Source organism: Mycobacterium sp. UM_WGJ (assembly GCF_000455125.1).
Taxonomy (GTDB): Bacteria; Actinomycetota; Actinomycetes; order Mycobacteriales; family Mycobacteriaceae; genus Mycobacterium.
In genome coordinates this window covers 1-44353 of the sequence record NZ_AUWR01000038.1, presented here as the reverse complement: position 1 = coordinate 44353, position 44353 = coordinate 1, and the positions used below count along the sequence as shown (strand labels likewise).

The window sequence follows — 44353 nt, the reverse complement described above, 5'->3', positions numbered from 1 at the left end:
TGACTCAGGACACTAGAGGCCCGCGCGTTCAGATTGCGCGCAGGGCTGTGGATAAGTTCCGCCCGCAGCCCTGCGCGCAATCTCACGCGACGAAGGACGCGACGACGCACGCGGCGACGCTGCTACGACCAGCTGGGCAGCCAGATCTCCATGTTCCAGGTCGCCGGGGAGATCGGCACCCCGGTCAGAATCGGATACAGCCAGGCGAAGTTGGTCAGCACCAGGGCCACGTAGCACGACACCGCAAGCAGACCGAGCGCCCACCGCTCCTCGGTACGGGTTCTGCCGTTGTTGATGATGTCGACGCAGATCAGGGCCAGCAGCATCGCCAGAAACGGCGCCATCGGCACCGCGTAGAAGAAATACATCTGCCGGCCGATGCCGGCGAACCAAGGCAGCCAACCAGCGCAGTAGCCCGTCAGCGCCGCGGCGTAGCGCCAGTCGTGGCGCACCAGGCTGCGCCACAATGCGTAGCCCAGCACCGGCACGGCCAGCCACCACATCGCCGGCGTGCCCACCAGCATCACCGCCTTGACGCAGGACTGCGCGCCGCAGCCGGGCACGTCGTGCTGGTCGATCGCATAGAGCACCGGGCGCAGCGACATCGGCCACGTCCACGGCTTGGACTCCCACGGGTGGTGGTTGCCGGCGGCGTTCGTCAGCCCGGCATGGAAGTGATACGCCTGGTAGGTGTAGTGCCACAGCGAGCGCAGCGCGTCGGGAATCGGGAACCGACTCTCGAAGCCGATCGACTGGCCGACTTCATGGCGGTCCACGCCGGTCTCGGAGGCGAACCATGGCGCGTACGACGCCAGATACACCCCGAACGGGATGAGCGCGAACACATACGCCGTGGGACCGACGTCGCGGCGCAGCGTCCCCAGCCAAGGCCGCCGCACCCGGTACTGCCGGCGGGCGGCCACGTCGAACGCCAGCGACATCGCCGCGAAGAACACCACAAAGTACAGGCCGGACCACTTGGTGGCGCAGGCCAAGCCGAGCAGCACCCCGGCGCCGAAGCGCCACCAGCGCACCCCGAGTCGAGGGCCCCACGGGGTTGCGCCGCAGCGGCCTTCGGTCAGCACGGTATGCATCCGCATCCGCACCTGGTCGCGGTCGACGATCAGTGCCCCGAACGCGGCCACCACGAAAAACGTCAGGAAGCCGTCCAGCAGCGCCGTGCGCGCGGCGACGAAGCTGACCCCGTCGCCCACCAGCAGCAGCCCGGCGATCCCGCCGGCCAGCGTCGAGCGGGTCATGCGCCGCACGATCCGCACCAGCAGCGCTATTGCCAGCACGCCGAGCAGTGCGCTGGTGAACCGCCAGCCCAGCCCGTTGTAGCCGAACAGCGCCTCACCGATCGCGATCAGCTGCTTGCCCACCGGCGGGTGCACCACCAGGCCGTAGCCGGGATTGTCCTCGACCCCGTGGTTGTGCAGCATCTGCCAGGCCTGCGGCGCGTAGTGCTTCTCGTCGAAGATCGGGGTGCCGGCGTCGGTCGGCGTGTAGAGGTTGGAAAACCGGGTCACCGCGGCCAACAGCGTGACTGCCGCGGTGACGGCCCAGCCCCGGACCCGGTCGGTCGGGCCGAAATCGGCGACCGGCACCAGCAGCCCCGGGCTGATCACCGGAGCAGAGCGCTCCGGCACGGCCGCGGGCCTGGTAGCGGTCGGAGCGCTCATTCCGACGATCGTAGGCTGTGCGCCATGCCCGATGGTCGATTGCTGCTGGGTGCCACCCCGTTGGGCCAGCCCGGTGACGCGTCGTCGCGGCTGGTCGAAGCGCTGCGTACCGCTGATGTCGTGGCCGCCGAGGACACCCGCCGGGTGCGGACGCTGGCCAAATCTCTCGATGTGCAGATTGCCGGCCGGGTGGTCAGCCTGTTCGACGCCAACGAGGCGACGCGGGTCCCGACCCTGCTTGCCGAGATCGAGGCCGGCGCCACCGTGCTGGTGGTCAGCGACGCCGGGATGCCGCTGATCAGCGACCCGGGCTACCGCCTGGTGTCCGCGTGCGCCGAGGCCGGGCTGGCCGTGACCTGCCTGCCCGGGCCATCGGCGGTGACGACCGCCCTGGCGCTGTCCGGGCTGGCCTCGGAGCGGTTCTGCTTCGAGGGCTTCGCGCCCCGCAAGCAGGCGGCGCGCCGGGCGTGGCTGGCTTCGTTGGCCGACGAGCGGCGCACCTGCGTGTTCTTCGAGTCGCCGCGGCGGCTGGCCGACTGCCTGCGTGACGCGGTCGCCGAACTCGGCGGGGACCGTCGCGCAGTGGTCTGCCGGGAGCTGACCAAGACCCACGAAGAGGTGCGGCGCGGGACGCTGACCGAGCTGGCCGGCTGGGCCGTCGACGGCGTGCTGGGGGAGATCACCGTGGTGTTGGCGGGCGCGACCCCGCGCGCTGACCTGGCGACGCTGGTGGACGAGGTGAACCGGCTGGCGGGCGAAGGCATGCGGGTCAAGGATGCCTGCGCGCAGGTGATCGCCGACGTGCCCGCCGCGGTGTCGCGACGCGAGCTGTACGACGCGGTGCTGCGATCCCGCCAGTAGGGGATATCGGATTCTCCTGTGCGCCGTTAGGCTTTGCTGATGTAGCTGCTCGGGCTCGAAGAGGACGCGGATGACGTCGAACGACAGGACTGAAACGACACCGCTGAAGGTTGCGCTGACCGTCGTCGGGCTGATCTTCGTCGTCGGGATCTATCCGCTGACCGTGCTCTGGCCGGCGGGCTGGGCCTGGGGCCATGCCGGCGCGGATTCGTCGCACTATCTGGTGATGATCCTGGGCATGTACGCCACGCTCGGGGTGTTCCTGCTGTTCGCCGCACGTGATCCGCTGGCTCATCGCAGCCTGATCTGGTTCACGGTGGCCTCCAGTGTGGTGCACGCCGCGATCATGACGGCGCAGGCGATCGGCGACCCGGCCGAACGTGGTCATCTGGCCGGTGACGTGCCCGCGTTGGTGATCGTGGCGCTGGTGCTGGCGCTGCTGATGCCGCGCCGCGGCGCAACCGTGTAGTGCGTCTACGACGCGGTGCTGCGTTCCTGGGACTGGCCGTCGGCGACGATCGGGGCGGCCTTGTGCAGGCACTCCTGCCACTCGGCGTCGACGTCGGAGTCCGCGGTGATACCGCCGCCGACCCCCAGCACCGCGCCACCGGCGGCGTCGAACTCCACGGTGCGGATCGCGACGTTGAGTTCGCAGCCGGCCACCGGCGACGCCAACCCCACCGTGCCGCAGTACGCCCCGCGACGCGCGGGCTCCCACTCCGAAAGTAGCTGGCGGGCACGGTGTTTGGGGGTCCCGGTCACCGACGCGGGCGGGAACGTCGCATCCAGCAACTCCGCCATGGCCAGCTGCTCGGGCAACCGGGCCGAGACCGTCGACACCAGATGCCACACCCCGGGGGCCGGCCGCACCGCCAACAGCTCGGGCACGGTGACCGTGCCGGTGATCGCCACCCGGCCCAGGTCATTGCGGACCAGGTCCACGATCATGATGTTCTCCGCGACGTCCTTGGTCGAAGCGCGCAGCGCCGACGGGCGGGCGTACAGCGGCAGGGTGCCTTTGATCGGGCTGGAGTCCACGACCTGACCGCGGCGGCGCAGGAACAGCTCCGGTGACAGCGAGGCCACCGCGCCCCAGTCGCCGGCGACGTAGGCGGCACGCGCGGGGCCGGTGCGCGCCACCGCGTCGGCGAAGAAATCCAGTGGGGCGCCGCTGACGGCTCCGGTGAAGCGGGTGCACACGCAGGCCTGATACACCTCACCGGACCGGATAGCCTCCAGGCAGGCCAGCACTCCGGCGCGGTGCGCTTGGCGGTCCGGAGTCTCCCAATAGATGCGGTATCCCCGCGCCGGGGCGGGCGTCGTCAGCGCCTCGGCCAGCCAACCCGGCATGGCCGCTCCGGACAGGCTTTCGAACCACCACTGCCCGTCGGTGTTGTCCTGACGCAGCACGCAGTCAGTCCAGCCGCCGGCGGCTTCGGGGATGCGAGGCCCCAGGCCGTCGGCGCCGGCATCGGGGTAGGACAGATAGCCGATCCAGCCGCCGCCCACCACACCGGGTCCATGCGGGGCATTCGGGGCATTCGGGGCACAAAACACCTGGTCGGGGCCCACCGGCTTCACGGCCACGCTGGGGGCGATCACCGCCTGGGACCCGAACCACTCGCCGGTCAGAGCGGCCGGCGGCGGCAGCCCGCGTCGGTCGGTCGCATCGCCGACTGCGCGCAGCACCGCCGGGGCTGCCCCCAAGTCGCCGAGCCGCTCGATTCGCACGGCACTAGCTTGTCAGACGTCGGCGCCTCGGGTGATCTCACGGGCGGCCGCCACCGCCGCCAGCTTGTCCGGGTTGCGCATGGCGTAGAAGTTGGTGATCAGCCCGTCGACGATCTCGAAGGTGAATACACCCTCCAGACGGTCGGCGCGGTAGAACAGCACCGCGGGTGCGGAGTTGCAGACGCCCATGTCCACCCGGACGTCGGGCATCTGCGTCCCCTGCCGCAGCAGCCCGATAACCGTGCGGGCCACCTTGTCGGCACCCACGACCGGCCGGCGGGCCGCGCTGGCTTTGCCGCCGCTATCGGCAGTCCACACCACATCCGGCGCCAGCATCGACAGCACGGTGGTGATGTCGCCGCCCGCCGCCGCGGCCATGAACTCCGCGGTGACCCGCGCGCTCTCCTCCGGGTCGACCGGAGCGTAGCGCGGCCGCCGCGCCTGAACGTGGTTGCGCGCCCGGTGCGCGACCTGGCGGGCCGCGGCCGCGGATTTGCCGACCGCGGCCGCGATCTCGTCATAGTCGAAACCGAACACTTCGCGCAGCACGAACACCGCGCGCTCCTCGGGGCGCAGCGTCTCCAACACCACCAGCATCGCCATCGACACCGATTCGGCCAGCACGACATCGGCCGAGGGATCGTGCTCGGTCAGCAGCAGCGGCTCAGGCAGCCACGGCCCGACGTACTCCTCGCGGCGCCGAGCGCCGGCCCGCAGCGCGTTGAGCGCCTGACGGGTGACCAGGCTGGCCAGGTACGCCTTGACATCGCGGACTTCGGCCAGGTCCACCTCAGCCCAGCGCAGGTAGCTGTCCTGCAAGACGTCGTCGGATTCGGTTGCCGAGCCAAGGATCTCGTAGGCGATGGTGAACAGTAGCGGCCGGAGCTCGGTGAACCGCTGGGCTTGAGCAGCGGTTCCAGCTTCGCCTCTCCTTCGTCGAGGCTCGCTGAACCGCTGGGTTTGACCGTTTGTCACACCGCGGCCCCCCGTTCCGCCTGGCCCTGTGCGATGCGGCCCGCACGGGCGCCGGCCTTCATCCAACGGTACGAGCCCGGCTTGGCGGCCTCGCCCCGAATCCACGTGACCGTGTATTTGCAGATCGCCTCCTTGACCACGGCGCCAAGCCGGCCGCCGACGAACGCCTTGATCGGGGTGTCATCGCGGCGGGACAACTGCACCGTGGCCGCGTCGCGTCCCACGCTGATGCACTGGGCGGCGAACGCCTGGTCCAGCGCGACCGGCGAGGTCCCGGCGATGCGGGCCAGCACGGTGTCGGCGGCCTGAGCGCCCAGTGGCAGGGCGGCCTGGCAGCTCATCCGCAATGGCTGGCCCGAGGGGGCGACGGCATCTCCGGCCGCCATGATCCACGGGTTGTCGATACTGGTCAGAGTTTCATCGGTGAGCAGCCGACCCAACGCGTCGGTGGCCAGTCCACTGGCGGTGGCCAGGTCCGGCACGCCGAACCCTGCCGTCCAGACCGTCACCGCGCTGGGCAGCACGGTGCCATCACGCAGCACCAGAGCGTCGGCGCGCACTTCGGCGACGACCGCCTCGCGCACATCGACACCCAGCTTGCGCAGCGCCTTGACCACCGAGCGTCGGCCCGCCGCGTGCAGTGACGGTCCGAGCATTTCGCCGCAGACCAGGGTCACCGGCCGGCCCTGTCCGGCCAGTTCGGAGGCAGCCTCGATTCCGGTCAGTCCACCGCCCACCACCGTCACCGGGGCCTGCGGGGCGAGCTCGCCCAGCCGGGCCAGCAGCCGGGCCGCGGACTCGAATTCACTGAGGGAATAAGCGTATTCGGCGGCGCCGGGAACCGCCGGAGTGATCGCACCGGTGCTGCCTACCGTGTAGATGAGGAAGTCGTAGCGCAGCACGGTGCCCGACGCCAGCTCGACGCGCCGGTCCGCGGCGTCGATCCGGGTGGCGGAGTCGACCAGCAGCTGGACTCCGTCACCGAGCAGTTCGGGGTAGTCGATGGTGGCCGTGCCGGTGCCGGCCACGTACTGGTGCAGCCGGATCCGCTCGACGAACTCCGGGCGCGGATTGACCAGGGTGATGTCGACGTCCGGGTGCTGGCGCAGCCGGTTGGCGGCCAGGGTGCCGGCGTAGCCGCCGCCGATGATGACGACCTGGATGCGGGTCATGAGGTGCTCCTGTCCTTGAAGTGGTGATGCCCTCTAGACACCGCGGAGCGGGCGAGCGTGACACGGTGTGACCTGATTCACTGCGTGCGTAGGCTGGGTCCATGGCGTTCGGTGGCCGGGGACGGAGATTCATTCAGGTGTTCAACGCCGTGGCGACGTCGCTGATCGCAGCGCCGATGCTCGGTTCGCTGTTCGGCCGGCGGTTGACCACGATCAGCTATGTGGGGCGACGGTCCGGGCAGACCTTCACTCTTCCGGTGGGCTACTGGCGCAGCGGTGACGAGGTGCGAATCGGAGTCGCCATGCCGGATGCGAAGGCCTGGTGGCGCAATTTCTCAGGCGAGGGCGGGCCGTTGACGATCCGGCTCGACGGAGTCAACCGGACCGGGCAGGCCGTCGCGCACCGCGACGAGCATGGCGCAGTGACCGTGGCCGTACGGTTAGATCCGCTCTAGCCCGGGCGTTCCCATCGTCAGGGCTGATACCGCGGAAAAACCCCGGAGGGTGCCGGCAGCGTCAGGCCCGGCGCCAGCCGCTGGGGTACGGCGGTGAACATCCGCTGTTCGCTGGTCTGGCCCAGAAGGTCCAGCAGCTTGGCCGCCGAGTCCGGCATCACCGGCTGCACCAGCAGCGCGGCGATCCGCACCGCCTCCAGCGTGGTGTAGAGGACGGTGCCGAAGCGGGCCTGATCGGCCGCGGACTCGCTCTTGGCCAGCTTCCACGGCTCGTTGGCCGAGAAGTACCGGTTGGCCGCGCCCAGCATCTGCCAGATCGCCTCCAGGCCCAGGTGCATGGACTGCGTGCCGAAGGCCGCCCGCATCTTCTCCAGCAGCGCGTCGGCCAGGGCCAGCAGTTCCTCGCCGTCGGCGGCCTGGGCGGTCGGCTCGGGCACCACCCCGCCCAGATTCTTGGCCACCATCGACAGCGAGCGCTGCGCCAGGTTGCCCAGCTCGTTGGCCAGGTCGGCGTTGATGCGGCCGATCATCGCCTCGTCGGAGATGCTGCCGTCCTGGCCGAACGGGATCTCGCGCAGCAGGAAAAAGCGCACCTGGTCGACGCCGTACTTGTCGACGAACTCGACTGGGTCGATCACGTTGCCCACCGACTTGCTCATCTTCTCGCCGCTGTTGAGCAGGAAGCCGTGTGCGAAAACCCTGCGCGGCAAATCGATTCCGGCCGACATCAGAAAGGCGGGCCAGTACACGGTGTGGAACCGGATGATGTCCTTGCCGATCATGTGCAGATCGGCGGGCCAATACCGGCGGAAGGTTGGCGAGTCGGTGTCGGGATAGCCGACGCCGGTCAGGTAGTTGGTCAGCGCGTCCACCCAGACGTACATGACATGGTCGGGGTGTCCGGGCACCGGCACCCCCCAGTCGAACGAGGTGCGCGAGATCGACAGATCCCGCAGGCCGCCGGAGACGAAGCTGACCACCTCGTTGCGACGCACCTCGGGGGCGATGAAGTCCGGGTTCGCCTCGTAGTGCGCCAGCAGCCGGTCGGCGTAGGCCGAGAGCCGGAAGAAGAAGGTCTGTTCCTCGGTCCAGGTGACCGGCGCCCCCGTCTCGGCGGCGACCCGCGAACCGTCCTCGTTGAGCCGGGTCTCACCCTCGGTGAAGAACCGCTCGTCGCGCACCGAATACCAGCCGGAGTAGGCGTCTAGGTAGATGTCACCGGCGTCGACCATGCGCTGCCAGATCGCCTTGGAGGCCTCCAGGTGATCGGCGTCGGTGGTGCGGATGAACCGGTCGAAGGAGATGTTGAGCTTCTCCTGCAGTCGCTGGAACACATCGGAGTTGCGCCGGGCCAGATCCGCGGTGGCGATGCCCTCGGCGGCGGCGGTCTCGGCCATCTTCAGCCCGTGCTCATCGGTGCCGGTCAGGTACCGCACGTCGAACCCGTCGAGCCGGTGGAACCGGGCGATCGCGTCGGTGGCGATGTACTCGTAGGCGTGGCCGATGTGCGGGTCACCGTTGGGGTAGGTGATAGCGGTGGTGACATAGAAAGGCTGCGTTCTTCTCATCACTCGCCACCTTATTGTGTGCGGGTGAGCTCGAAACGATCAGCCAAAACTCCGCCGCCGGCACCGCAGGAGCTGAGTCCACTGGTCGACGCCCACACCCACCTCGACGCCTGTGGGGGTGCCGACGCCTCGTCGGTGCGCGCCATCATGGACCGCGCCGCCGCCGTCGGGGTGCAGGCGGCGGTGACCGTCGCCGACGACTTGGCGTCGGCTCGCTGGGTGACCCAGGCCGCCGACGCCGACGAGCGGGTCTACGCGGCGGTCGCCCTGCATCCCACTCGCGCCGATTCGCTCACCGATGCGGCCCGCGCCGAGATCGAGGCGCTGGTCGCCCATCCTCGAGTGGTGGCGGTCGGCGAGACCGGCATGGACCTGTATTGGCCCGGGCGTCTGGAGGGCTGCGCGACCCCCCAGACCCAGCGCGAGGCGTTCGCCTGGCATATCGACCTGGCCAAACGGGCTGGCAAACCGCTGATGATCCACAACCGTGACGCCGACGCCGCCGTGCTCGACGTGCTGCGCGCCGAAGGCGCCCCGGAGACGGTGATCTTCCACTGTTTCTCGTCCGGCCCGGAGATGGCTCACACCTGCATCGACGCCGGCTGGATTCTGAGTCTGTCCGGCACGGTCAGCTTCAAAAACGCCCGTGACCTGCGGGAAGCGGCAGCATTGATTCCGGACGCGCAGCTTCTGGTGGAGACCGATGCGCCGTTTTTGACTCCGCATCCGTACCGCGGTGCACCGAACGAGCCCTACTGTCTGCCATACACTGTGAGAGCGCTGGCCGAGCTGTTGGGAAGATCGGCAGCCGAACTGGCGCAGGCCACGAACCGCAACGCCCGGCGGGTGTATGGGCTGGGGTGAAGGTCGAGCAGGTCACATTCGGTTGCCGACGCCAGTGGAGTTCGTTACCGTTCCGTTATCGAAGCTGGGGCACCGTAAGGGCCCCTTTCCCGTGTCGTGAGGTTTTTGTCTTGAATCTTTTGACCAGGCTGCATCAGGCTCCCTCGCCGATGCTGCGGCTTCTGGTCGGCGCTTTACTGCTGGTGCTGACCTTTGCGGGCGGCTTCGCGGTCGCCAGCGCCAAGACCGTGACGCTGGACGTCGATGGAACCCCGATCACCGTCACCACCATGCGGTCGCGGGTCATCGACGTCGTCTCCGAGAACGGCTTCGACCTCGGCGAGCGCGACGATGTGAGCCCCGCCCGCACCGCGCAGGTGCACGACTCGGACACGATCATGGTCCGCCGCGGGCGGCCCCTGCAGGTCTCGCTGGACGGGCGTGAGCCTCAGCAGGTGTGGACGACGGCGCTCTCGGTGGACGAGGCGCTGGCCCAGCTCTCGATGACCGACACCGCCCCCGCTGCGGCGTCGCGCGGCAGCCGCGTCCCGCTGGCCGGTATGGCACTGCCGGTCGTCAGCGCCAAGACGGTCACGATCGACGACGGTGGCGTGGTGCGCACCGTGCACCTGGCCGCGCCCAATGTCGCCGAACTGCTGGCTGCCGACGGCGCCCCGCTGGAGCAGGCCGACAAGGTCATCCCGGCGGCCTCGACCCCGGTCACCGAGGGCATGGCGATCCAGGTGACGCGGATCCGGGTCAAGCAGGTCACCGAGCGGGTGCCGCTGCCCCCGTCGGCCCGTCGCATCGAAGACCCGACCATGAACATCAGCCGGCAGGTCGTTGACGACCCGGGCACGCCTGGCACCCAGGACGTGACGTACTCGGTGGCCACCGTCAACGGCGCCGAGACCGGCCGCCTGCCGGTCGCCAACGCGGTGGTGGACCCGGCCCGCGATTCGGTACTGCGGGTCGGCGCCAAGCCGGGCACCGAGGTGCCGCCGTCGGTGTACGGGGCCGCCTGGGACCGCATCGCCAACTGTGAGTCGCACGGAAACTGGGCGATCAACACCGGCAACGGCTTCTACGGTGGCGTGCAGTTCGATTACGGCACGTGGGTGGCCAACGGCGGTCTGAAGTACGCGCCGCGCGCGGATATGGCTACTCGCGAAGAGCAGATCGCGATCGCGGAGGTCACCCAGGCCCGCCAAGGCTGGGGAGCCTGGCCGGTGTGCAGCGGGAGGCGCTGACCATCGGGCTACTCGGGGCCGGTGACATCAGGGCCCTGGCAAACGAACTCGACCTGCGGCCCCGAAAATCTCTGGGGCAGAACTTCGTTCATGACGCAAACACCGTGCGCCGGATTGTGGACGGCGCCGGTATCACCGCCGACGACCACGTCCTCGAGGTCGGGCCCGGGCTGGGCTCGTTGACCCTGGCGTTGCTCGAGTACGGCCCGACGGTGATCGCCGTCGAGAAGGATCCGGTGCTGGCCGCCCGGTTGCCGCAGACCATCGCCGAACACGCTCCCGCTGACGCCACCCGGCTCGAGGTGCTCGGGCGGGACGTTTTGACCCTGCGCCGTGACGAGGTGGCGACCGCGCCGACGGCGGTGGTGGCCAATCTGCCCTACAACGTTGCGGTTCCGGCGTTGTTGCACCTGCTGTCGGAGTTCGGCTCCATCCGCACCGTGACGGTCATGGTGCAGTTGGAGGTAGCCGAGCGTTTGGCCGCTGAGCCTGGTGGCAAGGACTACGGGGTGCCCAGCGCCAAGGCACGATTCTTCGGCGCGGTGCGCCGCTGCGGCACGGTCCCGCCCAGCGTGTTCTGGCCGGTGCCGCGGGTGAATTCCGGGCTGGTGCGTATCGACCGGTACGACACCGCTGAATGGCCGGTCGATGATGCCTTCCGTCGCCAGGTCTTTGCCCTGATCGATGTCGCTTTCGCCCAGCGCCGCAAGACTATTCGCAATGCGTTCACGGACTGGGCGGGAACGGGGGCGCGCTCTGCGGAGTTGTTGGAGGCCGCTGGCATCGATCCGATGAGTCGCGGCGAGACGTTGGCGATCGACGATTTCGTGCGCCTGCTTCAGGTCTCGACCGGCTTGGGTGGCCCGGCGTGCGGCAGCAGCGCGCGGGACAACTCCTCGACGAAGTCTGCGCAGGACCCGTAGCGGCGTGCCGGAAACTTCGTCAGCGCACGTTGCACCACCACATCGGCTGCTCGCGCCGCCGGACCGAGCGTGTCGGACAGTGGTGGCGGTAGCAGCCGCAGGTGCGCTTCGGCCAGATCGGCTGCGCTCTGCGTGGGGAAGGGCGGCGCTCCGGTGAGCAGTTCTACCGCCGTACAGGCCAAGGCGTATTCGTCGGTGGCCGCCGACGGGGCCTTGCCCTGCAGGATCTCCGGCGCGGTGTAGGGCAACGAGACTTCGGGGTGCCCGAAATGTCCGGGCCGGTGCCACACGTCTTCGACGACGGCGTGGGCCGCTCCGAAGTCGGTCAGCACCGCACCGGCCCGGCCGAAGTCGGCATGGATCAGGATGTTGGCCGGCTTGACGTCACTGTGCACGATGCCGCGACGATGCGCGTAGTCGAGCGCGGTCGCGATCTGGGTCAGCGCGGCCAGGCGGTCCTGCAGCGCGCGCAGGCCGGTCGCCTTGCCCCCGTCGACGTACTGCATCGCCAGCCAGAACGGCCCGTGCCGGTACACCGCGACGATGTGGGGGTGCTTGAGGGCGCTGGCGAACCCGAACTCCCGCTCCAACCGGCGCTGCTCGGCGGGGGAGCGGTGCGACTCATCGAGGACCTTCAGCGCCACGGGCACGTCGCGGCTGCTGGGGTGGTGGGCCAAATACACCCCGGCGTGCCCGCCACGCCCGATCTCGCGCTCGATCAGGTAGCCGCCGTAATCGCCGGCTGCGTTCATGACCTCAGATTAGGGCGCGCACAGCTACCTCGCAGAAAACTAAGAAAAACATGATCGAGTGCGTATAAATCAATGACATTTCGCTGGTGCGAGGTGATAATCGTCCCCATAACGTCACCCGGGGAGGCCACCATGACAACTCTGTCCCGTCGCAACCTGAGCTCCATCGGTGCCGTGCCGCTGACCCTGGCCGCCATCACCGCCCTCGGAGTCGCCCCGGTTGTGGTGCCGGACCTGACCGCCTCCGTCAAGACCGTGATTGCTCAGACAACTCTGCTCGACACCGAATCGTGGATCATGGGCGGCAGCGGCCTGCCGATCCCGTCGCCGCAGTACCTGGCCGCACTGACCGATCGGTTTCTTGACCCGTCGACGCCGAAATTCGCGGGTCAGCCGACCTTCCCGGTGGACGCCACCAACCCGTTGTTCACCCCGGAGGGTCTCTACCCGCTCACCGGCGTGAAGACGCTACCGCTGGACACCTCGCTGCAGCAGGGCTCCACCATCTTGTATCAGACGATCATGAGCGAGATCGGCAAAGGCAATGACCTTGTCGTACTGGGCTATTCGCAAAGCGGCGTCATCAACGGTCTGGTGATGGACCAGCTGCTGGCCCTGCCCGAGGAAGAGCGTCCGACCTCCGACCAGCTGTCCTTCGTGACGCTGGGCAGCCCGGCCAACCCCAACGGCGGCCTGCTGGCCCGCTTCGACGTGCCCGGGGTTCCGCTGAGCCTGGCCAGCCTCGGCGTCACCTTCAGCGGGGGGGGCTCCATCTGAGACACCTTGGGAGACCGCCAATTACATCCAGGAATACGACGGCTTCGCCGACTTCCCGAAGTACCCGCTGAACTTCCTGGCCGACCTCAACGCCTTCATGGGCATCATGTTCATCCACGGCACCTACCCGAGGCTCACCGATGAACAGCTGGCCAGTGCCATCGAGCTCAATGTCTCCGACGGCTATACCGGCAACAACCAGTACTTCATGATCCCCACTGAAGACCTGCCGCTGTTGCAGCTGTTGCGCGGCAACGCATTCGGCAACGCGTTCGCCGACCTGTTGCAGCCGGCCTTGCGGGTGCTGATCAACCTCGGCTACGGCAACATCGAGCACGGTTGGGACCAGGGACCGGCGGACATCTCCACGCCGTTCGGGCTGTTCCCCGACGTGAACCCGATGGACGTGCTCACCGCCCTGGCGAACGGCGCCGAGCAGGGTTGGAACGACTTCGTTGCCGCCTTGCAGGACATGGCATCCGGCAGTGCTGCTGGCCTCTTCGGCTGGGACACCGGAGGCCCGGCGGACTTCAGCATGCCGAGCCTGTTGGACGTCGCGAATACCATCAGCGCCGCCGCCTCGACCCTGTACGCGACACTGCTGCCGACCGCCGACATCATCAACTCGCTGATCACCACGCTGCCGGCCTACAGCGCGAGCCTGTTCTTCAACGAGCTGATGTCCGGTGATCTGGTGGGCGCGATCGGGATGCCGCTGGCGGCCACCACCGGGTTGGTCACCATGGCCGCCGGGTTCGAGGTGGAGGTTCTGATGAATGCCTTCAGCTCGATCAGCGCCGACTTCGCCGACCTGTTCTCCTGATCGGTAGGGATTCGCGGCCCGGAGCCCGGGTGCAGGGTTGCCGTGGACCGATAGTCTCATCCACGTGACCGCATCCGACGGCAATACCGCCACCGAGTGGTCCCCGACCGGTTCGGTCACCGTGCGGGCACCGGGCAAGCTCAACCTCTACCTGGCCGTCGGTGACCGTCGCGATGACGGCTACCACGAGCTGACCACCGTCTTCCACGCGGTTTCGCTGGTCGACGAGGTGACCGTCCGCGACGCCGACGTGCTGTCGTTGCGACTCAGCGGCGAGGGCGCCGATGTGCTGCCCACCGATGAGCGCAACCTGGCGTGGCAGGCTGCCGAGCTGATGGCCGAGCACGTGGGCCGGGCTCCGGACGTGGCGATCAGCATCGACAAGTCCATCCCGGTGGCCGGCGGCATGGCCGGCGGCAGCGCCGACGCCGCTGCGGTGCTGGTCGGCATGAACGTGCTGTGGGAACTGGGCGTGCCGCGTCGCGACCTGCACTCACTGGCCGCCAAGCTGGGCAGCGATGTGCCGTTCGCGCTGCACGGCGGGACGGCGCTGGGCACCGGTCGCGGCGAAGAACTGGCCACGGTGCTGACCCGTGAGACCTTCCACTGGGTGCTGGCGTTCGCCGACCGCGGGCTGTCGACGCCGACGGTCTTCAAAGAACTGGACCGGCTGCGCGACACCGGGCGCAAACTGCCGGAACCGGGCGACCCAGAGCCGGTGCTGGCCGCGTTGGCCGCGGGGGACCCGCAGCGGCTGGCCGGCTTGCTCGGCAATGACCTGCAGGCGGCGGCGGTCAGCCTCAATCCGGGCCTGCGCCGCACCTTGCGCGCCGGCGTGGAGGCAGGTGCCCTGGCCGGCGTGGTGTCCGGATCCGGTCCGACGTGTGCGTTCCTGTGCAGCTCAGCGCAGTCGGCGACCGACGTCGCCGTCGAGCTGTCGGCGCTCGGCGCGGGACGGGCGGTGCGGGTGGCCAGCGGTCCGGTCTACGGCGCCCGGGTGGTGCCGTCATCGGTGAGTGGCGCATAACACCGTCACCGATCCGCTAGCAGATTTGCCCGCGGATTAAGAGGAGTTTAAGATGGCCCGCGGTGACAATTTGCGGCCAGGACAACCCTGCCATCCAGACGCTCGCCGCTCTGGTGGGCCGCGCATTACGGTATCGAGATCTAACCGCCACCGAATTGTGCGCGTGTGCCTCTCGCGATGTGGTCAACGGCAGGTGGAACATGAAATCTGAGCCCGTATGGAAAGTACTGGTGCCGGCTAGGAGGCCGTCGTGAGCAGGTTTACCGACAACATGTTCCGTAGTGCCCGGGAGTCGTCCAAGGGCATGGTCACCGGTGAGCCGCACACACCCGTCCGGCACACCTGGGGCGAGGTCCATGAACGCGCCCGGCGCATCGCCGGTGGGCTGGCGGCTGCCGGCGTCGGCCCGGGTGACGCCGTCGGCGTGCTCGCCGGCGCCCCCGTCGAAATCGCTCCCACCGCCCAGGGCGTGTGGATGCGCGCGGCGAGCCTGACCATGCTGCACCAGCCCACCCCGCGCACCGACCTGGCGGTGTGGGCCGAGGACACCATGACCGTCGTCGACATGATCGACGCCAAGGCCGTCATCATCTCCGACCCCTTCATGGCGGCGGCCCCGGTGCTGACCGAGAAGGGCCTGAAGGTCGTCACCGTTGCTGACCTGCTGGCCGCCGAACCGATCGATCCGGAAGAAGCCGGTGAAGACGATCTGGCGCTGATGCAGCTGACCTCCGGCTCGACCGGGTCGCCCAAGGCCGTGCAGATCACCCACCGCAACATCTACTCCAACGCCGAGGCGATGTTCATCAGCGCTGAGTACGACGTCGAGAAGGACGTCATGGTCAGCTGGCTGCCGTGCTTCCACGACATGGGCATGATCGGCTTCCTGACCGTGCCGATGTACTTCGGCGCCGAGCTGGTCAAGATCACCCCGATGGACTTCCTGCGGGACACCCTGCTGTGGGCCAAGCTGATCGACAAGTACAAGGGCACCATGACCGCGGCCCCGAACTTCGCCTACGCGCTGTTCGCCAAGCGGCTGCGCAAGCAAGCCACGCCGGGCCAGTTCGACCTGTCCACGCTGCGGTTCGCGCTCTCGGGTGCCGAGCCGGTGGAGCCGGCCGACGTCGAGGACCTGATCGACGCCGGTAAACCGTTCGGGCTGAACCCGGCCGCCATCCTGCCGGCCTACGGCATGGCCGAAACGGTTCTGGCGGTGTCGTTCTCCAAGTGCGGTGCGGGTCTGGTGGTCGACGAGGTCGACGCCGACCTGCTGGCCGCGCTGCGCCAGGCGGTGCCCGCCACCAAGGGCAACACCCGGCGACTGGCCTCGCTGGGGCCGCTGCTGGAGGGCATCGAGATCCGGATCGTCGACGAGCACGGCAATTCGCTGCCGGCGCGCGGGGTCGGCGTGATCCAGCTGCGCGGCGAGCCGGTGACCCCGGGTTACTTGACCATGGCGGGCTTCCTGCCGGCGCAGGACGAGCACGGCTGGTATGACACCGGCGACCTGGGCTACCAGATGGAGGACGGCCACGTCGTGGTGTGTGGCCGCGTCAAGGACGTCATCATCATGGCGGGCCGCAACATCTATCCGACCGACATTGAGCGGGCCGCGGGCCGCGTCGAGGGCGTGCGCCCGGGCTGTGCGGTCGCAGTGCGCCTGGACGCCGGGCACTCGCGGGAGACGTTCGCGGTCGCGGTGGAATCCAACGCCTGGCAGGACCCGGTCGAGGTACGCCGTATCGAGCACCAGGTCGCCCATGAGGTGGTCACCGAGGTCGATATGCGGCCGCGCAACGTGGTGGTGCTCGGACCGGGCAGCATCCCCAAGACGCCGTCGGGCAAGCTGCGCCGGGCCAACTCCGTCGCCCTGGTCACCTAGGGCGCGGCAGCATCCACCGCGAGTGGGAATCTGGCACTCGGCGCGCTAGGACCAGGCGTGCACCACGTTCTGGGCCGGTTCCAGACCCAGCTCGATCAGCAGCTCGGTGGCGTCGGCGGACTGCTCGCAGATCGTCGGCAGCTCGTCGCGCTCCCGGGCAGTGAATGCCTGCAGTACGAACGCCGCCGGATCTTGGCGGCCGGGCGGCCGGCCGATCCCGAGACGGACCCGCTGAAAGTCCTTGCTGCCCAGCACCGTCGCGATCGAGCGCAGGCCGTTGTGACCGCCCTCGCCGCCGCCCTGCTTGAGCCGGATCCGGCCGAAGTCCAAGTCGAGATCGTCGTGGATCACCACGACGTCGCCGGTAGGCACTGAATAGAACTTGGCCAGTGGCCCCACCTGGCGGCCCGACTCATTCATGTAGCAGCGTGGCCGGGCCAGCACCACCGAGCGCCCACTCAGGCGCCCGGTGGCCACATCGGCACCCGACTTCTTGTGCAGCTTGAACGACGACCCGATCCGCTCGGCGAGCAGGTCGATGACCATGAAGCCGACATTGTGGCGGGTGCGGGCGTAGGTCGGGCCCGGGTTGCCCAGGCCGACCACCAATATCGGTGGTGACTCGGCCACGCGGTGCTCGGCCTACTCGGACTCGTCGGCCGCGCCCTCGGCGGCCTCCGCGCCCGCTTCCGCGCCGGCGGACTCGGCCTCGGCCGGCTCCTCGGCGCTGGGGGCCTCGATCACGTTGACCAGCAGCAGTTCGGGGTCGGAGATCAGGCTCACGCCCTTGGGCAGCTCCAGCGCCCCGGCGGTGACCTGGGTGCCGGCCTCGGCGCCCTCGATGGAGACGGTCAGCTGCTCCGGAATCGACAGCGCCTCGGCCTCGATCTCGACGGCGGTCGCGTCCTGGGTGACCAGGGTGCCGGGAACGGCGTCGCCCTCGAGGACGACGTTGACCTCGACGATGACCTTCTCGCCGCGGCGCACGACCAGCAAGTCGGCGTGCTGGATGGTGCGACGGATCGGGTGGATCTCGAGAGCCTTGGTCAGCGCCAGCTGCTCCTTGCCCTCGATGTCGAGGGTGAGCACGGCGTTGGTGCCGGAGTGGCGCAGCACGGCCGCGAAGTCGTGGGCCGGCAGTTCGAGGTGCTGGGGGTCGCTGCCGTGGCCGTAGAGGACCGCGGGGACGCGGCCGGCCCGACGGGCCCTGCGCGAGGCGCCCTTGCCGGTCTCGGTGCGCACCGAAACGGTCAGCTGGTTGGTGGTCGGGCTCTTGGCCATCTGGACTCCTTGGTTGCTACGGGGTGCATGAGGCACGGCCAGATCGCGACAACCATCTAAGGAGGTCCTCGTCGATAACGGCGGCCCAATGGTGGCCGCCCTCGCCGTGACGCCTGGTCAGGCTAGCGCATCGGCGGCTCAGAGTGGAAATTGAACGCCGGTGAGCTGCGCGGACAGCTCCCACAGCCCGGCGGCCGTGGATCCGCGCTTGGCCAGCAGACTGCGGCCCACCGAACCGCTGCGGCCGACGATGCCGAAGCGCGGACCGATGAAGGTATTGCCGGACAGATCCTGCGACGTGGCGTAGAGCGTTTGGCGCGCCCCGAAGTCGGGGCTGGTGGCCAGCAGACCGTTGCCGAAGGTGCGCATCACCAGGTCACTGATCCGATTTCCGGTCTGGCCCTGCAGGTTGGTGCTCGAATAGCCGGGGTGGGCGGCCAGCGCGCGCACCGGTGAGCCCGCGGCCACGAGCCGGCGTTGCAGTTCGCTGGTGAACAGCAGATTGGCCAGCTTGGCCTGGCCGTAGGCCAGCCACGCCGAATACCGCCGCGACTCCCAGTTCAGGTCCGTGAGGCTGATGTAGCCCATCCGGTGCAGGGCCGAGGACACCGTCACCACCCGGTCGGTGAGCTTGGGCAACAGCAGATTGGTCAGCGCGAAATGCCCCAGATGGTTGGTGCCGATCTGGCTTTCGAAACCGTCGACGGTCTTGGCGTAGGGCACCGCCATGATGCCCGCGTTGTTGATCAGCACATCGACTGACTCGGTCTCCGCGGCGAACCGCCGCACCGAGGACAGGTCCGCCAGATCCAAGGCGCGCACCGTCACCCCACCGGTACGGCCGGACATCCCTGCCGCGGCGGCCTCGCCTTTGGCGGTGTCGCGGACGGCCAGGGTGACGTCGGCGCCGACACGGGCCAATTCGCGTGCGGTCACCGCACCCAAACCGCTGTTGGCTCCGGTGACGATGACGGATCGCCCGGCGAACGACGGCAGATCGGAGGCGGACCAAGAGCTCATGGCTGTCACCCTAGAACGCTAGGGCGCCTAGTTGCAGTTGTTGGCGTGCACCCAGCGGCCGTTGTAGCCCACGCAGGTGTTGACCGGCGGTGGAGGCGGTGGCGGCGGCACGTCTTCGGGCAGCGGTGCGTAGTAGGCCGGGGGTGGAACCGGGTCGGCGCAGCCGCTGACATACACCCGGCGGCCCACACCCACACACCCCGCGGTGGCGGTGCCGGCCGGGGTGAACACCACGACGACCCCCGGCAGGCTGGTCAGGGCCAGCGCCGCGACGACCCAGATCCGGCGGGCCATCACTGGTCCAGCAGCGGGTGCTCGGGCTGGGGCAATCCGCACCGGGCCCGGAAATCGGTCAGGGGCTGGCGCAGCCCGAGTAGGTCGGCGTGGGCTTGCGGGTTGTCGGCGAAGAAGCTGCGGATCGCTTCGGGCACCTCGTCGTCGGGCCGGTCGCGCAGCTCGGTGTAGAACGCGTTGACGTCCGGATGCGCGTAGAGGTAGCCCGACGTCGAGGCGGTGACGCCGGTGACGGCGTTGGCCATGTCGGCGGCGGTGCAGCCGGGTGGGGCGTCAGCCGACGCCATGGGCGCCAGCAGGCCGGTGGCGACCGCGGCCACGCCGAGGCCGGCGAGGTTCAGCGATGACGGGCGAATAAGGGACATGGCGGGACTCCCTTCGACGGGTGCGTCACTTTAACAAGATCCGACGCAGCTAGGGGCTCACTTGGCGGCGACGGTGAAGCCCTTCATGATCGCCTCGACGTCGGTGGCGTTCTTGGCCGCCTCGTCGGCGGGGGCGGTGACCGCCAGCTGTACCAGGTAACGCTGTTCGGTCGGCGCCGAGCCGGTGGCGATCACCATCCGGAACCAGCTGTGCAGACGTTGGCCATCCATGTCGTAGGTGCCCTGCACCATCGATGACGGGAAGCCCTGGTAGTCCTCGTTCGAGGCGTCCAGCAGCCGGAAGTTCGGCGAGAGCTGGGCGTCGACCACACCGTGCCGGATGGCCTCTTTCGAGTCGAAGTTCCCGTTGAGCTTGACCACACTCAAAATCGCCCGGGGGTACTTCTCGCCCTTGCCGAGCGCCAGAGTGGTGGGCGGCAGCAACGAGCTTTCCTTCTTCGTCCAGCCCGGCGGCGTGGGGATCGACACCGTCAGGTCGGTCGGTGCGTTGGGGGCCACCGCCTCCGCGACCACGCCCTGGTCCTCCAGGTAGCGCCCCACGGTGACCGGAGCCTCCGGTTCCGAAGAGGTGGTGGTTGTGGTGCCGTTACCCCAGATCGACTGGTAGTCAGGGCTTTTAGCGCCGCACCCGGATGTGATGCCGGCCAGGGCCGCGCACGCCAGTGCGGCGACCGTCAAGCGCAGCGTGGTCACAGGATCTCGCGGACCGTGTCAATCGGACGAGCCAGCCGGGTGCCGTTACCGGTGACGACGAACGGCCGCTGGATCAGGATCGGGTTGGCGGCCATCGCGTCGAGCAGTTCGTCATCGGTCGCATCGGCCAGGTTCAGCTCGGCATACGCCGCCTCGCCGGTACGCACCGCGTCGCGCACACCGATTCCGGCGGCACGGATCATCTCGGCCAGTTCCGCTCGTGACGGCGGGGTCTTCAGGTACTCCACGACCGTCGGTTCGATACCGTTCTCGCGCAGCAGGTCCAGCGTCTTGCGCGAGGTCGAGCAGCGCGGGTTGTGATAGACCACTGCATCCGTCATATCAGGCGTCCCCATCGAAAAGCCCGGTGACTGAGCCGTTTTCGAACACGGCCCGGATGGTGCTGGCCAGCAGCGGAGCGATCGACAGCACGGTCAACTGCGGGAAGCGCTTGTCCTCGGGGATCGGCAAGGTGTTGGTGACGATCACCTCGCTGGCTCCGCAGGCCGCCAGCCGCTCGGCGGCCGGGTCCGAGAGCACCCCGTGGGTGGCGGCGATGATCACGTTGCTGGCGCCGTCTTCGCGCAGCAGATTGACCGCCCCGGCGATGGTGCCGCCGGTGTCGATCATGTCGTCGGTGATCACACAGGTCTTGCCGGTGACCTCGCCGACCACCCGGTTGGCTTTGACCTGGTTGGGCACCCGCGGATCACGGGTCTTGTGGATGAAGGCCAGCGGCACGCCGCCCAGCGAGTCGGCCCACTTCTCGGCGACCCGCACCCGGCCGGAGTCGGGGGAGACCACCACGACGTCGGAGTTGCCGTAGTTCTCCTTGATGTAGCCGATCAGCAGCGGCTGGGCTCGCATGTGGTCCACCGGGCCGTCGAAGAAGCCCTGGATCTGGTCGGTGTGTAGGTCCACCGTGACGATCCGGTCGGCACCGGCGGTCTTGAGCAGGTCGGCCACCAGGCGAGCCGAGATCGGCTCGCGGCCGCGGTGCTTCTTGTCCTGGCGCGCGTACGGGTAGAACGGCAGGATCGCGGTGATCCGCTTGGCGCTGCCGCGCTTGAGCGCATCGATCATGATCAGTTGTTCCATCAGGTGCTGATTCAGCGGCGCCGGGTGCGACTGCAGCACGAAGGCGTCGCAGCCGCGCACCGATTCGTCGAAGCGCACGAAGATCTCGCCGTTGGCAAAGTCGCGAGCGGTCTGCGCGGTAACCGGTACGTCCAGTTCCTTGGCGACCTGATCAGCCAGCTCCGGGTGCGCACGGCCGGCGAAAAGCATCAGGTTTTTGCGATTGTCTGTCCAGTCGTGGCTCACGCGCTGCCCCCGCCGTAGGAGATTGTGGATTTCGGTCGAGCTAATTCGGGCCTTATGGTACGTAGCCCGGCGTGCGATTTCGCCTCGGGCTGCCTCAACGCGATCAAGCTCACGATGACAGATCGGGTGGAGTCTGGCCGGCTTCTTCGGCGTCAGCCGCCGACGCGGCGGCCGCGGCGGCCTGGCTGCCGGGCCGCTTGCGCTGCACCCAGTTCTCGATGTTGCGTTGCGGGCCGGCCGACACTGCCAGTGCGCCCGGCGGCACATCGTGGCGCACCACGGTCCCGGCGCCGGTGTAGGCGCCGTCGCCGATGGTGACCGGCGCGACGAACATGGTGTCCGAGCCGGTGCGCACGTGCGAGCCGACCTTGGTCCGTCGTTTGGTCTGGCCGTCGTAGTTGACGAACACGCTGGACGCGCCGATGTTGCTGTGGTCGCCGATGTCGGCGTCGCCGACGTAGGTCAGGTGCGGAACCTTCGTCCCGGTGCCGATGGTGGAGTTCTTGGTCTCGACGAACGCGCCTAGCTTGCCGTCGGAACCCAGCACGGTGCCGGGACGCAGGTAGGTGAACGGTCCGACCGCTGCACCGGCGCCGATCGCCGACGAGGTGGCGTGGCTGCGGATCACCGACGCACCGTCGCCCACCGTCACGTCGGTCAAGGTGGTGTCGGGGCCGATAGTGCAGTGCGCTCCGACGGCGGTCCGGCCGAGTAGCTGGGTTCCGGGCGCGACCGTGGTGTCGCGCCCGATGGTCACGTCCACGTCGATCCAGGTGGTGGTGGGATCGATGATGGTGACACCGGCCCGCTGATGGGCGGCCACCAGGCGTCGGTTGAGTTCGCTGGCCAGCGCGGACAGCTGCACCCGGTCGTTGACGCCGGCCACCAGCGCCGCGTCGTCGACGTGACGGGCGTGCACCACCTGGCCGTCGCCGCGGACGATACCGATCACGTCGGTCAGGTACAGCTCGTGCTGGGCATTGTCGGAGCCCAGCCGGCCCAGCGCGGAACGCAACGCGGCGATGTCGAAGGCGTACACCCCGGCATTGACCTCGCGGATCTCCCGTTGTGATTCGGTGGCGTCGGCCTGCTCGACGATCGCGGTCACCTCGCCGTCCTGGGTGTGCAGGATGCGGCCGTAGCCGGTGGGGTCGGCCAGCGTGGTGGTCAACACCGTGACCGCGGCCGGGGCGGTGCGGTGCGTGTCGATCAGCGCCTGCAGGGTGGCGGTGTCCAGCAGCGGGATGTCGCCGGAGGTGACGACGACGGTGCCGGTGAAGTCGTCCGGCAGGGCCGCCAAGCCGCACAGCACCGCGTGCCCGGTGCCCAACTGCTGGTCCTGCAGGGCGATGTCGATGGGAAAGTCCAGGGCCTGCGCCAGTTCGGCGACCGACCCGGTGATGCGCTCGTGCTCGTGGCCCAACACCACCACCAAGTGGCGGGGATCGACGCCGGCGGCGGCCTGCAGGCAGTGCGCCAGCATGCTGCGCCCGCCCAGCTCATGCAGCACTTTGGGGGTGTCGGAGACCATCCGGGTGCCGGCTCCGGCCGCCAAGACGATGACGGCGTCCTGGCTGGCATCCGGGCTCGAGAGTGCGTGATTGTCCATCGACACGCCGCCTAGCCTGTCATTCTGGGCACGCTCGCGGCAAAGGGTGGGACAAATCTGAGCTCCGTCGCCAGGACTCGAACCTGAACTATCTGAACCAAAATCAGAGGTGCTGCCGATTACACCACGACGGATCGGTGCTTCGCAGTGACTTTAGTCCGCCGACGGCGAGGGCCGCCCGCCGCCCGAGTAAGAAGTCGGACAATCCGGTCTGGTCCCACGGACTACCCTGGTCGCGTGGCTGGTCTGGACAAGGACGGCCGGGCGCCTCGAGCCCGGATGACAGGTAGCGAGCGTCGTCACCAACTCATCGACGTCGCCCGCTCGCTGTTCGCCGAACGCGGGTATGAGGGCACCTCCATCGAGGAGATCGCGCAGCGCGCCAACGTGTCCAAGCCCGTGGTCTACGAGCACTTCGGCGGCAAAGAAGGCCTCTACGCGGTGGTGGTGGACCGCGAGATGTCGGCATTGCTGGACGGCATCACCACGTCCTTGACCAAAGCCACCAACAACCAGTCCCGGCTGCGGGTGGAGCGCGTCGCGCTGGCATTGCTGACCTATGTCGACGAGCACACCGACGGATTCCGCATCCTGATCCGGGACTCGCCGGCGTCGATCAGTTCCGGCACCTACTCGACCCTGCTCAACGACGCTATCGGCCAGGTGTCGTCGATTCTGGCCGGCGACTTCGCCAAACGCGGCCTGGACCCCGAGACCGCGCCGCTGTACGCCCAGGCGTTGGTCGGTTCGGTGTCGATGACGGCCCAGTGGTGGCTCGACGTACGCGAACCCAAGAAGGAAGTGGTGGCCGCGCACCTGGTCAACCTGTGTTGGAACGGATTGACTCACCTGGAGTCCGATCCGACCCTGCACGACGAATAAGGCATGTACCGCAACGCAAATCGTCGGCATCCGCCACACCGCCTAGAATTGCCCACATCATGACCGCACCGGGGTACCCGACTGTCCAAAACCCGATTGCGGGGCTCGTAGACCTGGCGTTGACCGCGCCCGCTTTCGCCGAACTCATCGAGCGCGCGGGCGACCCGCCCACCGAACTCGCGCTGGTCGGCCCGGTCGGCGCGCGGCCCTTCACCGCCGCCGCGCTGGCCCGCACCGGCCCGCTGCTGGTGGTCACCGCCACCGGCCACGAGGCCGACGACCTGACCGCGGAGCTGCGCGGGGTGTACGGCGATACGGTGGCGCTGTTCCCGTCCTGGGAGACGCTGCCGCACGAGCGGCTCTCGCCCGGGGTGGATACCGTCGGCGCCCGTCTGCTGCTGCTGCGCCGGCTGGCCCGACCCGACGACGCCCGGCTGGGACCTCCGCTGCGCGTGGTGGTGACCGCGGCCCGGTCCCTGCTGCAGCCGATGACCGGTCAACTGGACGCGATCGAGCCGGTCATGCTGGCCGTCGGTGACGAGATCCCGTTCGAGGCGGTGATCGCCCGGCTGGTCGAGCTGGCCTACACCCGGGTGGACCTGGTCGGCAAGCGCGGTGAGTTCGCGGTCCGCGGCGGCATCCTCGACCTGTTCCCGCCGACCGCCGAACATCCGGTGCGCATCGAGTTCTGGGGTGACGAGGTCACCGAGATCCGGCCGTTCTCGGTGGCCGATCAGCGCTCCATCCCCGAGATCGAGGTCGGCACCGTGGTCGCGGTGGCCTGTCGGGAGCTGCTGCTCACCGACGATGTGCGGGCGCGTGCGGCCGAGCTGGCCCGCGATCAGCCGCACACCGAGAACGCCGTGTTGGGCACCGTCGGCGAGATGCTGTCCAAACTGGCCGAGGGCATCCCGGTCGACGGCATGGAGGCGCTGGGACCGGTGCTGCGGCCCGGCCCGCAGGTGCTGCTGACCGATCAGCTGCGTCCGGGCACCCCGGTGCTGGTCTGCGATCCGGAGAAGATCCGGGCCCGCGCGGCCGACCTGATCAAGACCGGACGGGAATTCCTGGAGGCGTCCTGGTCTGTGGCGGCGATCGGCGGTGAGGCACCGATCGACATCGAACAGCTGGGCGGCTCGGGATTCCGTGAGTTCGCGCAGGTGCGCCAGGTGGCGCTGGACACCGGGCACCCGTGGTGGACGCTGAGCCAGCTGCCCGACCCGGACGCGACCGAACTCGATGTGCGTCCGTCCCCGTCGGCGCGGGGCCGCCAGCGTGACATCGACGAGATCTTCGTCATGTTGCGGGCGCACATCGCGACCGGGGGACGGGCCGCGGTAGTCGCCCCCGGCGTCGGCACCGCCCGGCGGATCGTCGAGCAGCTGGCCGAATCCGAGACCGCGGCAACGCTGTTGGACGCGGGCGCGACGCCGCAGCCCGGAGTGGTCGGGGTTCTGCAGGGTCCGCTGCACGAAGGCCTGGTCATCCCCGGCGCCAACCTGGTGGTGGTGACCGAAGCCGACCTGACCGGCAACCGGGTGAGCGGTCCGGAAGGCAAACGGCTGGCGGCCAAGCGCCGCAACGCCGTGGACCCGCTGGCGCTGACCGCCGGCGACCTGGTGGTGCACGACCAGCACGGCATCGGCAAGTTCGTGGAGATGACCGAGCGCACCGTCGGCGGCGCGCGCCGCGAATACCTGGTGCTGGAATACGCCTCGGGAAAACGCGGCGCCAACGGTACCGACAAGCTCTACGTGCCGATGGACTCCCTCGATCAGCTGTCCCGCTACGTCGGTGGCCAAGCCCCGGCACTGAGCCGCCTGGGCGGCAGCGACTGGAGCCAGACCAAGACCAAGGCCCGCAAGGCCGTCCGAGAGATCGCCGACGAACTCGTCGCGCTCTACGCCAAACGCCAGGCCGCGCCCGGCCACGCGTTCGCCCCGGACACCCCGTGGCAGGCCGAGATGGAAGACGCGTTCGGGTTCACCGAGACCATGGACCAGCTCACCGCCATCAGCGAGGTCAAGGCCGACATGGAAAAGCCGGTGCCGATGGACCGGGTGATCTGCGGCGACGTCGGCTACGGCAAGACCGAGATCGCGGTGCGTGCGGCGTTCAAAGCCGTCCAGGACGGCAAGCAGGTCGCGGTGCTGGTGCCCACCACGCTGCTGGCCGATCAGCACCTGCAGACCTTCAGCACCCGGATGGCCGGATTCCCGGTCACCGTAAAGGGGCTGTCACGGTTCACCGACACCCAAGAGTCCAAGGCGACCATCAACGGCCTGGCCGACGGCTCCGTCGATGTGGTGATCGGCACCCACCGGCTGCTGCAGACCGGGGTGCGCTGGAAAGACCTCGGCCTGGTGATCGTCGACGAGGAACAGCGGTTCGGCGTCGAGCACAAAGAGCACATCAAGGCGCTGCGCACCCACGTCGACGTGCTCACCATGAGCGCCACCCCGATCCCGCGCACCCTGGAGATGAGCCTGGCCGGCATCCGGGAGATGTCGACGATCCTCACCCCGCCCGAAGACCGCTATCCCGTGCTGACCTACGTCGGCGGCCACGACGACAAACAGGTCGCGGCCGCGTTGCGCCGGGAGCTGCTGCGTGACGGCCAGGTGTTCTACGTGCACAACCGGGTCAGCTCGATCGATGCGGCGGCCGCCCGGGTGCGCGGCCTGGTGCCCGAGGCCCGGGTGGTGGTCGCGCACGGCCAGATGCCCGAAGAACTGCTGGAAACCACGGTGCAGGGCTTCTGGAATCGGGAATACGACATCCTTGTGTGCACCACCATCATCGAGACCGGCCTGGACATCTCCAACGCCAACACCCTGATCGTCGAACGTGCCGACACCTTCGGGCTCTCGCAGCTGCACCAGCTGCGCGGCCGGGTGGGACGCAGCCGGGAACGCGGCTACGCCTACTTCCTGTACCCGAAGGAGAGCCCGCTGACCGAGACCGCCCATGACCGGCTGGCCACTATCGCCCAGAACAACGAACTGGGCGCCGGCATGGCGGTGGCGATGAAGGACCTGGAGATCCGCGGCGCCGGCAACGTGCTGGGGGTGGAGCAGTCCGGGCACGTCGCCGGGGTGGGTTTCGACCTGTATGTGCGGCTGGTCGGCGAGGCCGTCGAGGCCTACCGGGCGGCCTTCAACGGCGAGACGATCACCACCGAAGAGGTCAAGGATGTCCGGATCGACCTGCCGGTCGATGCGCATCTGCCGCCGGAGTACATCAACTCCGACCGGTTGCGGCTGGAGGCCTACCGGCGGTTGGCGGCCGCCCCCGGCGACGACGAGATCACCGCGGTGATAGAGGAACTCACCGACCGCTACGGACCGCTGCCCGAGCCGGCCGGCCGGCTGGTGGCGGTGGCCCGGCTGCGGCTGCTGTGCCGCGCCGCCGGGATCACCGAGGTGTCCGCGGCGTCGGCGACCACGCTGCGGCTGGCTCCGATGACGCTGCCGGACTCCGCCCAGTTGCGGCTCAAGCGGATGCATCCGTCGGCGAGTTACCGGGCCACCACCGCAACCGTGCAGGTGCCGATCCCGCGTGCCGGTGGTGCCGGCGCACCCGTCGGTGCGCCCCGTATCCGCGACGTCGAACTCGTCCAGATGGTGGCCGATCTGATCTCGGCCCTGGATGGCAAGCCGCAGGGCCTTATCGACGTCACCGGCGCGGTGCCCGCAGTACGGTAACCACGATGACCGTCGTCCTGGTCGACCCCCGCCGGCCCTCGCTTGTCCCGGTCGAAGCCCTCGCGTTGCTGGCCGGTGAGGTCGTCTACACCGAGGAACTGCCGATCGTGGTGCCGTGGTCGTTGCCGGCCGCCCGATCGGTGCTCACCGGCGGCGCCTCTGACGTGCCGGCCCCGGTACTGCTGTCCTCGGACCGCAACCATCCCGACGTGGTCGCTCGACTGGAGGCCGGGGAGACGCTGATCGCGGCGCCGGACGCGCCGCCGGGGGAGCGGCTGATCGACGCCGTCGCGATCATGGACCGGTTGCGCACCACCGGCCCGTGGGAGAGCGAGCAGACCCACGACTCGCTGCGCCGGTTTCTCCTTGAGGAGACCTATGAACTGTTCGACGCCGTCCGCAGCGGGGATGCCGACGAGCTGTGTGCGGAACTGGGCGACGTGCTCTTGCAGGTGCTGTTCCACGCCCGCATCGCCGAGGACGCGCTGGAGAACCCGTTCGGTATCGACGACGTCGCGGATTCGCTGCTGCGCAAGCTGAGCAACCGCGCGCCCGCGGTGCTCGCCGGCGAGGAGATCTCGCTGGCCGAGCAGGTGGCGCAGTGGGAAGAGCGGAAAACGCTGGAGAAGAGTTCCAGGAACTCGATCATGGACGACCTGTCGACCGCGCAGCCGGCCTTGGCGTTGGCCCAGAAAGTGCTGCAACGGCTGGTCCGCGCCGGCGTGCCCGCCGACCTGATCCCCGAGACGGTCACCACCGTGACCGTCGCGGCCGGCGTCGACGCCGAAAACAATTTGCGGACAGCGGTTTTGGAACTCATGGACACCGTCCGTGCCGTCGAGAAGACGATCATCGGCGAGCCCACCGAAGAGCTGTGGCGAGCCCACTGGCCGCAGCCCTAGCCTCCCGCTCGGGTCGGCCGGGTCTCCTCATCCGTCACTTTGGTCGCGACTCCCGAGGGTATGGAGATGTGCCCGCCTGTGAGCGACAACCCGGTATTTCCGCAGGTGGCTGTGCGTTCCGGTACTCACGCAGGTCACTTTCATCTCAAAATCCCCCAATGTCACGCTTTTGCCGCGGGCTGAGGGGTGCCCGCGTCGTAGCGACAATGGCGATGACGGTGTGCGTGGGAGCCCTGATTGTCGCTGTTAGGTGGGCGCCCCGCCCCTCAGCGACAATCCGCGGCGGATGAGATACGCGGGGAACCTGGTGCAGATGGGGCGTGAGCCTAGGCGTCTTTCCGGCGCCCACCTGGGCCTTTGTCTGACCTGTCGCTCACAGGCGGGCACATCTCCATACCCTCGGGAGCCGAGACAGGTGAGGCGGATGGGGCTCCAACCGTCAAGGCTCGACCGACTGGGTTAGCGCTGCGAGTCAGAGACCTCGCCCCAACTGCCGGGCAGCATCGGGATCCGCGGCTCGGTGTCGAGCCCCGCACCGGTGAGCACGGCGATCCCGGAAGCCTGACGGCTGGTGCCGGTAGCGGTGCCGGCGAAGCCCAGCGGTCCGGCACCGGAATCCGAGGCGCTTGCCGTGCCGGCGGGTCCCTCCCACTCCGGCGTCACGCCGATGTTCATATCCATGTATTCGTCGCCGAACCCGCGCTGCTTGGCGCGCTGCCGCTGCCGGCGCTTGGCGGCCAGGGCCTGCGCGGTGGCTTCACCGGGGGCGCCCTGGCTCTCGGACGCCTCTTCGTCGGCACTGCGGGAACGTCGCGCACCGCTGGAGCTCCGCGCCGACGAGGAGACGCTGCTCACCAGGTACAGGCAGGAGGTGGGCCCGAATCCGACGCCCGGTCCGCCGCCCGCCGCGCCGCCGGCCGGCATGCCGGCACTCGCGGTGGCAGGAGCGGTCGGGCCGGCTGAGGAGATCGGGTCCGCGCAGGCGCACGCCTCGGCTCCCGCGGGCACCGGGGCACCCGCGGCGACCGGGGCGCCGACGCTGCCTCCCACCGGCATCGGCGGGGTCGGCTCGACGGTCTGGTCGAGCCCGACCGCACCGAGCGCACCCAGCGCACCGAGCCCGGCGGCCGCGGCGAGGGCGGGCGCTGCGGCCATCACGATCGGGATCGCCATCTGGACGGCGATCTGGCCCATCGGCCACAACAGCGTCAGGGTGTGGAAGGTGGTCCAGCCCAGCGCCCCGGCCAGGATCGGGGTCATGCCCGGGATCTGTAGCAGCATCTGGGTGACCGAGCTGGCAAACGGAAACGCCTCGATCGGATATCCGTCCACGCCCAGCAGCGACCACAGCCACCTGGCGATCGGGTCGGCGAAGCCCATGTTGTACTGCCTGAGCAGGTCGGCGATCTGTTGTTCCCAGCTGGGGGCGGCAGCGGCCTCGGCGGCCCCCGGGGCCACGATCGGCGGCGCCGGCGTCGCTACCGGAACCGAGGCCAGCGCCGCTCCCGCGACGCCCTGGTAGACGGTCATCATCTCCGCGGCCTGCACCCACATCCGGGCGTAGTCGGCTTCGTTCAGTGCGATCGGGACGGTGTTGATGCCGAAGAAGTTCGTCGCCACCAGCGTGGCGTGCACCGCGTGGTTGGTGGCCAGCTCTGCCAGGGTGGGCATGCCGGCCAGCGCCGCGGTGTAGGCCGCGGCCGCGGTTTGGTGCAGACCGGCGGCAGCGGTGCTCTTGGCGGCGCTCTCGGCCAGCCAGCTCAGATACGGGGCGTGCGCGGCCGCGTACTGCTGGGCGCTGGGGCCCTGCCAGGCGCCCTGCACTCCGGCCAGTACCGCGTCGAGTTCGGCGGCCACCTCGGCGTACTCCGCGCTCATCGCCGAGTACGCTGACGCGGATTCCAGTAGCGGACCAGGTCCGGGCCCGGCGCTCAGGAGCGCCGAGTGCACCTCCGGCGGCGAAGCCAGCCAGACCGGTGCGGTCATCGAACACCTCTTCCCCACGCTTGGTGATCTTCACATCGTCAATCAGTAGTCGCGTTGTGGGTCGATTTGGTTCCCTGGGGATGCCCCTTTGTTTCCACGCGCCGGATGAGCGACTATGGCGGCATGCGGTGCGAGGTGGTGCGGGAGACCCTGTCGTCGCTGCTCGACGGCGAGCAGCAGGAGCTGCCGGCGCAGCAGGTTGATGCGCACTTGGCATCATGCCGCGGCTGCCGGCGCTGGCTGGTCGGCGCGGCTGCCCAGGCCCGCCGGCTCACTGACATCAACAGCGAGGGTGGCGCCGGGCACGGCCCTGACCTGGCCGCCCAGATCCTGGCGGCGGCCGGGGTGACATCGATCACCACCGAGAACTCCGGCGACAGCGTCTGGTCGCGGTGGGGTTTCCGGCGTCCGGCGCTGATCGCCGTCGGGGTGCTCCAGGTGGCGCTGGCGGGTATCCAGATCGCCGGTGTGGACTTCGGCATGGTTTCGGCGCACGGCCACGGGCACGGCGCGGCCACCGGGGCGCATTTGCTGCACGAGTCCACCGCCTGGTTGTTGGCGCTGGGCGGGGCGATGATCGCCGCCGGTATCTGGCCGTCCGTGGCGGCCGGGGTCGCCGCGATCGCGGGAGTTTATGCCCTGGCATTGGGCGGTTATGTGGCGGTCGACGCCTACCACGGTCAGGTGACGGCAGCTCGGATCGCCAGCCACCTGCCGGTGCTGATCGGCTTGGTGTTCGCTTTGCTGGTGGCGCGTCAGCGGATGGGCGGGGCAGGCCCGCGCCCGGCCCGATGGGGCGCGGACGGCGCGGCTGACGGGGCAGTCCCGGCGGCGGGCGCCGGTCGCGGCCGGCGGCGCCATCTGCGGTCGGTCAACCACTCGGACAGCTCTACGACCATGCGTCGTAATGGCTCTGCGAACCCGGGTCTAAGGTGGGTGTTCATGGCGGGAGCTGAGCGGGTCCAAGGCGATCCTGACGATGCTGTCACCGCCCTCGCCGTTGCCGCCGCCGCCGGCGATGCCCGTGCGCTGGAGGCCTTCATCAAGGCCACTCAGCACGATGTCTGGCGCTTCGTGGCCTACCTGTTCGACGGTGTCAGTGCGGACGACCTGACTCAGGAGACGTTCCTGCGGGCGATCGGCGCTATCCAGCGGTTCGCCGGCCGTTCCAGTGCGCGGACCTGGCTGCTGGCTATCGCTCGGCGGGTGGTGGCCGACCACATTCGCTACCTCAAGGCGCGTCCGCGCACCGCACCGGGCGTCGACCCCGCACTGCTGCTGGACCGCGACCGGCCGACCCGCGGTTTCGAGGATGTCGTCGAGGTGACCGAGTTGATCGCCGGCCTGTCGACCGATCAGCGCGAGGCGCTGCTGCTGACCCAACTGTTCGGGCTGTCCTATTCCGATGCCGCGGCGGTCTGCGACTGCCCGGTCGGCACCATCCGATCTCGAGTCGCGCGCGCACGTGACGCGCTGCTGGCCGATCCTGACCGCAGTGAGCTGACCGGTTAGCAGACGGTTCAGCGACGCGGGAACCGCCGCATAGACCGGCCGGGTTCGCGCTGGCAGAGCCGTTTTTGCGGCTAGCGCGGCCGAAGCGGCCGGTTGGCATGCCTCGCTGATGGCCCAGTCATGGAACGATGTACGCGAAACCATAGCTTCGAGGTTGGGGAGAGCGGTGTCGGCGCTACGTTGGCTGCGGACGGCCGCCGTCGTCGGCGCGACGGCTGTGCTGCTGGCATCCAGTTGCAGCTGGCAGCTCGGTAATCCCATCCCGCAGGGCGTGCCGCCGCCGCCGGGCGACCCGGTCCCGCCGGTCAGTACTGACGTCGCAGCGGGCCGACCTGCCGACCAGCTCTATCAATGGGCCGCTGAGCGAGCCCCGATGCTCGGCATTCCCATCACCGCACTGGAGGCCTACGCCTACGCCGCGCGGGTGGCGGAGGTGGAGAACCCCAACTGTCATCTGGGCTGGACCACGCTGGCTGGCATCGGCCAGATCGAGAGTCATCACGGCCACTACAACAACGCCACGGTTGCGCGGAACGGAGACGTGCGGCCCAAGATCCGCGGGGTCCGGCTCGACGGCTCCGGAGGCAATCTCCACATCGTCGAAGAAGTCCAACCGGACCTGGCCGACGACGACGGGGTGGTCCGTGCGATGGGCCCGATGCAGTTCATTCCGGAGACCTGGCGGCTCTACGGCGTTGATGCCAACAATGACGGCATCGTCAGCCCCGACAACATCGACGACGCCGCCCTGTCAGCGGCCGGCTATCTGTGCTGGCGCGGTAAGGATCTGGCCACCCCCAAGGGCTGGATGACGGCGTTGATGGCCTACAACGAGTCGGAGATCTACGCCCGCGCTGTCCGGGATTGGGCCGCCGCGTACGCGGCCGGTCGCCCGCTGTAGTGGTGTCCGGTACGGAGTAAGGCGACGTACAGCTAGGCTCCCAACAGGCCTCCGATAGAACACGACGGCCAGCCCCACCCACGCTCAAGGAGAAGTCAGTGCCCATCATCCAGCAGGTCGGCGCCCGCGAGATTCTCGATTCCCGCGGCAACCCCACGGTCGAGGTCGAGGTCGCGCTGGAAGATGGCACGTTCGCCCGGGCCGCGGTGCCCTCGGGTGCATCCACCGGCGAGCACGAGGCCGTGGAACTCCGCGACGGGGGCGCCCGCTACGGCGGCAAGGGCGTGCAGAAGGCGGTCGCCGCGGTACTGGACCAGATCGCGCCGGCGGTCATCGGAATCAGCGCCGACGACCAGCGGCTGGTGGACCAGGCGCTGGTGGATCTCGACGGCACCCCGGACAAGTCCCGGCTGGGCGCCAACGCCATGCTCGGCGTCTCGCTGGCGGTGGCCAAGGCGGCCGCCGACTCCGCGGCGCTCCCGCTGTACCGCTACCTGGGTGGCCCCAACGCCCACATCCTGCCGGTGCCGATGATGAACATCCTCAACGGCGGCGCCCACGCCGACACCGGCGTCGACGTCCAGGAATTCATGGTCGCCCCGATCGGCGCCCCCAACTTCGCCGAGGCGCTGCGCTGGGGCACCGAGGTCTACCACTCGCTCAAGGCGGTGCTGAAGAAGCAGGGTCTGTCCACCGGGCTCGGTGACGAGGGTGGTTTTGCCCCCGACGTCGCCGGCACCACCGCCGCGCTCGACCTGATCAGCACCGCGATCGAGGCCACCGGCCTGAAGCTGGGCACCGACGTCGCGCTGGCGCTGGACGTCGCGGCCACCGAGTTCTACACCGAGGGCAGCGGCTACGCCTTCGAGAAGCAGAACCGCACCGCGGCCCAGCTGGCCGAGTTCTACGCCAAGCTGCTCGACAGCTACCCGCTGGTGTCCATCGAAGACCCGCTGTCCGAGGACGACTGGGACGGCTGGGTGTCGTTGACCTCGGCTATCGGGGACCGGGTGCAGCTCGTCGGCGACGACCTGTTCGTCACCAACCCCGAACGGCTCGAGGAGGGCATCGAGCGGGGCGCGGCGAACGCACTGCTGGTCAAGGTCAACCAGATCGGCACGCTGACCGAGACCCTGGATGCGGTCACCCTGGCCCACCACAGCGGTTACCGCACCATGATGAGTCACCGCAGCGGCGAGACCGAGGACACCACCATCGCCGACTTGGCGGTGGCCGTCAGCAGCGGTCAGATCAAGACCGGTGCCCCGGCCCGCAGCGAGCGGGTGGCCAAGTACAACCAGCTGCTGCGGATCGAGGAGGAACTCGGCGACGCCGCGCGTTACGCCGGCGAGCTGGCCTTCCCCCGCTACGCGCCGGAGAGCAAGTAGCCGCCAGGGGCCGCTGCCATGTCCGATCCGAAACGTCCTGACGCCAAGCGGCGTGCCGCGACGTCGCGGCCGGGACGCGGCGGGGAGAACGGACGGGCGCACCCGCGCCGGACGCCGCCGGTGCGCCGGGGACCTGGCGCCCCGCGGACCCCACCGCCGTCACCGGCCGGTGCGGTCAAACGAGCCATCGCGGCGGCGGCCGAGCAGAGTTCGGAGCTGCGGGTCGGCTTCACCGCCCGGCGGGCGGTGATCCTGGCCGCCGTGATGTGTGTGCTCACCCTGACCGTCGCCGGGCCGGTCCGTACGTTCTTCGCCCAGCACGCGGAGATGAAACAGCAGTCCCAGTTGGAGAACACCCTGCACCGCCAGATCACCGACCTGCAGCAACAGAAGGCCAACTTGGACGACCCCGCGCACATCCGCGCGCAGGCCCGCCAGCGGCTCGGCTTTGTCATGCCAGGCGAGATCCCGTACCAGGTCCAGCTGCCCGCGCCGGCCGAGGTGCCGGGCGAGCCGGGGGCCGAGCCCCTGGACGCGCCCACCGGCGATCCCTGGTACACCTCACTGTGGCACACCATCGCCGACGCGCCGCACCCTCCGCCGGCTGCGCCTGCTGCGCCCCCGGGCGCTCCCGGGCTTCCGGTTCCGCCCGCACCGGTGGTGCCCGTTGGTTGATCCCGCCGACCTGGATGCGGTGGGCCGGCAGCTGGGCCGTGAGCCGCGCGGCGTCCTGGAGATCTCCTATCGGTGCCCCAACGGTGAACCTGCCGTGGTCAAGACGGCCCCGAAACTGCCGGACGGTACACCGTTTCCCACGCTGTACTACCTGACGCATCCGGCGCTGACCGCCGCGGCCAGCCGGCTGGAATCGTCGGGTCTGATGGCCGACATGACCGAGCGGCTGCAGCACGATCCCGAGCTCGCGGCCGGCTATCGGGCCGCTCACGAGGCCTATCTCGCTGAGCGTGATGCGATCGAAACGTTGGGAACCACCTTCACCGGCGGGGGCATGCCCGAGCGGGTGAAATGCCTGCACGTGCTGATGGCCCATTCCCTGGCCAAGGGCCGCGGCGTCAACCCTTTCGGTGACGAGGCGCTCGCCATCCTGGCCGCCGAGCCGGCGATGGCCGGGATTCTGGCACCGGGGGACTGGCTGTGACGCGCCTGGCGGGAATCGACTGCGGCACCAACTCGATTCGGCTGTTGATCGCGGAGCCAGTTGACGGCCGGCTGCGCGATGTTCATCGAGAGATGCGCATCGTCCGGTTGGGCGAGGGCGTCGACGCGACCGGACGGTTCGCCCCCGAGGCGCTGGAACGCACCCGTGCGGCGTTGGAGGACTACGCCGAGTTGTTGGCGGCACACGGTGTTTCACGGGTGCGGATGGTCGCGACCTCAGCCACCCGGGACGCGGCCAACCGCGACGTTTTCTTCGACATGACGGCGCAGGTGCTGGGACGCGCCGTTCCGGGGGCGGTCGCCGAGGTCATCACCGGCCAGGAGGAAGCCGAGCTGTCCTTCCGCGGCGCGGTGGGTGAATTGGACAGTGCCGACGGGCCATTCGTGGTCGTCGACCTCGGCGGTGGTTCCACCGAGGTGGTGCTGGGCGATCCGGACAACGGGGTGACGGCGAGCTTTTCGGCCAACGTCGGCTGCGTCCGGCTGACGGAGCGTTGCCTGCACTCCGACCCGCCTACCGCCGAAGAAGTCGCCGCCGCTGCCGCGGTGGCCCGGGAGCTACTCGGGGAGGCGGTGCGGGCGGTGCCGGTGCAGCAGGCCCGAACCTGGGTGGGGGTGGCGGGCACCATGACCACGCTGTCGGCTCTTGCGCACGGAATGGGCGAATACGACTCGGCCGCAATCCATCTGTCCCGAGTCGGCTTCGAGGATCTGACGGCGGTCTGCGATCAGCTGATCGGCATGAGCCGCGCCGAGCGGGCCGCCCTGGGCCCGATGCACCCCGGCCGCGTCGATGTTATCGGCGGTGGCGCGATCGTGGTCCAGGAACTGGCCCGCATCTTGGCGCAGCGCGCCGGAATCACGGAGTTGGTAGTCAGCGAGCACGACATCCTGGATGGCATTGTGCTGTCGATCACCGTCTCCGATTAGCCGGTCACTGCTTCCAGACAACCTTGTCGACGCCGGCGGCGTCGCGGTAGACGACACTGTCCGGCGCGGTGCCGTTCTTGACATCGAAGTAGATGCGTCCGCTGGTCTGGCTGCCGGCTGCGATCGGCCCGTTAGGAAGGCCGTCGACTTCGTTGCCCTTCATCACCGCAAACGTCGAACTGTTGACGGCGCGGGCGTTGAAGTCGGCGATGTTCGGGGTGGGAGAACCGCTGACCGCCTTGGCCGTCACATCGGAATACCAAATGCCGTCGTTGTGCCCGCTGGGTTGCAGGTTCTTGACGGTGTAGTCGATGGCTCCGCCAGGGCTTTGGATCTCTTCGCTCTGACCGAATCCGACTACTTGTGGGTCCGCAGAAGCCGGCGCCACCGCGAGCATTCCGACCGTCGCGAGGCCAGCTGCTGTTATTGCCGTCTTCTTGGCGATCTGGGAGAACACGGTAAAACTCCTTCCGTTAGGTTCTCCCAGGCATATCCGCGGCGCCGGATTTCAAAACCTCAAAAATTCACACTTCGAAGCGATAACCCATCCCGGCCTCGGTGAGCAGGTGTTTGGGGTTTGAGGGATCGTCTTCGAGTTTGCGCCGCAACTGCGCCAGATAGACCCGGAGGTACTGGGTTTCCTTTGCGTACGCGGGACCCCACACCTGGGTGAGCAACTCGTCGCGGCCGACCAGCTTGCCCCGGTTGCGCACCAGCATCTCCAACATTCCCCACTCGGTGGGGGTCAGGTGCACTTCGCCACCGTTTTTGGTGACTTTCTTGGCCGCCAGATCCACGGTGAACGAGGCAGTGTCGACTATCGGCTGATCAATTTCGGCGGTCGCGGCATTACGCCGCGCAGCCGCTCGCAGCCGAGCCAGAAACTCGTCCATCCCGAATGGTTTGGTCACGTAGTCATCGGCACCGGCGTCCAGCGCCTCCACCTTGTCGGCAGAGTCGGTACGGGCGGACAGCACGATCACCGGCGCCGTCAGCCAGCCGCGCAGCCCGGCCAGCACCTCGATGCCGGAGATGTCGGGCAGTCCCAGGTCCAAGATCACCACGTCCGGGCGCTGTTCGGCCGCGGCGCGCAGTGCGCCGCCGCCCGTCGCCGCGGTGACGACCTCATAGCCGCGCACCGACAGGTTGATCTTCAGGGCGCGCAGAATCTGCGGCTCGTCATCGACGACCAGAACCCGTGTGCTCATCAGCTCTCTCCCGCCGGGGCGGCCAGGTCCACCACCATGGTCAACCCGCCGCCCGGTGTCTCCGTCGCCGAGATGGTGCCGCCCATTGCCTCGGTGAAACCCCGGGCGACCGACAGTCCCAGGCCCACACCGCTGGTGTTGTCGCGGTCGCCGAGGCGCTGGAACGGGTCGAATACGTGCGCTTCGCCGCCCCGGGGCAGCCCGCGGCCCTCGTCGGCGACGTTGATCAGCACCCGCTCGCCCACGTGGCCCGCGGTCACCCGTACCACGCTGTCGGAGGCGTAGCGCAACGCGTTGTCGATCACGTTGGCCAGTACCCGTTCCAACAGTCCGGCGTCGGCCATCGCGACAGTCGGGCCGACCTCGACCTTGATCTGGTCCAGGCCGCCGCCGCGGAAGGTGTTGCTGCGCTTGCCGATCCCGATCAGAGCGCGCTGCACCACCTCTTCGAGATACACCTTGGTCAGCTCGGGCCGGATCACCCCGGCGGCCAACCGCGACGAGTCCAGCAGATTGCCCACCAGGTCGGTGAGCTGGTCGACCGATTCCTCCACGGTGGCCAGCAGCTCGGCGGTGTCGTCGGGGGAGAAGTCGACGTCGTCGGCACGCAGGCTCGACACCGCCGCTTTGGCGGCGGCGAGCGGGGTCCGCAGATCGTGGCTGACCGCCGACAGCAGGGAGCGGCGCAGTTCGTCGGTCCGCATCACCGCATCGGCCCGGCCGGCTTCGGCTGCCAGCTCCTCCTGGCGGACCAGCCCGGCCGCCTGCCGTGCCACCACCGACAGCACCCTGCGGTCCCGGGAGGCCAACTGCCGGCCGACCATCAGCATCGAGAACTCGTCGTCGCTCACATCGATCGAGGTGTCCGCGAGATCCACCGAGGTGCAGGGCATCTCGCCGACGGAGGCCACCACTTCGGGGACGCCGGTGCCGCCCGGAACACGGACCAGGCTCACCGCCCGCTGAGCGTAGGTCTCGCGAATCCGCTCCAGCAGGGTGCCCAGGTCGGCGCCGCGCAGCACGGATCCGGCGAACAGCGTCATCAGCTCGGCTTCGCGGGAGGCGAGGCCGGCCTCCCTGGCTCGTTTGGCTGCGCCGTCGACCAAGACCGCGACCGCGACCGCGACCAGCAGCAGCACGACCTCGGTCACCGCGGCGTCGGTTTCGGCGATGGTGAAGTCGCGGCGCGGCGCGAGCAGGAAGTAGTTCAGCAACATCCCGGACAGCAACGCCGATAGCACCGCCGGCGCGATACCGCCCAACAGGGCCACCAGCAGCACCCCGACGACGAACAGCGCGCTCTGCCCGGTGTCGAGGTAGTGGTCGAGCCAGCCCGCCACCACCAGGCACACCAGGCACGGGACGATGATCGCGGCCAGCCACGAGACCGCCCGGCGCTCCCGCGGGGAGATCGACAGCGCCCGGAAGTTCGGTTTGGTGTCGTCGTCGGTGACGATGTGCACGTCGATGTCGCCGGACTGCTGCACTACGGCCGCGCCGACACCCTCGTCGAGGATGCGTGCCCAGCGGGAACGCCGCGAGCTGCCGATCACCAGTTGGGTGGCGTTGACGTCGCGGGCGAAATCGAGCAGCGCTGCCGGCACGTCATCGCCGATCACCGTGTGCAGCGAGGCGCCCAGACTGGTCGCCAGTTGGCGTAGCTTGCCCACCCAGGGAGCCGGGGCCCCGGAGTGGCCGTCGTTACTCAGAACGTGCAGCACCAGCAGCTCACCACCGGCCTTGGACGCGATCCGGGAGGCCCGGCGGACCAGCGGCTCGGACTCCGGCCCGCCGGTGACCGCGGCGACGATGCGTTCGCGCGCTTCCCAGGTCTCGGTGATCTTCTTGTCGGCACGGTAGCGGGTCAGTGCGGCGTCGACTTGTCCGGCCAGCCACAGCAGCGCCAATTCCCGCAGCGCGGTGAGGGTCTCGCCGCGGAAGTAGTTGGCCAGCGCCGCGTCGACCTTCTCCGGTGGGTAGACGTTGCCGTGGGAAAGCCGGCGCCGCAACGCCTCCGGCGCGACATCGATGAGTTCGATCTGGGCCGCCTGCCGCACCACCGCGTCCGGGACGGTGTCGTGCTGGGTGGTTCCGGTGATCTTGGCGACGACGTCGCTGAGGCTCTCCAGCTGCTGGACGTTGACCGTGGAGATCACGGTGATGCCCGCGGCGAGCAGTTCCTCGATGTCCTGCCAGCGCTTGGGATTGCGGCTGCCCGCGGCATTGGTGTGCGCGAGATCGTCGACCAGCAGCACCTCCGGCCGGCGTCGCAGCACCGCGGCGACATCGAGTTCGCCCTCGGGCTCGCCGATGATCTCGATGCCTTGCAACAGTTCCGCGGTCTTGCTGCGGCCGTGGGTCTCGACCGCGGCGGCGACGACGTCGGTGCCGCGCTCGGCTCGGCGATGGGCTTCGCCGAGCATCGCGTAGGTTTTGCCGACCCCGGGCGAGGCTCCGAGGTAGATGCGGAGTTCTCCCCGTGGTTCTCCGCGCCGGCCGCGCTGACTCACGACACTCACCCGTCCATCATCGCGGCAACCGAGGACATCAGCCAGCGACGACAGGCCGCACCATCACGGTGGGTTTGAACCCGTACCTCGGGTTGCTGAGACCGGCACCGCTGCGGCCGGCCGATGCCATGCCCGGCACGCCGGCCCCCACGGTGTTGACCGCGGCGCCCTCCTCGGCCTCGGTCCAGCCGTGGCTGACCAAGGTGGCGCTGCCTTCCGGGATCGACGTGGCCGTTGTCGGGACGGCGGCCGGCCAACTCGACGGCACCGACAGCCCGCCCACCGGGACGCCGTTCCCGACACCGGCCAGCACGGGGGCGCCGCCCGATGCGGCTCCAGCCGGTGTAGTAACCGCGTCCGCCAGCACCATCTCCGGCCAGACCGGTGCCTGCGCCGGCCCGGTCGCGATGGCGTACGCGCTGGCGATGCCGGCGAACAGGTGCCAGGCACCGGCGTTGCTCAACGCCGAACTGTAGGTCTGCAGTCCGTTCCAGATACCGATGTTCTGGGTGGAGCCGATGAAGTTGGACAGGAAGTCGGTGATGCCGCTCTGCGCCGGCTGGGTCGCCATGGCCGGCGCCGCCAGGGTTTGCATGGCCGACGGTAGACCGGAGACCAACTGCGACAGCCCGTTCTGCGCGCTGCCGGCCGAGGCCTGGGCAACCGCGGCGCCCTGACCGGCGATCCCGGCCGGGTTGGTGCTGGGCGCGGGCGAGCTCAGCGGTTGCAGCGTTCCCGCGAGCGCTGACGAGGCGGCGTAGCCGTACATGGCCATCGCGTCCTGTGCCCACATCTCGGCGTATTGGGCCTCCACCGCCGCGATGGCCGCGGTGTTGAACCCCAAAAAGTTCGTTGCCACCAGCGCCGCGAACTGGGCCCGGTTGGCGGCGACCACCGCGGGGGGCACCGTCATCGCGAACGCCGCCTCGTAGGCGGCGGCGGAGGCCGATGCCTGGGCGGCGGCGTGCTCGGCGGCCGCGGCGGTGGTGTTGAGCCACGCCACGTAGGGCCGGGCGGCGGCGGCCATCGCCGCCGCGGCCGGTCCGCGCCATTCTTCGCCAGTCAACGTCGAGATCACCGATTCGTAGGAGGCCGCCGTCGTGGCCAATTCGGCGCCGAGTGCGTTCCAGGCCGTCGCGGCGGCGGTCATCGGAGTGGCCCCAGCGCCCGCGTACATCCGTGTGGAGTTGATCTCGGGGGGCAGAGCTGCGTAGTCCATGGTGGGGAAGTCCGTTTCCTCTAGTCGATTTCGGCCGCGGCGCTGCTGGTGCTAGACGATCGGCTTGCGCGGCATCACGACCGGCTTGACGCCGTAGCGAGGCCGGCCGAATCCGGGTCCGCCACGATTCGCGGCGGCGACCGCCGGTGCTCCGGCTGGCACCGTGGCGGCGCCGCGCGGCTCGACCTCGGCTGATCCTGCGGCGACGAGCGGGCGCGGCTCGGCGGCCGGTGCGGCCTCAGCGGCCCAGCTCGGTGGTGCTGACATCTTGTTGACGGGTGCTCCCTGGCCGGCGGCGGCCGCGGCCGGGACACCGGCCTCTGGCGCGGCCCGCGAGATCAGGTTGGCGTGCTCGCCGACACCCTCGATGTGGTGAATGACGCCCGGAGGGTTGGTGATGTAGCCCTTGCCCAGGCCGGTGAACTCCGAGGCAGCCGACCCGAGGTTGGTGGCCTGCATGGCGGCCAGGATGGCGGAGTTGCTGGCGATTCCGCCAAGCCCGTACGTCGGGTCGGCGGCCCCCACGCCGGTGCTCCCCAACGCGGAGGTGGCGGTGCCCAGTCCGGCCGCTGCCGAGTTGGCGGTCTCGGTCTCCCCGTAGGAGTCGGCGCTGGCACGCAGGGTGTGAATGAACATCTCCTGCATCGCTGCGGCCTGCGCGCTGATCTGCTGATACAGGGTGCCGTAGGCGGAGAACTGGGCGGCCTGCAACGCTGAGACCTCGTCGGCGGCGGCCGGGGCCAGCCCGGTGATCGGGCTGGTCGCGGCTGCGTTCTGGGCGTTGAGCGCCCCGGCGATCGTCTGCAGTTCACCGGCCGCGGCGGACAGCGCCTCGGGTTGGGTGGTCAGGAACGACATGACAGCTCCTTGTGAGATTCGAGCCGGCCCCCGGCTGGGCTCGGTCCCGCTCCACTTTTTCCCTAGACCTGGGGAAGACCAGCGGCGTTAACGAGTTCTTTACGGTCTGACCCGGATTATTGACGGTTTGCTTTCAGGTCCGGCTGGGTCCGTCGGGCCGCGTCCTCCAGTGGTGATTTGTCTTCCCTGCTCAGCCCGCTGCCACCGGGTGCATCGTGACGGTGGGCCGAAATCCGTAGCTGGGGGCGGGGGCCGCCGAGGTGGCACGCGCGCCGAGTGTCCCGATCGGCATGCCGGTGGGCATGGCGCCCACAGCGCGTTCGGCGGCGGCCAAGGTCCCTCCCGGCAAGGCTGTGGTGGCGGCCCCGGCAGCCGTGCTGCCGGTGGCCCACGTCGGTGGCACCGACAACAGGCCGACCGACCCGGCCCGCCCCAGACCGGCCACCACGGTGGCGCCGTGGGCGCTCGTGCCGGCCGCGCCGGCCAGTCCCACCGCGCCGGTCGACACCGGCGCCGCGGCGAGCGCGGGCACCGGTGTCGGGGCGGCGCCGCCGACGCTGCTGAAGATGCCCAGCATGTTCGAGAGCACCCCGACCAGATTGGAGCCACCAGAGCTCGCCAGTGAACCCAGGTTCGCCGGATCCAGCAGACTGCTGAGCATCGCCGACGCCGACGACGATCCAGCTTGCAGCGGCGACGAAAGGCCTTGCAGGGCGGAGGGGACCGCCGAGATCAGTTGGGCCACCCCGCCCAGCCCGCCGGGGTTGGCCGGGTCGGCGGGTGCGGTCAACGGAGTCACCTGCGCCGCTACCGCCGACGAACCCGCGTAGCCGTACATGGCTGCGGCGTCCTGGGCCCACATCTCGGCGTAGTGCGCCTCGGTGGCCGTGATCGCCGGGGTGTTCTGTCCCAGGAAGTTGGTCGCGACCAGGGCCATCAGCAGGCTGCGGTTGGCCGCGATCACCGGCGGGGGGACCGTCATGGCGAACGCGGTCTCGAATGCGGCCGCGGCCGCGGTGGCCTGGGTGGCGGACTGCTCGGCCGCATCGGCGGTGGTGTTCATCCACGCCACGAAGGGAGCCGCCGCGGCGGCCATCGATGCCGACGCCGAACCCGCCCACAGTTCGCCGGCCATCCGGGTGACCACGGCCTGGTAGGCCGCGGCCGTCGACCCCAGCTCCACGGCCAGGCCATGCCAGGTCGTGGCGGCCGCCATCAAGGGCGCCGCACCCGGGCCGGTGTAGATCCATGCGGAGTTGACTTCCGGTGGTAACGCACCGAAATCCATCATTTCTTGATCCGTTGCGGGTGCGGGAGCTAGCGGGCTGCGATCGCGTTGGCGGCCTCGGTCGCCTCGTACGCGCCCGCGCCGGCCGCCAATGTGGCGACGAAGTGTTGGTGAATCGCATCAGCCTGCGCGCTGACCGCCTGGTACAGGCCGGCGTGCGCGACGAACTGGGCGGCGGTCAACGCCGACACCGGATCGGCCGCCGCGGGGACCACGCCGGTGGTCGCCGGGGCGGCTGCCGCGTTCTGGGCAGCCATCGCCGAGCCGATACCGGTCAATTCGCCGGCCGCGGCCGTCAGCTCCACTGGCTGCGCGCTCACGAACGACATCAACATCACCCTCTCCTAACCGATCGAGCCGACACGGTTCCGGTCACGAGATCTACCGTGCCGCAACGGTGCTCGGTTAGCTGCTGCCTTGACGCGCTCTTAACGGCGCCGGGTCCAACCTTGATGAGTCCTTGATGTCTGGAAACGGAAAAGCCCGACGCAGCCCCCTCCGCTGCGTCGGGTCTTTCCGGGTCTTGAGCTGACGTTACGCCCAGCTGGAACCCACC

Annotated in this window: 42 protein-coding genes, 1 tRNA gene and 1 pseudogene; 20 read left to right on the top strand and 24 right to left on the bottom strand. The window is 69.2% G+C overall.

Going from position 1 to position 44353, the window contains the following annotated elements; all coding sequences use genetic code 11:
* Positions 1 to 122 precede the first annotated feature (122 nt).
* Positions 123 to 1682, bottom strand: coding sequence for a dolichyl-phosphate-mannose--protein mannosyltransferase (locus N416_RS0112945; RefSeq protein ID WP_024442533.1), 1560 nt, complete (start codon positions 1680 to 1682; stop codon positions 123 to 125).
* Positions 1683 to 1706: 24 nt separating this feature from the next.
* Between N416_RS0112945 and rsmI the strand changes: the two genes are divergently transcribed.
* Positions 1707 to 2543, top strand: a complete 837-nt coding sequence (rsmI, locus tag N416_RS0112940) for a 16S rRNA (cytidine(1402)-2'-O)-methyltransferase (protein WP_024442532.1) — start codon at positions 1707 to 1709, stop codon at positions 2541 to 2543.
* A 70-nt stretch (positions 2544 to 2613) separates the two neighbouring features.
* A complete protein-coding gene (locus tag N416_RS0112935; protein WP_024442531.1) occupies positions 2614 to 3012 on the top strand; it encodes a DUF6632 domain-containing protein in 399 nt (132 codons plus the stop codon).
* A gap of 5 nt (positions 3013 to 3017) precedes the next feature.
* On the opposite strand, the gene N416_RS0112930 is transcribed toward N416_RS0112935, so the two are convergent.
* Genes N416_RS0112930 through N416_RS0112920 form a run of 3 tightly spaced genes read right to left on the bottom strand, consistent with a single transcriptional unit; the run spans position 3018 to position 6421 of the window.
* On the bottom strand, positions 3018 to 4274 hold the full coding sequence (locus tag N416_RS0112930) for an aminodeoxychorismate synthase component I (protein WP_024442530.1): 1257 nt from the start codon (positions 4272 to 4274) through the stop codon (positions 3018 to 3020).
* Positions 4275 to 4286: 12 nt separating this feature from the next.
* Positions 4287 to 5249 (bottom strand): RNA polymerase sigma-70 factor, encoded by a 963-nt coding sequence (locus tag N416_RS0112925; RefSeq protein WP_024442529.1) that lies wholly within the window; start codon positions 5247 to 5249, stop codon positions 4287 to 4289.
* On the bottom strand, positions 5246 to 6421 hold the full coding sequence (locus tag N416_RS0112920) for an NAD(P)/FAD-dependent oxidoreductase (RefSeq protein WP_024442528.1): 1176 nt from the start codon (positions 6419 to 6421) through the stop codon (positions 5246 to 5248). Before N416_RS0112920 ends, N416_RS0112925 begins: the two co-directional genes overlap by 4 nt.
* Positions 6422 to 6522: 101 nt before the next feature.
* Between N416_RS0112920 and N416_RS0112915 the strand changes: the two genes are divergently transcribed.
* The gene (locus N416_RS0112915; protein ID WP_024442527.1) at positions 6523 to 6876 is read left to right on the top strand and encodes a hypothetical protein; all 354 of its coding nucleotides are present in this window, start codon (positions 6523 to 6525) and stop codon (positions 6874 to 6876) included.
* 17 nt (positions 6877 to 6893) lie between these two features.
* On the opposite strand, the gene metG is transcribed toward N416_RS0112915, so the two are convergent.
* Entirely contained in the window at positions 6894 to 8444 is a 1551-nt protein-coding gene (metG, locus tag N416_RS0112910; protein WP_024442526.1) for a methionine--tRNA ligase, read from the bottom strand.
* Positions 8445 to 8462: 18 nt separating this feature from the next.
* Between metG and N416_RS0112905 the strand changes: the two genes are divergently transcribed.
* The 3 genes from N416_RS0112905 (at position 8463) to rsmA (ending at position 11460) form a co-directional block, all read left to right on the top strand.
* Complete coding sequence (locus N416_RS0112905; protein WP_196805137.1) at positions 8463 to 9308, top strand: TatD family hydrolase; 846 nt, start codon at positions 8463 to 8465, stop codon at positions 9306 to 9308.
* 110 nt (positions 9309 to 9418) lie between these two features.
* Positions 9419 to 10537: a resuscitation-promoting factor gene (locus N416_RS0112900; protein ID WP_036457889.1), complete on the top strand. Its 1119-nt coding sequence runs from the start codon at positions 9419 to 9421 to the stop codon at positions 10535 to 10537.
* On the top strand, positions 10534 to 11460 hold the full coding sequence (rsmA, locus tag N416_RS0112895) for a 16S rRNA (adenine(1518)-N(6)/adenine(1519)-N(6))-dimethyltransferase RsmA (protein WP_369797603.1): 927 nt from the start codon (positions 10534 to 10536) through the stop codon (positions 11458 to 11460). Before N416_RS0112900 ends, rsmA begins: the two co-directional genes overlap by 4 nt.
* Here rsmA and N416_RS0112890 read toward each other — a convergent pair.
* A complete protein-coding gene (locus tag N416_RS0112890; RefSeq protein WP_024442522.1) occupies positions 11376 to 12212 on the bottom strand; it encodes a serine/threonine-protein kinase in 837 nt (278 codons plus the stop codon). The genes rsmA and N416_RS0112890 overlap by 85 nt on opposite strands.
* A gap of 132 nt (positions 12213 to 12344) precedes the next feature.
* Here N416_RS0112890 and N416_RS23900 point away from each other — a divergent pair, with 132 nt between their 5' ends.
* The 4 genes from N416_RS23900 to N416_RS0112875 all read left to right on the top strand — a co-directional run bounded on the left by N416_RS23900 (position 12345) and on the right by N416_RS0112875 (position 16724).
* The gene (locus N416_RS23900) at positions 12345 to 12989 is read left to right on the top strand and encodes a PE-PPE domain-containing protein (RefSeq protein ID WP_231384224.1); all 645 of its coding nucleotides are present in this window, start codon (positions 12345 to 12347) and stop codon (positions 12987 to 12989) included.
* Between the two features lie 25 nt (positions 12990 to 13014).
* The gene (locus N416_RS23895) at positions 13015 to 13812 is read left to right on the top strand and encodes a PE-PPE domain-containing protein (protein ID WP_231384238.1); all 798 of its coding nucleotides are present in this window, start codon (positions 13015 to 13017) and stop codon (positions 13810 to 13812) included.
* Between the two features lie 64 nt (positions 13813 to 13876).
* A complete protein-coding gene (locus tag N416_RS0112880; protein ID WP_024442521.1) occupies positions 13877 to 14839 on the top strand; it encodes a 4-(cytidine 5'-diphospho)-2-C-methyl-D-erythritol kinase in 963 nt (320 codons plus the stop codon).
* Positions 14840 to 15089: 250 nt separating this feature from the next.
* Positions 15090 to 16724, top strand: a complete 1635-nt coding sequence (locus N416_RS0112875; protein WP_024442520.1) for a fatty acyl-AMP ligase — start codon at positions 15090 to 15092, stop codon at positions 16722 to 16724.
* A gap of 45 nt (positions 16725 to 16769) precedes the next feature.
* Here N416_RS0112875 and pth read toward each other — a convergent pair whose 3' ends face one another.
* The 10 genes from pth to N416_RS0112825 form a co-directional block, all read right to left on the bottom strand.
* Complete coding sequence (pth, locus tag N416_RS0112870; RefSeq protein ID WP_024442519.1) at positions 16770 to 17354, bottom strand: aminoacyl-tRNA hydrolase; 585 nt, start codon at positions 17352 to 17354, stop codon at positions 16770 to 16772.
* A 12-nt stretch (positions 17355 to 17366) separates the two neighbouring features.
* Positions 17367 to 18005 (bottom strand): 50S ribosomal protein L25/general stress protein Ctc, encoded by a 639-nt coding sequence (locus N416_RS0112865; protein ID WP_024442518.1) that lies wholly within the window; start codon positions 18003 to 18005, stop codon positions 17367 to 17369.
* A 138-nt stretch (positions 18006 to 18143) separates the two neighbouring features.
* The gene (locus N416_RS0112860; RefSeq protein WP_024442517.1) at positions 18144 to 19025 is read right to left on the bottom strand and encodes an oxidoreductase; all 882 of its coding nucleotides are present in this window, start codon (positions 19023 to 19025) and stop codon (positions 18144 to 18146) included.
* Between the two features lie 27 nt (positions 19026 to 19052).
* On the bottom strand, positions 19053 to 19319 hold the full coding sequence (locus N416_RS0112855; RefSeq protein ID WP_024442516.1) for a hypothetical protein: 267 nt from the start codon (positions 19317 to 19319) through the stop codon (positions 19053 to 19055).
* Entirely contained in the window at positions 19319 to 19684 is a 366-nt protein-coding gene (locus tag N416_RS0112850) for a heme-binding protein (protein WP_024442515.1), read from the bottom strand. Before N416_RS0112850 ends, N416_RS0112855 begins: the two co-directional genes overlap by 1 nt.
* Before the next feature lie 57 nt (positions 19685 to 19741).
* Entirely contained in the window at positions 19742 to 20398 is a 657-nt protein-coding gene (locus tag N416_RS0112845; protein ID WP_081654555.1) for an LpqN/LpqT family lipoprotein, read from the bottom strand.
* Positions 20395 to 20739: an arsenate reductase (glutaredoxin) gene (arsC, locus tag N416_RS0112840; RefSeq protein WP_024442513.1), complete on the bottom strand. Its 345-nt coding sequence runs from the start codon at positions 20737 to 20739 to the stop codon at positions 20395 to 20397. The genes N416_RS0112845 and arsC overlap by 4 nt, the downstream gene beginning before the upstream one ends.
* 1 nt (position 20740) lies before the next feature.
* Entirely contained in the window at positions 20741 to 21721 is a 981-nt protein-coding gene (locus tag N416_RS0112835) for a ribose-phosphate diphosphokinase (protein WP_024442512.1), read from the bottom strand.
* A gap of 109 nt (positions 21722 to 21830) precedes the next feature.
* Positions 21831 to 23330 carry a bifunctional UDP-N-acetylglucosamine diphosphorylase/glucosamine-1-phosphate N-acetyltransferase GlmU gene (glmU, locus tag N416_RS0112830; protein ID WP_036457892.1) on the bottom strand — a complete coding sequence of 500 codons (1500 nt, stop codon included), beginning with the start codon at positions 23328 to 23330 and terminating at the stop codon, positions 21831 to 21833.
* A 62-nt stretch (positions 23331 to 23392) separates the two neighbouring features.
* A tRNA-Gln gene (locus N416_RS0112825) sits at positions 23393 to 23464 on the bottom strand.
* 145 nt (positions 23465 to 23609) lie between these two features.
* Here N416_RS0112825 and N416_RS0112820 point away from each other — a divergent pair.
* The 3 genes from N416_RS0112820 to N416_RS0112810 are packed head-to-tail and all read left to right on the top strand — an operon-like array spanning position 23610 to position 28818.
* On the top strand, positions 23610 to 24212 hold the full coding sequence (locus tag N416_RS0112820) for a TetR/AcrR family transcriptional regulator (protein ID WP_024442510.1): 603 nt from the start codon (positions 23610 to 23612) through the stop codon (positions 24210 to 24212).
* Between the two features lie 59 nt (positions 24213 to 24271).
* Positions 24272 to 27916: a transcription-repair coupling factor gene (mfd, locus tag N416_RS0112815; RefSeq protein WP_024442509.1), complete on the top strand. Its 3645-nt coding sequence runs from the start codon at positions 24272 to 24274 to the stop codon at positions 27914 to 27916.
* 5 nt (positions 27917 to 27921) lie between these two features.
* On the top strand, positions 27922 to 28818 hold the full coding sequence (locus N416_RS0112810) for a nucleoside triphosphate pyrophosphohydrolase (RefSeq protein WP_024442508.1): 897 nt from the start codon (positions 27922 to 27924) through the stop codon (positions 28816 to 28818).
* A 459-nt stretch (positions 28819 to 29277) separates the two neighbouring features.
* Here N416_RS0112810 and N416_RS21620 read toward each other — a convergent pair whose 3' ends face one another.
* Entirely contained in the window at positions 29278 to 30804 is a 1527-nt protein-coding gene (locus N416_RS21620) for a PPE family protein (protein ID WP_036457885.1), read from the bottom strand.
* 105 nt (positions 30805 to 30909) lie between these two features.
* Between N416_RS21620 and N416_RS23890 the strand changes: the two are divergent.
* From N416_RS23890 to N416_RS0112765, 7 genes and pseudogenes are all read left to right on the top strand, one after another.
* A pseudogene (locus N416_RS23890) lies at positions 30910 to 31608 on the top strand (DUF2275 domain-containing protein); the annotation flags it as partial.
* A 138-nt stretch (positions 31609 to 31746) separates the two neighbouring features.
* Positions 31747 to 32316: an RNA polymerase sigma factor SigC gene (sigC, locus tag N416_RS23885; protein ID WP_231384232.1), complete on the top strand. Its 570-nt coding sequence runs from the start codon at positions 31747 to 31749 to the stop codon at positions 32314 to 32316.
* A 166-nt stretch (positions 32317 to 32482) separates the two neighbouring features.
* Positions 32483 to 33217, top strand: a complete 735-nt coding sequence (locus tag N416_RS0112785; protein WP_024442504.1) for a lytic transglycosylase domain-containing protein — start codon at positions 32483 to 32485, stop codon at positions 33215 to 33217.
* 98 nt (positions 33218 to 33315) lie between these two features.
* On the top strand, positions 33316 to 34605 hold the full coding sequence (gene eno / locus N416_RS0112780) for a phosphopyruvate hydratase (RefSeq protein WP_024442503.1): 1290 nt from the start codon (positions 33316 to 33318) through the stop codon (positions 34603 to 34605).
* Positions 34606 to 34623: 18 nt separating this feature from the next.
* Positions 34624 to 35280 (top strand): septum formation initiator family protein, encoded by a 657-nt coding sequence (locus N416_RS0112775; protein WP_024442502.1) that lies wholly within the window; start codon positions 34624 to 34626, stop codon positions 35278 to 35280.
* Entirely contained in the window at positions 35273 to 35764 is a 492-nt protein-coding gene (locus tag N416_RS0112770) for a DUF501 domain-containing protein (RefSeq protein WP_024442501.1), read from the top strand. The genes N416_RS0112775 and N416_RS0112770 overlap by 8 nt, the downstream gene beginning before the upstream one ends.
* A complete protein-coding gene (locus N416_RS0112765; protein ID WP_024442500.1) occupies positions 35761 to 36714 on the top strand; it encodes a Ppx/GppA phosphatase family protein in 954 nt (317 codons plus the stop codon). Before N416_RS0112770 ends, N416_RS0112765 begins: the two co-directional genes overlap by 4 nt.
* Before the next feature lie 4 nt (positions 36715 to 36718).
* Here the strand turns inward: N416_RS0112765 and N416_RS0112760 are convergent, their stop codons facing one another.
* The 7 genes from N416_RS0112760 to N416_RS0112730 form a co-directional block, all read right to left on the bottom strand.
* On the bottom strand, positions 36719 to 37111 hold the full coding sequence (locus N416_RS0112760; RefSeq protein WP_081654554.1) for a DUF1942 domain-containing protein: 393 nt from the start codon (positions 37109 to 37111) through the stop codon (positions 36719 to 36721).
* A gap of 127 nt (positions 37112 to 37238) precedes the next feature.
* Complete coding sequence (locus tag N416_RS0112755; RefSeq protein WP_024442498.1) at positions 37239 to 37922, bottom strand: response regulator; 684 nt, start codon at positions 37920 to 37922, stop codon at positions 37239 to 37241.
* On the bottom strand, positions 37922 to 40441 hold the full coding sequence (locus tag N416_RS0112750; RefSeq protein ID WP_051190257.1) for a sensor histidine kinase KdpD: 2520 nt from the start codon (positions 40439 to 40441) through the stop codon (positions 37922 to 37924). The genes N416_RS0112755 and N416_RS0112750 overlap by 1 nt, the downstream gene beginning before the upstream one ends.
* A gap of 28 nt (positions 40442 to 40469) precedes the next feature.
* On the bottom strand, positions 40470 to 41651 hold the full coding sequence (locus tag N416_RS0112745; RefSeq protein ID WP_024442496.1) for a PPE family protein: 1182 nt from the start codon (positions 41649 to 41651) through the stop codon (positions 40470 to 40472).
* Between the two features lie 51 nt (positions 41652 to 41702).
* Positions 41703 to 42509, bottom strand: a complete 807-nt coding sequence (locus N416_RS24255; protein ID WP_024442495.1) for a PE family protein — start codon at positions 42507 to 42509, stop codon at positions 41703 to 41705.
* A 190-nt stretch (positions 42510 to 42699) separates the two neighbouring features.
* Positions 42700 to 43797 (bottom strand): PPE family protein, encoded by a 1098-nt coding sequence (locus N416_RS0112735; RefSeq protein ID WP_081654556.1) that lies wholly within the window; start codon positions 43795 to 43797, stop codon positions 42700 to 42702.
* A gap of 29 nt (positions 43798 to 43826) precedes the next feature.
* Positions 43827 to 44126, bottom strand: coding sequence for a PE family protein (locus N416_RS0112730; RefSeq protein ID WP_024442493.1), 300 nt, complete (start codon positions 44124 to 44126; stop codon positions 43827 to 43829).
* Positions 44127 to 44353: the final 227 nt, after the last annotated feature.

Excerpts from the sequence above, each read along its gene's own strand:
- N416_RS0112945 (WP_024442533.1), bottom strand. The coding sequence starts at position 1,682 with ATGAGCGCTCCGACCGCTACCAGGCCCGCGGCCGTGCCGGAGCGCTCT.
- rsmI (WP_024442532.1), top strand. The coding sequence starts at position 1,707 with ATGCCCGATGGTCGATTGCTGCTGGGTGCCACCCCGTTGGGCCAGCCC.
- N416_RS0112935 (WP_024442531.1), top strand. The coding sequence starts at position 2,614 with ATGACGTCGAACGACAGGACTGAAACGACACCGCTGAAGGTTGCGCTG.
- N416_RS0112920 (WP_024442528.1), bottom strand. The coding sequence starts at position 6,421 with ATGACCCGCATCCAGGTCGTCATCATCGGCGGCGGCTACGCCGGCACC.
- N416_RS0112915 (WP_024442527.1), top strand. The coding sequence starts at position 6,523 with ATGGCGTTCGGTGGCCGGGGACGGAGATTCATTCAGGTGTTCAACGCC.
- metG (WP_024442526.1), bottom strand. The coding sequence starts at position 8,444 with ATGAGAAGAACGCAGCCTTTCTATGTCACCACCGCTATCACCTACCCC.
- N416_RS0112890 (WP_024442522.1), bottom strand. The coding sequence starts at position 12,212 with ATGAACGCAGCCGGCGATTACGGCGGCTACCTGATCGAGCGCGAGATC.
- N416_RS23900 (WP_231384224.1), top strand. The coding sequence starts at position 12,345 with ATGACAACTCTGTCCCGTCGCAACCTGAGCTCCATCGGTGCCGTGCCG.
- N416_RS0112865 (WP_024442518.1), bottom strand. The coding sequence starts at position 18,005 with ATGGCCAAGAGCCCGACCACCAACCAGCTGACCGTTTCGGTGCGCACC.
- N416_RS0112860 (WP_024442517.1), bottom strand. The coding sequence starts at position 19,025 with ATGAGCTCTTGGTCCGCCTCCGATCTGCCGTCGTTCGCCGGGCGATCC.
- N416_RS0112855 (WP_024442516.1), bottom strand. The coding sequence starts at position 19,319 with ATGGCCCGCCGGATCTGGGTCGTCGCGGCGCTGGCCCTGACCAGCCTG.
- N416_RS0112850 (WP_024442515.1), bottom strand. The coding sequence starts at position 19,684 with ATGTCCCTTATTCGCCCGTCATCGCTGAACCTCGCCGGCCTCGGCGTG.
- arsC (WP_024442513.1), bottom strand. The coding sequence starts at position 20,739 with ATGACGGATGCAGTGGTCTATCACAACCCGCGCTGCTCGACCTCGCGC.
- glmU (WP_036457892.1), bottom strand. The coding sequence starts at position 23,330 with ATGGACAATCACGCACTCTCGAGCCCGGATGCCAGCCAGGACGCCGTC.
- N416_RS0112820 (WP_024442510.1), top strand. The coding sequence starts at position 23,610 with ATGACAGGTAGCGAGCGTCGTCACCAACTCATCGACGTCGCCCGCTCG.
- mfd (WP_024442509.1), top strand. The coding sequence starts at position 24,272 with ATGACCGCACCGGGGTACCCGACTGTCCAAAACCCGATTGCGGGGCTC.
- N416_RS0112810 (WP_024442508.1), top strand. The coding sequence starts at position 27,922 with ATGACCGTCGTCCTGGTCGACCCCCGCCGGCCCTCGCTTGTCCCGGTC.
- N416_RS21620 (WP_036457885.1), bottom strand. The coding sequence starts at position 30,804 with ATGACCGCACCGGTCTGGCTGGCTTCGCCGCCGGAGGTGCACTCGGCG.
- sigC (WP_231384232.1), top strand. The coding sequence starts at position 31,747 with ATGGCGGGAGCTGAGCGGGTCCAAGGCGATCCTGACGATGCTGTCACC.
- N416_RS0112775 (WP_024442502.1), top strand. The coding sequence starts at position 34,624 with ATGTCCGATCCGAAACGTCCTGACGCCAAGCGGCGTGCCGCGACGTCG.
- N416_RS0112760 (WP_081654554.1), bottom strand. The coding sequence starts at position 37,111 with ATGCTCGCGGTGGCGCCGGCTTCTGCGGACCCACAAGTAGTCGGATTC.
- N416_RS0112755 (WP_024442498.1), bottom strand. The coding sequence starts at position 37,922 with ATGAGCACACGGGTTCTGGTCGTCGATGACGAGCCGCAGATTCTGCGC.
- N416_RS0112745 (WP_024442496.1), bottom strand. The coding sequence starts at position 41,651 with ATGGACTACGCAGCTCTGCCCCCCGAGATCAACTCCACACGGATGTAC.
- N416_RS24255 (WP_024442495.1), bottom strand. The coding sequence starts at position 42,509 with ATGTCGTTCCTGACCACCCAACCCGAGGCGCTGTCCGCCGCGGCCGGT.
- N416_RS0112735 (WP_081654556.1), bottom strand. The coding sequence starts at position 43,797 with ATGGATTTCGGTGCGTTACCACCGGAAGTCAACTCCGCATGGATCTAC.
- N416_RS0112730 (WP_024442493.1), bottom strand. The coding sequence starts at position 44,126 with ATGTCGTTCGTGAGCGCGCAGCCAGTGGAGCTGACGGCCGCGGCCGGC.